At 59.0% G+C, this 56,463-nt stretch carries 56 protein-coding genes, 2 tRNA genes and 1 pseudogene (2 of these 59 running past the window's edge); 42 read left to right on the forward strand and 17 right to left on the reverse strand.

All coding sequences use genetic code 11. From position 1 onward, the window contains the following. On the forward strand, positions 1 to 212 hold the 3' end of the coding sequence (gene upp, locus ACVVH8_RS24820) for a uracil phosphoribosyltransferase (protein WP_007912842.1). The gene continues 427 nt to the left of window position 1, outside the view; only the last 212 of its 639 coding nucleotides appear in the window; its start codon lies beyond the left edge, outside the window; it ends in the stop codon at positions 210 to 212. Positions 213 to 214: 2 nt separating this feature from the next. Then, positions 215 to 1,489 carry a uracil-xanthine permease family protein gene (locus tag ACVVH8_RS24825; protein ID WP_103306094.1) on the forward strand — a complete coding sequence of 425 codons (1,275 nt, stop codon included), beginning with the start codon at positions 215 to 217 and terminating at the stop codon, positions 1,487 to 1,489. A gap of 145 nt (positions 1,490 to 1,634) precedes the next feature. Here ACVVH8_RS24825 and hemH read toward each other — a convergent pair whose 3' ends face one another. Continuing rightward, complete coding sequence (gene hemH, locus ACVVH8_RS24830; protein ID WP_103306093.1) at positions 1,635 to 2,660, reverse strand: ferrochelatase; 1,026 nt, start codon at positions 2,658 to 2,660, stop codon at positions 1,635 to 1,637. A gap of 13 nt (positions 2,661 to 2,673) precedes the next feature. Beyond that, positions 2,674 to 3,576, reverse strand: a complete 903-nt coding sequence (locus ACVVH8_RS24835; protein WP_475226854.1) for a TIGR01777 family oxidoreductase — start codon at positions 3,574 to 3,576, stop codon at positions 2,674 to 2,676. A gap of 197 nt (positions 3,577 to 3,773) precedes the next feature. Here ACVVH8_RS24835 and ACVVH8_RS24840 point away from each other — a divergent pair, with 197 nt between their 5' ends. The 12 genes from ACVVH8_RS24840 to ACVVH8_RS24895 all read left to right on the forward strand — a co-directional run bounded on the left by ACVVH8_RS24840 (position 3,774) and on the right by ACVVH8_RS24895 (position 13,890). Continuing rightward, the gene (locus ACVVH8_RS24840) at positions 3,774 to 4,760 is read left to right on the forward strand and encodes an NAD(P)/FAD-dependent oxidoreductase (protein WP_475226857.1); all 987 of its coding nucleotides are present in this window, start codon (positions 3,774 to 3,776) and stop codon (positions 4,758 to 4,760) included. Next, on the forward strand, positions 4,757 to 4,972 hold the full coding sequence (locus tag ACVVH8_RS24845; RefSeq protein ID WP_103306090.1) for a TIGR02450 family Trp-rich protein: 216 nt from the start codon (positions 4,757 to 4,759) through the stop codon (positions 4,970 to 4,972). The genes ACVVH8_RS24840 and ACVVH8_RS24845 overlap by 4 nt, the downstream gene beginning before the upstream one ends. A 215-nt stretch (positions 4,973 to 5,187) precedes the next feature. Next, on the forward strand, positions 5,188 to 6,150 hold the full coding sequence (locus tag ACVVH8_RS24850) for a YbgA family protein (protein WP_103306089.1): 963 nt from the start codon (positions 5,188 to 5,190) through the stop codon (positions 6,148 to 6,150). Beyond that, a complete protein-coding gene (locus ACVVH8_RS24855; RefSeq protein WP_475226860.1) occupies positions 6,150 to 7,091 on the forward strand; it encodes a MerR family transcriptional regulator in 942 nt (313 codons plus the stop codon). The genes ACVVH8_RS24850 and ACVVH8_RS24855 overlap by 1 nt, the downstream gene beginning before the upstream one ends. 20 nt (positions 7,092 to 7,111) lie before the next feature. Continuing rightward, positions 7,112 to 8,557 carry a deoxyribodipyrimidine photo-lyase gene (gene phrB, locus ACVVH8_RS24860; RefSeq protein ID WP_475226863.1) on the forward strand — a complete coding sequence of 482 codons (1,446 nt, stop codon included), beginning with the start codon at positions 7,112 to 7,114 and terminating at the stop codon, positions 8,555 to 8,557. Further along, on the forward strand, positions 8,550 to 8,972 hold the full coding sequence (locus ACVVH8_RS24865; protein WP_213026566.1) for a nuclear transport factor 2 family protein: 423 nt from the start codon (positions 8,550 to 8,552) through the stop codon (positions 8,970 to 8,972). The genes phrB and ACVVH8_RS24865 overlap by 8 nt, the downstream gene beginning before the upstream one ends. After that, a complete protein-coding gene (locus tag ACVVH8_RS24870; protein ID WP_103306085.1) occupies positions 8,969 to 9,751 on the forward strand; it encodes an SDR family NAD(P)-dependent oxidoreductase in 783 nt (260 codons plus the stop codon). The genes ACVVH8_RS24865 and ACVVH8_RS24870 overlap by 4 nt, the downstream gene beginning before the upstream one ends. Continuing rightward, on the forward strand, positions 9,748 to 10,995 hold the full coding sequence (locus ACVVH8_RS24875) for an NAD(P)/FAD-dependent oxidoreductase (RefSeq protein ID WP_103306084.1): 1,248 nt from the start codon (positions 9,748 to 9,750) through the stop codon (positions 10,993 to 10,995). The genes ACVVH8_RS24870 and ACVVH8_RS24875 overlap by 4 nt, the downstream gene beginning before the upstream one ends. Further along, the gene (locus tag ACVVH8_RS24880) at positions 10,992 to 11,795 is read left to right on the forward strand and encodes a DUF1365 domain-containing protein (protein WP_475226865.1); all 804 of its coding nucleotides are present in this window, start codon (positions 10,992 to 10,994) and stop codon (positions 11,793 to 11,795) included. Before ACVVH8_RS24875 ends, ACVVH8_RS24880 begins: the two co-directional genes overlap by 4 nt. Then, positions 11,782 to 13,047 carry a class I SAM-dependent methyltransferase gene (locus tag ACVVH8_RS24885; RefSeq protein WP_475226868.1) on the forward strand — a complete coding sequence of 422 codons (1,266 nt, stop codon included), beginning with the start codon at positions 11,782 to 11,784 and terminating at the stop codon, positions 13,045 to 13,047. The genes ACVVH8_RS24880 and ACVVH8_RS24885 overlap by 14 nt, the downstream gene beginning before the upstream one ends. Further along, positions 13,040 to 13,531, forward strand: a complete 492-nt coding sequence (locus ACVVH8_RS24890; protein ID WP_401301945.1) for a DUF2878 domain-containing protein — start codon at positions 13,040 to 13,042, stop codon at positions 13,529 to 13,531. Before ACVVH8_RS24885 ends, ACVVH8_RS24890 begins: the two co-directional genes overlap by 8 nt. Positions 13,532 to 13,584: 53 nt before the next feature. Beyond that, positions 13,585 to 13,890 carry a YkgJ family cysteine cluster protein gene (locus tag ACVVH8_RS24895; RefSeq protein WP_103306080.1) on the forward strand — a complete coding sequence of 102 codons (306 nt, stop codon included), beginning with the start codon at positions 13,585 to 13,587 and terminating at the stop codon, positions 13,888 to 13,890. A gap of 129 nt (positions 13,891 to 14,019) precedes the next feature. Here ACVVH8_RS24895 and ACVVH8_RS24900 read toward each other — a convergent pair whose 3' ends face one another. From ACVVH8_RS24900 to hemA, 6 genes are all read right to left on the reverse strand, one after another. Beyond that, complete coding sequence (locus ACVVH8_RS24900; protein ID WP_213026572.1) at positions 14,020 to 14,538, reverse strand: acyloxyacyl hydrolase; 519 nt, start codon at positions 14,536 to 14,538, stop codon at positions 14,020 to 14,022. A 112-nt stretch (positions 14,539 to 14,650) separates the two neighbouring features. Beyond that, positions 14,651 to 15,442, reverse strand: a complete 792-nt coding sequence (gene murI / locus ACVVH8_RS24905) for a glutamate racemase (RefSeq protein WP_475226871.1) — start codon at positions 15,440 to 15,442, stop codon at positions 14,651 to 14,653. Continuing rightward, positions 15,435 to 16,190: a molybdopterin-synthase adenylyltransferase MoeB gene (locus ACVVH8_RS24910; protein WP_103306077.1), complete on the reverse strand. Its 756-nt coding sequence runs from the start codon at positions 16,188 to 16,190 to the stop codon at positions 15,435 to 15,437. Before ACVVH8_RS24910 ends, murI begins: the two co-directional genes overlap by 8 nt. Beyond that, positions 16,184 to 17,014, reverse strand: a complete 831-nt coding sequence (prmC, locus tag ACVVH8_RS24915) for a peptide chain release factor N(5)-glutamine methyltransferase (protein ID WP_213026575.1) — start codon at positions 17,012 to 17,014, stop codon at positions 16,184 to 16,186. Before prmC ends, ACVVH8_RS24910 begins: the two co-directional genes overlap by 7 nt. Beyond that, complete coding sequence (gene prfA / locus ACVVH8_RS24920; protein ID WP_103306075.1) at positions 17,015 to 18,097, reverse strand: peptide chain release factor 1; 1,083 nt, start codon at positions 18,095 to 18,097, stop codon at positions 17,015 to 17,017. Beyond that, on the reverse strand, positions 18,094 to 19,380 hold the full coding sequence (gene hemA / locus ACVVH8_RS24925) for a glutamyl-tRNA reductase (RefSeq protein ID WP_103306074.1): 1,287 nt from the start codon (positions 19,378 to 19,380) through the stop codon (positions 18,094 to 18,096). Before hemA ends, prfA begins: the two co-directional genes overlap by 4 nt. A gap of 182 nt (positions 19,381 to 19,562) precedes the next feature. Between hemA and ACVVH8_RS24930 the strand changes: the two genes are divergently transcribed. The 10 genes from ACVVH8_RS24930 to ACVVH8_RS24975 all read left to right on the forward strand — a co-directional run bounded on the left by ACVVH8_RS24930 (position 19,563) and on the right by ACVVH8_RS24975 (position 28,783). Further along, complete coding sequence (locus tag ACVVH8_RS24930; RefSeq protein ID WP_103306073.1) at positions 19,563 to 21,287, forward strand: tetratricopeptide repeat protein; 1,725 nt, start codon at positions 19,563 to 19,565, stop codon at positions 21,285 to 21,287. A gap of 3 nt (positions 21,288 to 21,290) precedes the next feature. Next, positions 21,291 to 21,908 carry a lipoprotein insertase outer membrane protein LolB gene (gene lolB / locus ACVVH8_RS24935; RefSeq protein WP_213026576.1) on the forward strand — a complete coding sequence of 206 codons (618 nt, stop codon included), beginning with the start codon at positions 21,291 to 21,293 and terminating at the stop codon, positions 21,906 to 21,908. Between the two features lie 3 nt (positions 21,909 to 21,911). Then, the gene (gene ispE / locus ACVVH8_RS24940) at positions 21,912 to 22,763 is read left to right on the forward strand and encodes a 4-(cytidine 5'-diphospho)-2-C-methyl-D-erythritol kinase (RefSeq protein ID WP_103306071.1); all 852 of its coding nucleotides are present in this window, start codon (positions 21,912 to 21,914) and stop codon (positions 22,761 to 22,763) included. A gap of 36 nt (positions 22,764 to 22,799) precedes the next feature. Then, positions 22,800 to 22,874 (forward strand) — tRNA-Gln (locus ACVVH8_RS24945). Positions 22,875 to 22,919: 45 nt separating this feature from the next. Then, positions 22,920 to 23,861, forward strand: coding sequence for a ribose-phosphate pyrophosphokinase (locus ACVVH8_RS24950; RefSeq protein ID WP_003171603.1), 942 nt, complete (start codon positions 22,920 to 22,922; stop codon positions 23,859 to 23,861). A gap of 141 nt (positions 23,862 to 24,002) precedes the next feature. Continuing rightward, positions 24,003 to 24,602 (forward strand): 50S ribosomal protein L25/general stress protein Ctc, encoded by a 600-nt coding sequence (locus ACVVH8_RS24955; protein ID WP_103306070.1) that lies wholly within the window; start codon positions 24,003 to 24,005, stop codon positions 24,600 to 24,602. A 166-nt stretch (positions 24,603 to 24,768) separates the two neighbouring features. Then, positions 24,769 to 25,353, forward strand: a complete 585-nt coding sequence (gene pth / locus ACVVH8_RS24960; RefSeq protein ID WP_103306069.1) for an aminoacyl-tRNA hydrolase — start codon at positions 24,769 to 24,771, stop codon at positions 25,351 to 25,353. Positions 25,354 to 25,375: 22 nt separating this feature from the next. Then, positions 25,376 to 26,476, forward strand: a complete 1,101-nt coding sequence (ychF, locus tag ACVVH8_RS24965; RefSeq protein ID WP_103306068.1) for a redox-regulated ATPase YchF — start codon at positions 25,376 to 25,378, stop codon at positions 26,474 to 26,476. A 112-nt stretch (positions 26,477 to 26,588) separates the two neighbouring features. Then, positions 26,589 to 28,220 (forward strand): anti-phage dCTP deaminase, encoded by a 1,632-nt coding sequence (locus ACVVH8_RS24970; RefSeq protein ID WP_475226874.1) that lies wholly within the window; start codon positions 26,589 to 26,591, stop codon positions 28,218 to 28,220. Next, complete coding sequence (locus tag ACVVH8_RS24975; protein ID WP_475226877.1) at positions 28,217 to 28,783, forward strand: hypothetical protein; 567 nt, start codon at positions 28,217 to 28,219, stop codon at positions 28,781 to 28,783. The genes ACVVH8_RS24970 and ACVVH8_RS24975 overlap by 4 nt, the downstream gene beginning before the upstream one ends. Before the next feature lie 125 nt (positions 28,784 to 28,908). Here ACVVH8_RS24975 and ACVVH8_RS24980 read toward each other — a convergent pair whose 3' ends face one another. Continuing rightward, complete coding sequence (locus ACVVH8_RS24980; protein WP_201236818.1) at positions 28,909 to 30,126, reverse strand: MFS transporter; 1,218 nt, start codon at positions 30,124 to 30,126, stop codon at positions 28,909 to 28,911. 333 nt (positions 30,127 to 30,459) lie between these two features. On the opposite strand from ACVVH8_RS24980, the gene ACVVH8_RS24985 reads away from it, so the two are divergent. Then, entirely contained in the window at positions 30,460 to 32,517 is a 2,058-nt protein-coding gene (locus ACVVH8_RS24985; RefSeq protein ID WP_475226880.1) for a methyl-accepting chemotaxis protein, read from the forward strand. Here the strand turns inward: ACVVH8_RS24985 and ACVVH8_RS24990 are convergent. After that, on the reverse strand, positions 32,510 to 33,412 hold the full coding sequence (locus ACVVH8_RS24990) for a LysR substrate-binding domain-containing protein (protein ID WP_103306065.1): 903 nt from the start codon (positions 33,410 to 33,412) through the stop codon (positions 32,510 to 32,512). The genes ACVVH8_RS24985 and ACVVH8_RS24990 overlap by 8 nt on opposite strands. Positions 33,413 to 33,639: 227 nt before the next feature. On the opposite strand from ACVVH8_RS24990, the gene ACVVH8_RS24995 reads away from it, so the two are divergent. The 6 genes from ACVVH8_RS24995 (at position 33,640) to ACVVH8_RS25020 (ending at position 39,251) form a co-directional block, all read left to right on the forward strand. Further along, complete coding sequence (locus ACVVH8_RS24995) at positions 33,640 to 34,758, forward strand: ABC transporter ATP-binding protein (RefSeq protein ID WP_475226882.1); 1,119 nt, start codon at positions 33,640 to 33,642, stop codon at positions 34,756 to 34,758. 15 nt (positions 34,759 to 34,773) lie between these two features. After that, positions 34,774 to 35,694, forward strand: coding sequence for an ABC transporter permease (locus ACVVH8_RS25000; protein WP_475226885.1), 921 nt, complete (start codon positions 34,774 to 34,776; stop codon positions 35,692 to 35,694). Continuing rightward, on the forward strand, positions 35,694 to 36,500 hold the full coding sequence (locus ACVVH8_RS25005; protein WP_103306062.1) for an ABC transporter permease: 807 nt from the start codon (positions 35,694 to 35,696) through the stop codon (positions 36,498 to 36,500). The genes ACVVH8_RS25000 and ACVVH8_RS25005 overlap by 1 nt, the downstream gene beginning before the upstream one ends. Positions 36,501 to 36,527: 27 nt before the next feature. After that, positions 36,528 to 37,574, forward strand: coding sequence for an ABC transporter substrate-binding protein (locus ACVVH8_RS25010; RefSeq protein WP_213026581.1), 1,047 nt, complete (start codon positions 36,528 to 36,530; stop codon positions 37,572 to 37,574). A 60-nt stretch (positions 37,575 to 37,634) separates the two neighbouring features. Then, complete coding sequence (locus ACVVH8_RS25015; RefSeq protein ID WP_475226887.1) at positions 37,635 to 39,089, forward strand: amidase; 1,455 nt, start codon at positions 37,635 to 37,637, stop codon at positions 39,087 to 39,089. Between the two features lie 85 nt (positions 39,090 to 39,174). After that, positions 39,175 to 39,251: transfer RNA gene (locus tag ACVVH8_RS25020), tRNA-Met, on the forward strand. A 116-nt stretch (positions 39,252 to 39,367) separates the two neighbouring features. Here ACVVH8_RS25020 and ACVVH8_RS25025 read toward each other — a convergent pair. After that, entirely contained in the window at positions 39,368 to 39,838 is a 471-nt protein-coding gene (locus ACVVH8_RS25025; RefSeq protein WP_315446494.1) for a helix-turn-helix transcriptional regulator, read from the reverse strand. Between the two features lie 294 nt (positions 39,839 to 40,132). Here ACVVH8_RS25025 and ACVVH8_RS25030 point away from each other — a divergent pair, with 294 nt between their 5' ends. The 6 genes from ACVVH8_RS25030 to ACVVH8_RS25055 all read left to right on the forward strand — a co-directional run bounded on the left by ACVVH8_RS25030 (position 40,133) and on the right by ACVVH8_RS25055 (position 42,937). Continuing rightward, positions 40,133 to 41,380, forward strand: a complete 1,248-nt coding sequence (locus tag ACVVH8_RS25030) for an S-type pyocin domain-containing protein (protein WP_475226889.1) — start codon at positions 40,133 to 40,135, stop codon at positions 41,378 to 41,380. Positions 41,381 to 41,384: 4 nt separating this feature from the next. Then, entirely contained in the window at positions 41,385 to 41,639 is a 255-nt protein-coding gene (locus ACVVH8_RS25035; RefSeq protein ID WP_475226892.1) for a bacteriocin immunity protein, read from the forward strand. Next, entirely contained in the window at positions 41,636 to 41,923 is a 288-nt protein-coding gene (locus ACVVH8_RS25040; RefSeq protein WP_249412072.1) for a bacteriocin immunity protein, read from the forward strand. Before ACVVH8_RS25035 ends, ACVVH8_RS25040 begins: the two co-directional genes overlap by 4 nt. Beyond that, positions 41,910 to 42,269, forward strand: coding sequence for a bacteriocin immunity protein (locus ACVVH8_RS25045; protein WP_401302645.1), 360 nt, complete (start codon positions 41,910 to 41,912; stop codon positions 42,267 to 42,269). Before ACVVH8_RS25040 ends, ACVVH8_RS25045 begins: the two co-directional genes overlap by 14 nt. A 149-nt stretch (positions 42,270 to 42,418) precedes the next feature. Further along, entirely contained in the window at positions 42,419 to 42,553 is a 135-nt protein-coding gene (locus ACVVH8_RS25050; RefSeq protein WP_315446532.1) for a bacteriocin immunity protein, read from the forward strand. A gap of 126 nt (positions 42,554 to 42,679) precedes the next feature. Next, a complete protein-coding gene (locus ACVVH8_RS25055) occupies positions 42,680 to 42,937 on the forward strand; it encodes a bacteriocin immunity protein (protein ID WP_213026584.1) in 258 nt (85 codons plus the stop codon). A 78-nt stretch (positions 42,938 to 43,015) separates the two neighbouring features. Here ACVVH8_RS25055 and ACVVH8_RS25060 read toward each other — a convergent pair whose 3' ends face one another. Then, the gene (locus ACVVH8_RS25060) at positions 43,016 to 44,128 is read right to left on the reverse strand and encodes a DUF2817 domain-containing protein (protein ID WP_475226895.1); all 1,113 of its coding nucleotides are present in this window, start codon (positions 44,126 to 44,128) and stop codon (positions 43,016 to 43,018) included. A 267-nt stretch (positions 44,129 to 44,395) separates the two neighbouring features. Between ACVVH8_RS25060 and ggt the strand changes: the two genes are divergently transcribed. Both ggt and ACVVH8_RS25070 read left to right on the forward strand, forming a co-directional pair. Beyond that, entirely contained in the window at positions 44,396 to 46,228 is a 1,833-nt protein-coding gene (gene ggt / locus ACVVH8_RS25065; protein ID WP_475226898.1) for a gamma-glutamyltransferase, read from the forward strand. 57 nt (positions 46,229 to 46,285) lie between these two features. Continuing rightward, complete coding sequence (locus tag ACVVH8_RS25070) at positions 46,286 to 47,098, forward strand: MerR family transcriptional regulator (protein WP_475226901.1); 813 nt, start codon at positions 46,286 to 46,288, stop codon at positions 47,096 to 47,098. A gap of 28 nt (positions 47,099 to 47,126) precedes the next feature. Here ACVVH8_RS25070 and ACVVH8_RS25075 read toward each other — a convergent pair whose 3' ends face one another. The 5 genes and pseudogenes from ACVVH8_RS25075 to ACVVH8_RS25095 all read right to left on the reverse strand — a co-directional run bounded on the left by ACVVH8_RS25075 (position 47,127) and on the right by ACVVH8_RS25095 (position 51,332). Then, positions 47,127 to 47,759, reverse strand: coding sequence for a LysE family translocator (locus ACVVH8_RS25075; RefSeq protein WP_475226904.1), 633 nt, complete (start codon positions 47,757 to 47,759; stop codon positions 47,127 to 47,129). 73 nt (positions 47,760 to 47,832) lie between these two features. Continuing rightward, on the reverse strand, positions 47,833 to 48,432 hold the full coding sequence (locus tag ACVVH8_RS25080) for a flavin reductase family protein (RefSeq protein WP_103306052.1): 600 nt from the start codon (positions 48,430 to 48,432) through the stop codon (positions 47,833 to 47,835). 153 nt (positions 48,433 to 48,585) lie between these two features. Further along, positions 48,586 to 49,194 carry a methyl-accepting chemotaxis protein gene (locus ACVVH8_RS25085; protein WP_395602956.1) on the reverse strand — a complete coding sequence of 203 codons (609 nt, stop codon included), beginning with the start codon at positions 49,192 to 49,194 and terminating at the stop codon, positions 48,586 to 48,588. Further along, positions 49,174 to 49,902, reverse strand: a pseudogene (locus ACVVH8_RS25090) (PAS domain-containing protein); the annotation flags it as partial. The gene ACVVH8_RS25085 and the pseudogene ACVVH8_RS25090, both read right to left, overlap by 21 nt. A gap of 116 nt (positions 49,903 to 50,018) precedes the next feature. Further along, positions 50,019 to 51,332 carry an MFS transporter gene (locus ACVVH8_RS25095; protein WP_103306098.1) on the reverse strand — a complete coding sequence of 438 codons (1,314 nt, stop codon included), beginning with the start codon at positions 51,330 to 51,332 and terminating at the stop codon, positions 50,019 to 50,021. A gap of 310 nt (positions 51,333 to 51,642) precedes the next feature. Between ACVVH8_RS25095 and ACVVH8_RS25100 the strand changes: the two genes are divergently transcribed. The 3 genes from ACVVH8_RS25100 to ACVVH8_RS25110 form a co-directional block, all read left to right on the forward strand. Next, complete coding sequence (locus tag ACVVH8_RS25100) at positions 51,643 to 53,061, forward strand: short-chain fatty acid transporter (protein WP_475226907.1); 1,419 nt, start codon at positions 51,643 to 51,645, stop codon at positions 53,059 to 53,061. A 198-nt stretch (positions 53,062 to 53,259) separates the two neighbouring features. After that, positions 53,260 to 54,957, forward strand: coding sequence for a molecular chaperone HscC (locus tag ACVVH8_RS25105; protein WP_475226909.1), 1,698 nt, complete (start codon positions 53,260 to 53,262; stop codon positions 54,955 to 54,957). 11 nt (positions 54,958 to 54,968) lie between these two features. Further along, positions 54,969 to 56,463, forward strand: the 5' portion of a protein-coding gene (locus tag ACVVH8_RS25110; protein WP_475226912.1) for a J domain-containing protein. The gene runs 242 nt beyond the window's last position; the window shows 1,495 of its 1,737 coding nt (coding positions 1-1,495); it begins with the start codon at positions 54,969 to 54,971; its stop codon lies off the right edge, out of view.

Consider the following 56,463-nt stretch of genomic DNA (forward strand, 5'->3'; position numbering starts at 1 on the left):
TTGACCTGCTGAAAAAGGCCGGTTGCAAAGACATCCGCGCGATGGTGCTGGTTGCCGCGCCGGAAGGCATTGCTGCCGTCGAGAAGGCTCACCCGGACGTGACCATCTACACCGCGTCCATTGATGAGCGTTTGAACGAACACGGTTACATCATTCCTGGGCTTGGCGATGCGGGTGACAAGATCTTCGGCACCAAGCAGAAGGACGCGTGACCATGCAGCAAGAGTTCAACGATCCGCTCTGGCGCACGGTGCTGTCCGGCGCCCAGATGCTGTTCGTGGCTTTCGGCGCTTTGGTGCTGATGCCGCTGATCACCGGCCTGGACCCGAACGTGGCACTGTTTACCGCGGGCTTAGGGACGATTCTGTTCCAGATCGTCACCGGGCGTCAGGTGCCGGTGTTTCTGGCGTCGAGCTTCGCTTTCATCACCCCGATCATCCTCGCCAAGGGCCAGTTCGGCCTTGCCGCGACCATGGGCGGCGTGATGGCGGCCGGTTTCGTCTACACCTTCCTCGGCCTTGCCGTGAAGATCAAAGGCACGGGATTCATTGACCGTCTGCTGCCACCGGTGGTGATTGGTCCGGTGATCATTTCCATCGGCCTGGCCATGGCGCCGATTGCCGCGAACATGGCGATGGGCAAGGCTGGCGATGGCTCCGAACTGATCCACTACCAGACCGCGATGATGATCTCGATGCCGGCGCTGCTGACCACGTTGATCGTGGCGGTGTTCGGCAAAGGCATCTTCCGTCTGGTGCCGATCATCTCGGGCGTACTGGTCGGCTTCGGCATGGCGTTCTATTTCGGCGTGGTCGACACCGCGAAGATTGCCGCTGCGCCGTGGTTCGCGATTCCGCACTTCACTGCGCCGGAATTCAACTGGCAGGCGATTCTGTTCATCGTTCCCGTGGCATTGGCTCCGGCCATCGAGCACATCGGTGGCGTGATTGCCGTTGGCAGCGTGACCGGTCGCGATTACCTGAAGAAGCCGGGCTTGCACCGCACCCTGCTGGGTGACGGCATTGCCACCACGGCTGCCGGCCTGTTCGGCGGTCCGCCTAACACTACGTACGCCGAAGTGACTGGCGCGGTGATGCTGACCAAGAACTACAACCCGAAAATCATGACCTGGGCGGCGATCTTCGCCATCAGCCTGGCGTTCATCGGTAAGTTCGGTGCGCTGCTGCAAAGTATTCCGGTGCCGGTGATGGGCGGGATTCTGTGCCTGTTGTTCGGTTCGATCGCGGCGGTGGGGATGAACACCCTGATCCGTCACAAGATCGATCTGGGCGAGGCGCGCAATCTGGTGATTGTTTCGGTGACGCTGGTTTTCGGCATTGGCGGTGTACTCGTCGGTACCGGCACTGGCCCGGACGACTTCGGCCTCAAAGGCATCGCGCTGTGCGCGGTGGTGGCGATTGCGCTGAACCTGATTCTGCCGGGCAATGATGGCTGGAAGAACAAGAAGGCGGATGAGCCGCTGATCTGATCAAGCTGATCGTTCCCACGCTCTGCGTGGGAATGCAGCCCGTGACGCTCCGCGTCACTGGACGCAGAGCGTCCCTAGAGGCATTCCCACGCAGAGCGTGGGAACGATCATGTGGGAGCGGGCTTGCCCGCGATGCTTTTGGCTTTTAGAGGGCCAACGGCGCTCGTTCACACAGGGTGGCCAACGCCTTCGCCCATTGCGGGTCGTCATTGAGGCACGGCACCAGCACCAGCTCCTCGCCCCCCGCTTCGCGGAACTGTTCCTTGCCGCGATCACCGATCTCTTCCAGCGTCTCGATGCAATCGGCAACGAAGGCCGGGCACATTACCAGAATCTTTTTCACGCCACTCTTCGCCAGTTCATCCAGCCGCGCTTCGGTGTACGGCTCGATCCATTTCGCCCTGCCCAATCGTGACTGAAAGGACACCGACCATTTGCCATCCGGCAAGCCCATGCGCTCGGCGAAAAGCGCCGCAGTACGCAAGCACTGCGCGCGATAACAGGTGGCCAATACCGCCGGTGAAGCGTTCTTGCAGCAGTCTTCATTCTTGAAGCAGTGATTGCCGGTCGGGTCGAGCTTGGTCAGATGGCGTTCCGGCAAGCCGTGAAAGCTCAGCAACAAGTGATCGTAATCCTGCTGCAAATGCGGCTTGGCGCTGGCGACCAAGGCTTCGAGGTATTCCGGCTGATCGTAGAACGGTTGCAGGATCGACAACTGCACATCGAGCTTCTTCGCGCGGATCACACGCTTGGCCTCTTCGATCACCGTGGTCGTCGTGCTGTCGGCGAACTGTGGATAAAGCGGTGCCAGCGTGATGCGCTTGTGCCCCGCTGCGACCAGTCTGGTCAGGCACGTTTCAATGGAAGGCTCGCCGTAACGCATCGCCAAATCGACCGGGCCGTGCTTCCACTGCGCCTTCATCTGCTCTTGCAAGCGCCGGCTGAGCACCACCAGCGGCGAGCCTTCCTCCCACCAGATCGACGCGTAGGCATGCGCCGATTGCTCGGGGCGTTTGATCAGGATCAACGAGACCAGCAGACGCCGCACCGGCCACGGCAGGTCGATCACATACGGGTCCATCAGAAATTGATTGAGGTAGCTGCGCACGTCGGCCACCGAGGTGGAGGCCGGGGAACCCAGGTTGACCAGAAGCAAGGCGTGATCGGTCATGCAACGTCCTATTTCAGAGGCGGCTGGAGAGATCATCCAGGGCCGCGCGTAAATCCGTGAACTGGAAAATGAAGCCCGCTTCCAGCAAGCGTGCCGGCGTGGCCCGTTGGCCGCCGAGCAACAACAAAGACATTTCGCCAAGGCCGACTTTCAACGCCAGCGTCGGCATCGGCATGAACGCCGGGCGGTGCAATACGCTGCCCAGCGTCTTGGCAAATTCGCGATTGCGCACAGGTTTTGGCGCGCACGCATTATAAGGACCACGCGCCTGATCGCGGTGCAGAAGAAAATCAATCAGGGCGATTTGATCATCGATGTGAATCCACGGCATCCACTGCCGACCATTGCCCAACGGCCCGCCCAGCCCGAGTTTGAACGGCAGCAACAGCCGCGACAAAAAGCCGCCCTCGGCCGACAGCACCAGACCGGTGCGCACCAGCACCACACGGATCCCCAGCGATTCGGCACGCAGGGCGGTTTCCTCCCAGGCGATGCACAACTGGCTGGCGAAATCGTCGATCACCGGCGGCGAGTCTTCGCTCAGCTCACGCTCACCGCCGTCGCCGTACCAGCCAATCGCCGATCCGGAAATCAGCAGCGCGGGTTTCTGCGCCCGTGTTTCGAGCCAGGCCAACAGGGTTTCCGTCAGCTTGATACGACTGCTCCACAGCAGCGCTTTGCGCCGATGCGTCCACAGTCGATCGGCAATCGGCGCACCGGCCAGATTGATAATGGCGTCCACGGGCTCATCACCGAGGTCTTCCAGACGCGCGATACCACGCACCTGAGCACCACAGATTTTGCCAACTTTTTCCGGGCGCCGGCTCCACACCGACAAGCGATGGCCCTGCGCCAACCAATGCCGGCAGAGCTGGCGCCCTATCAAACCAGTACCGCCGGTCAGCAATATGTGCATGACTTCTTCCTCGCGTGGCGTTTTACCCGGATCACTAGTCTATTTTTATAAGCAGGGATCTTTTCTATTGGGCAGGCTCTATTGTTTAACCATAGGCCAAGCTGTCAGAACGAGAATGCTGGAAGTTATACCAAAAAACAAAATTGTACAGGTTTCATCCACGGCGTAGTCTGTACAGAAAGGTAAACGAGGCCCCTATGACTGTACCTATCGCAATCATCGGCACCGGCATCGCCGGGCTCTCGGCTGCTCAGGCTCTGACTGAGACCGGGCACACCGTCCAATTGTTCGATAAAAGCCGCGGCAGCGGCGGACGCATGTCGAGCAAGCGCAGCGACGCCGGATCGCTGGACATGGGCGCACAATATTTCACCGCTCGCGACCGGCGTTTCGTCACCGAGGTCCAGCGTTGGCAAAGCCAGGGCTGGGTCGCCGAGTGGACGCCGCAGCTCTACACCTTCCAGGGCGGACAACTGAACCTGTCGCCGGACGAGCAGACGCGCTGGGTCGGCGCACCACGGATGAGCGCCATCACTCGCGGCTTGCTCGACGTTCTGGAGGTGCATTTCGCCTGCCGCATCACCGAGGTCTTCCGTGGCGAAGAACACTGGCATCTGCAAGACGCCGAAGGCTTCACTCACGGGCCCTTCAGCCATGTCGTGATTGCCACGCCGGCCCCGCAAGCCACCGCGCTGCTGGCCGCCGCACCGAAACTGGCCGGTGCCGCCGCCGGGGTGAAAATGGACCCGACCTGGGCCGTCGCCCTCGCCTTCGATACGCCGCTGGATACACCCATCGAAGGCTGCTTCGTGCAAGACAGCCCGCTCGACTGGCTGGCGCGCAACCGCAGCAAACCCGGGCGCGACAACACCCTCGACACCTGGGTGCTGCACGCCACCAGTGCCTGGAGCCGGCAACACATCGACCTGCCCAAGGAAGCGGTGATCGAGCAACTGCACGGTGCGTTCGCCGAACTGTTGCACAGCGCCATGCCCGCGCCGACCTTCAGCCTCGCCCACCGCTGGCTCTACGCCCGGCCTGCAACCGGCCACGAATGGGGCACGCTGGCGGATGCCGATCTGGGCTTGTACGCCTGCGGCGACTGGTGCCTGTCCGGGCGCGTTGAGGGTGCCTGGCTCAGCGGCCAGGAAGCCGCTCGCCGTTTGCACGAACACCTGCAGTGAACCGCCTCAATCCGCAAAAACTGCTGCTGTCGAAATGGACAGCAGCCCACCCGCAAAACCGCGAAAAGCATTTTCTGGTCACCGAACTGATCCGTGATGAGGACGGCACGGTGCTGGAAGTTGAACTGCAAGCGGTGTTGACCAAACGTGCCGAACGACTCGATTGGCACAGCCTCAAAAACAGCGAACACTGGTTATTGGGTTGGCAATAGATCCCCTTGTAGGAGTGAGCCTGCTCGCGATGACAGTTTGTCAGTCGACACAAACATTGAATGCCCGACCGCGATCGCGAGCAGGCTCACTCCTACAGAGATCGCATTCAACCTCAAAACTTATACAAATTGTTTGACTTGTACACCATTGAATCTATGCTAATAAAAAGTTGTACAGAGATCGTTCTGTGTACAGGTATAGATTTGAGGTGCCCATGTCCGAACCTTCCGCGCTCAAACCAAAGATAGCCATCAGCGCTTGCCTGCTGGGTGCCGAGGTGCGCTACAACGGCGGACACAAGGAATCGCGGCTGTGCAGCCGCACGCTCGCTGAATATTTCGAATTCGTCCCGCTCTGCCCGGAAGTCGCCATCGGCCTGGGTATTCCCCGCGAGCCGATCCGCCTGGTCGGCGACCCACAAAACCCCGAAGCCATCGGCACCGTCAACCCGGCGATCAACGTCACCGCCCCCCTTGCCGAATACGGGCAAAAAATGGCTGCCGAACTCGATGACCTCTGCGGCTATATCTTCATGCAGCAATCACCGTCCTGCGGCCTCGAACGAGTCAAGGTCTATCACGCCAACGGCGCCCCGGTGAATGGCGGTGGACGCGGCATCTACGCCCAGGCTTTCTGCGCACAACACCCGGACCTGCCGGTGGAAGAAGCCGGACGCCTCAACGATCCGGTGCTGCGGGAAAACTTCATCACTCGCGTGCTCGCCTACAGCGCCTGGCAGCAAGTGCTCGCTCAAGGCTTGAGCCGCCGCGCGCTCACCGAATTCCACTCACGCTACAAATACCTGCTGATGGCCCACAACCCGCCGCAATACAAAGCGCTGGGCAAGCTGTTGGGCAACATGGCGCAGAGCGATCCCGCCGAACTCGGCCCGCGCTATTTCAGCCAACTGATGGCGGCACTGAAAAAATGCGCCACACGCGGTACTCACTGCAACGTGCTGCTGCACATCAGCGGCTATCTGAAACAGGCGATCAGCGCCGAAGATAAACAGGAAATGGTTCACGTCATCGGCCAGTACCGCCAAGGCATCGTGCCGCTGGTGGTGCCGCTGACGCTGCTCAAGCATCACTTCCGTCTCCATCCCGATCCATACATTGCGCAGCAGGTTTACCTACAGCCGCACCCGGAAAATCTCAGCCTGCGAAACGCCATTTGATGAACGACAAACTCGACACCAGCGCCCAGGAAGACCTCGGCGCCGACTTCAAGAAAGCCCTCGACGAAGGCTGGCTGCCGATTCGCGAAGTGGCGCGCCAGACTGGCGTCAATGCGATCACCCTGCGTGCATGGGAGCGCCGTTACGGCCTGGTCATCCCCCAGCGCACGCCCAAGGGGCACCGGTTGTATTCGGCCGAACATGTGCAACGCATCCTGACCATCCTCACTTGGCTCAATCGCGGCGTCGCAGTCAGTCAGGTCAAGCCGCTGCTCGACACGGCGCAGGCCTTCAGCGAACCGGTAGAAAATGACTGGCAACGCTTGCAACACGCGCTACTGGCGGCCGTTACCCAACTCGATGAACGCGCCCTCGACGACAGCGTCAATCAAGCCATGGCGCTCTACCCACCGCGCACACTGTGCGAGCAATTGCTACTGCCGCTGCTGGCCGAACTCGAACAGCGCTGGCAGGGCCAGTTCGGCGCGCAGATGGAGCAAGTCTTTTTTTATTCATGGTTACGCAGCAAATTCGGCGCACGCATCTACCATAACAATCGTCAATTGCACGCCGCCCCTCTGCTACTGATCAATCATTCCGACCTGCCACTGGAACCTCATCTGTGGCTGTGCGCGTGGCTGATCAGCAGCGCCGATTGCCCGGTACAGGTGTTTGACTGGCCGGTGCCGGCCGGAGAGCTGGCACTGGCGGTCGAACATCTGCAAGCGCGCGGCGTACTGCTGTATTCCAGCAAAGCCATGCAGCCTGGGCAGTTGCCAAAACTTTTGGCTGGCGTCGGTTGCCCAAAAATGATCGTCGGACCAACGGTGTGCATCCACCACGCCGAGTTGTCCGTAAAAACTTGCGAGATGGCTGATCTGTACCTGGCTGAAGACTCGCTTTCAGCGCACCAGGCACTCGTTCAGCGTGGGCTGATTTAATGGACGCGACGACTACCGATATGCAATTGATCTGGCTGCGCAGCGACTTGCGCCAACACGACAACACCGCCCTCGCGGCCGCCGCAGCGCGCGGCCCGACGGTTGCCGTGTATCTGTTGAGCCCAGAGCAATGGCTTGAACATGACGACGCCGCCTGCAAGGTTGATTTCTGGCTGCGCAACCTGACAGAGCTGAGCAACGGTCTCGCTCAACTGAACATTCCGTTGCTGATTCGTACGGCGGCGCATTGGGATCAGGCGCCGGCAGAGCTGCTTAAACTTTGTCGGCAACTGAATATCGAAGCGGTGCATGTCAACGAAGAATACGGCGTCCACGAAACGCGGCGCGATGCCGCGGTGGCCGAGGTATTGCGTGCCGAGGGCATCGAATTCCACAGCTACCTCGACCAACTGCTGTTCAAGCCCGGCACCGTGCTGACCAAGACCGGCACGTACTTTCAGGTGTTCAGCCAGTTCCGCAAAGTCTGCTACGAACGCCTGCACCGTTCGATGCCGGCGCTGGTGAAAACGCCCGGCAAACAATCGCCACTGAACATCGACAGCGACCCGATTCCTGCGGCGGTCAAAGGCTTTGCTACCCCGAGTGAGTCGCTGCGCGACTTGTGGCCGGCGGGCGAGCAGGAAGCCCGGCGGCGTCTCGACACCTTCGCCGACGCTCAGATCGACTACTACAAAAATGAACGTGACTTCCCGGCCAAACCCGGCACCAGTCAGCTTTCGGCCTATCTCGCAGCGGGCGTGATCTCGCCGCGCCAATGCCTGCACGCTGCCCTGCAAAGCAATCAGGGGGAATTCGAAAGCGGCAAGGTCGGTGCGGTCACGTGGATCAACGAACTGCTCTGGCGCGAATTCTATAAACACATTCTGGTCGGCTATCCACGGGTCTCGCGCCACCGCGCGTTCCGCCCGGAAACCGAAGCGCTGGCCTGGCGTGACGCGCCGGACGATCTGCTGGCGTGGCAAGAGGCGCGCACCGGCCTGCCGATCATTGATGCGGCGATGCGCCAATTGCTCGAAACCGGCTGGATGCACAATCGCCTGCGCATGGTCGTGGCGATGTTCCTGACCAAGAACCTGCTGATCGACTGGCGTGAAGGCGAACGCTTTTTCATGCGGCATCTGATCGATGGGGATCTGGCGGCGAACAACGGCGGCTGGCAATGGAGCTCGTCGACCGGCACCGATTCGGCGCCGTACTTCCGCATTTTCAACCCGCTGAGTCAGTCGGAAAAATTCGACAGCGAAGGCCTGTTCATCAAGCACTGGCTGCCGGAACTGGCTGGCCTCGACAAAAAGCAGGTGCACAACCCGGCCAGCGCTGGCGGCTTGTTCGGCGTGGCGGATTATCCGCCCCCGATCGTCAATCTGAGTGCTTCCCGGGAGCGCGCACTGAGCGCCTTCAAGAACCTGCCTTCGCGTACGTCTATCGGAGAGGCCGATGAGTGATTTCCTGCGCAACTTCGCCCGGCAATTTTCAGCGTTGAACAAAGACAATCTGCAACGCCTGGGCGAGTTGTACAGCGACGACATTCATTTCACAGACCCGCTGCACGAAGTTCAGGGGCTGGCGCAACTGCGCGACTACTTCGCTGAGTTGTACGCCAATGTCAGCGAGCTGCGCTTCGATTTTCACGGTTTCGATCAGATCAGCGAAGGTGAAGGTTATCTGCGCTGGGTCATGAGTTACCGCCATCCGCGTCTGGCCAGTGGCAGGGAAATTCGTGTCGCAGGCTGCTCGCACCTGCTGTGGCGCGACAAGGTTTATCGCCATCGGGATTATTTCGATGCCGGGGCGTTGCTATATGAACATTTACCCGTATTGGGCCGAGTGATCGCCTGGCTGAAAAGGAGAATGGGATGAGTCGTACAACTCCACGGCGTTATTGGCTGACCGGTGCCAGCAGTGGCATCGGTGCGGCTCTGGCTGAAGAGATTCTGAAAACCGGCGCGCACCTGGCCGTCAGTTCCCGCCAGGTCGCTGCGCTCAAAGTGCTGTCGCAGCGTTATCCCGGGCAAGTACTGGTGGTGCCGGGGGATTTGACCAACAGCCAGACCGTGCGCGAAATCGGCCAGCAGATTGCCGAGGATTGGGGCTCGCTGGACTCGGTGATCCTCAATGCCGGCACCTGTGAATATGTCGATGCCCGGCAATTCGATTCCTCCATCGTCGAACATGTGGTGCGCACCAATCTGCTCGCCAGCAGCTACTGCATCGAAGCCGCCCTGCCGCTGCTGCGCAAAGGCACGGCGCCGCATCTGGTCGGCATGGCCAGTTCGGTGACTTACCTGCCGCTGCCCCGGGCCGAAGCCTACGGAGCATCGAAGGCCGGGCTGCGTTATCTGTTCGAATCGCTGCGCATTGATCTGGCCGATGAGGGCATTGAAGTCACCGTGATCAGCCCGGGTTTTGTCGAAACACCGCTGACCGCCAAGAATGATTTTCCGATGCCGTTGAGCTGGCCTGTGGATAAAGCCGCGCGGCACATCTTCGCCAAACTCAAGGACCGTCCGCTGGAGATCGCATTTCCGGCGCTGTTCATGGCGGCGCTGTGGCCGTTGTCGAAACTGCCCGCCCGTGTGCAATTGATGATCGGCAAACGCATGGTGCGCAAACCACCGCCACTGCGGGATCCAGCATGAAAATAGCCATCGTCGGTAGCGGAATCGCCGGGCTGACCTGCGCCTACCTGCTCAATCGCCGGCATGACGTCACGGTGTTCGAGGCCAGCGACTGGGTCGGTGGCCACACGCACACCGTGCAAGTCACAGTCGAGGATCGCCAATACGCGGTGGACACCGGTTTTATCGTGTTCAACGACTGGACCTACCCGAACTTCATTCGCCTGCTGGGCCAGATCGGCGTGCGCTTCAAGCCGACCGAAATGAGCTTTTCGGTGAGCGATCCGGACACCGGCCTTGAGTACAACGGCAACAACCTCAACAGCCTGTTTGCCCAGCGCCGCAACCTGCTGTCGCCCGGCTTCTGGGGCATGCTGCGGGACATCCTGCGCTTTAATAAAGAAGCCCAGCGCGACCTCGCCGAACTGCGCATCGCCGCTGACATGACCCTCGACGATTACCTCAAGGCCGGCGGCTATGGCGAGCGCTTCATCCTGCATTACATCGTGCCGATGGGGGCGGCGATCTGGTCGATGCCGATGGCCGAGATGCTCAATTTTCCACTGCAGTTCTTTCTGCGTTTCTTCAAGAATCATGGCTTGCTGTCAGTCAGTGATCGCCCGCAATGGCAGGTCATCGAAGGTGGCTCCAGCGCCTACATCGCGCCGCTGACGGCAACGTTCAAGGACAAGATCCGCCTGAACTGCCCGGTGACTCGCGTTGATCGCGACGAACACGGCGTGGTTATCCACAGCCCGGCAGGTATCGAGCATTTCGACAAAGTGGTGTTCGCCTGTCACAGCGATCAAGCCCTGCAACTGCTCGCCAGCCCGAGCGACGCCGAACAGGCGATCCTCGGCGCCCTGCCCTACGCCGACAACGAAGTGGTGTTGCACACCGATACGCGTCTGCTGCCCAGACGCAAACTGGCGTGGGCGAGCTGGAATTTTCGTCTGAACGGCGCGGGCCATACGCATGCAGCCGTGACCTATGACATGAACATCCTGCAAGGGATCGAGAGCGACACCACGTTCTGCGTCAGCCTCAATCAGAGCGCCGGCATCAGCCCGTTCAAAGTGCTCGCCAAATACACCTACGCCCATCCGCAATTCAGCCTTGCCGCCGTCGCTGCGCAGAACCGCTGGAGCGAACTGGACGGCGTGCACAACACGCATTATTGCGGCGCCTACTGGGCCAACGGTTTTCATGAAGACGGCGTGGTCAGCGCGTTGCGCGTGGCGGCGGCGTTCGGGGAAACCTTATGAACAGCGCCCTGTACAGCGGCTGGATCGGCCATCGGCGTTTCGCGCCGCGCCGGCATGAGTTTCGTTACCGGATCGGTCTGCTCTACCTCGACCTGACAGAACAGGACGCGGTCCTCGGCCTGTCGCCATTGGCCGGCCGCAGCCGTTTTGCGCCGTTTTCATTTCGCGAGAGCGACTACCTCAAAGCCTTTACCGGCACCGGCATGCGCCTGATCGACGCGGTACGCCAGCAGGTCGGGATCGCCATCGGTCATGAACCACAAGGCGCGGTGTGCCTGCTGACGCAACCGCGCAGTTGGGGCCTGGCGTTCAATCCGGTGAGTTTCTTTTATTGCCATGAAGCCGATGGGCAACTGGCGGCGATTGTCTGCGAAGTCACCAACACGCCGTGGCGCGAGCGCTACCACTACGTGCTGCCGGCTGGTCGGCATGAACACCATCAACATTTCGCGGTGGCGAAGGCGTTTCACGTATCGCCATTTTTGCCACGCGATCTTGAATACCGCATGAGCTTCAGCCCCGCCGCGCAAACCCTCGGCGTGCACATGGCCGACTGGCAGGGCGAAGAGAAGCTGTTCGACGCGACCCTCAATCTGCAACGCGAAACGCTCGACCGTCATAGCCTGCATCGTTACTTGCGACGCTTTCCGTGGATGACCGCGAAAACCGCTTTGGCGATCTATTGGCAAGCCATGCGACTGCTGGTCAAACGCGCACCGATCTTTGCTCATCAGGCTGCCGATGGCAGCTTTCAAACCGCTAAAGCGCCTCCCAGGGAGCACCGCCATGAAATCCTCTAGCCTTTCGGCCAGCCTGTTCAGCACCAACGGCCTGACAGGATCGCTGCTGCGTCGCGGTGTGTTGCGGCAAATGGCTCAGCTCAAACACGGCCAGTTGCTGGTGGTCGAGGACGGTGAGCAGATGCTGTTCGGCACCAAGGGCAGCCCTTTGCTGGGCGAGATCCATGTACTCGATCCGGCTACCTGGGGCATGGTCGCCAGCAATGGCTCGATCGGCGCCGGCGAAGCATTTATCCACGGTTACTGGAGCTCGCCGGACCTGACCGCCGTGGTGCGGGTGTTCGTCAGCAACCTCGACGTACTCGATGCGATGGAGGGCGGGCTGGCCCGTCTCGGCCGGCCGCTGGTGCAAGGCTTGCACTGGCTCAACCGCAACACACGCAAGGGTTCGCAGAAAAACATCGCCGCACATTACGACCTTGGCAACGATCTGTTCGAGCAGTTTCTCGACCCGACCATGATGTATTCCGCCGCGCAGTTCCTCACCCCCGAGGACAGTCTGGAACAGGCGCAACTGAACAAACTGGAGCGGATCTGCCAGAAGCTTGCGCTCAAGCCTGAGGATCATCTGCTGGAAATCGGCACGGGCTGGGGCAGCATGGCACTTTATGCCGCGCAGCATTACGGCTGCCGCGTGACCACCACCACGCTGTCGAAAGAGCAGTACGCCTTCACCGCCCGGCGCATCGAACAACTGGGCTTGCAGGATCAAGTGACGCTGCTGCTCAAGGACTACCGCGACCTCACCGGCGAGTACGACAAACTGGTGTCGATCGAGATGATCGAAGCGGTCGGCCACCGCTTCCTGCCGACCTACTTCAAACAATGCGCACACCTGCTCAAGAGCAACGGCCTGATGCTGATCCAGGCGATCACCATTCGCGAGCAGCGCTATGAACAGGCCAAGCGCGGCGTCGATTTCATCCAGCGCTACATCTTCCCCGGCGGGGCCCTGCCCTGCGTGCAGAAGATGCTCGAAATCGTCAGCCGTGACACCGATATGAACCTGCTGCACATGGAAGATTTCGGTTTGCATTACGCCAAGACCTTGCGCCTGTGGCACGAGAATTTTCGTCGCGCTCACGGTCGCTTGAGCGAGCTGGGCTATGACGATTATTTCCTGCGGTTGTGGGAGTTTTACCTGTGCTACTGCGAGGGTGGCTTCCTCGAGCGCACCATCGGCACGGCGCAATTGCTGCTGGCCAAACCGGCGGCGATGCCGGCGCCGCTGCTCGGACGCTTCGATGCTTGAGCGGATCGCCAATGCCGTGTTGTTCCAGATCGGCTGGCTGACCTGCGTGCTCGGCGGCAACAGTTTGTGGCTGCTAGTGGCATTGGCGGTGCTGGTGATCCATCTGCGCTGGATCAGCAGTTGGGCAGCCGAGGGCCGCTTGATACTGAGTGTGGTGATTGTCGGCACTGCCGTGGACAGCGCTTTGCGTGGCCTCGGCGTGTTCGACTTTCAGGACCCATCGCCGTTGATTCCGCTGTGGCTGATGTTGCTGTGGGCGTTGCTCGCCACCACCTTGCGCCATTGTCTGGCGTGGAGCGCCCGGCCATGGTGGCTGGCCAGCGTGCTCGGTGCCGGCGGCGGCGCCTTGTCTTATTACGGTGGCGGACACTTGGCCGGGGTGCAATTTCCCTACGGCGAGTTACCCAGCCTGATCGGCATCGGCTTGCTCTGGGCGCTGCTGTTTCCGCTGCTCCACCTGATGGCTCGACGCCTGGGCCAGTGAGCGTCTGTCAGAGCATTCACACACGCGGCAAGCACTGCCTTACACTGCCGGCCATGAAAACCATCCCCCACCTCCAGATCGCCGAACCGGCGGTCACCTGTTCGACGTGCGCAGCCTGCTGCTGCCAGCTCGAAGTGATGCTGATCACCGACACGGGCGTGCCTGATCGCTTTATCGATACCGATGAGTGGGGCGGCGAAGTGATGCTGCGTCTGGACGACGGTTGGTGTGCGGCGCTGGATCGCGACACGATGATGTGCACGATTTACGAGAAACGTCCGCTGATCTGCCGCGAGTTCGAGATGGGTGCGCCGGAGTGCATCGAAGAGCGCCAGGGCATCGCCACGGCGTACCGCTGATCCCAAGCACACCCTAAAACAAATGTAGGAGTGAGTTTGTTCGCGATGGCGGAGTGTCAGCCAACATTTGTTTGACTGACACTCCGCCATCGCGAGCAGGCGAAGGCCTACAGGGGTTATGCGTACTGCTTACAACGGCATCGTGTAATGCAGCGCGTAGCTTTCTACCCCGTCGTTGTCGCTGGAAAGGCCCGCGTTGGAATAGTGCGTCGCACGAATCCCGACTTCATGCCCGCCATTGAAGCGCAGACCAAAACCGAGACGGTCTTCGAACTGGAAGGAACCGCCAAGATTGTTCGACTCATATTTGGTGTTGGAGAACGCCGCGACACCAATCCCCGCCTCGACATACGGTTTCACCGACTGGCCGGCAAATTCGTAAACGAATACCGGCGAGAACGACAGGCTGTTGTTGCTGGAGGTCTTGTCACCTTCCCAGTAGGTGTAGGCGCCACTCCAGTAACCGGTCAGGCGACCGACGTCGCTTTGCAGCCAGCTCTTGTCCCAGTCGAAATTCATTCCCAGGCGATAGGTCATGGTCGAATCGCTGGTAGCACCGACGGCGAATTCAACGCCGGCGGCTTGTGCGGTAATACTTTGCCCCATCAGTGCGGCCGCAATCGCGGCCAAACAGAATAGTCGCTTCACTTTGAAACTTCCCTTTCCGGAACGATCGTTTGGTTTTCCAGGTAACTCATCGCTATAGAAGTCAGCGCTTGATCAGAAGTTCAGCTGATTTTTCGGTTATTTCACATTTTTTTTACAAACTGAAGTTTTGCACGTCGCCCACGGTCTGCCCCAACAGCGGCAGGGTTTTGCGGAAGTGCTGCGGGTCACCACTGGTCCAGAATCTGACCGCTTGGTCGGCCCCCTCAGCGAGCAAGTCGCGTTCGGCCAAAAGACGTTGAAGTTGCCGCGCCACGGCGGCGCCGGTATCGATCAGGCTGATGGTCTCGGGGACCATCGACTTGAGCATCGGCTTGAGGAAGGGATAGTGCGTGCAGCCGAGAATAATAGTGTCACACCCGTTGGCCAACAGCGGATCGACATAGCTTTGCAGCAACTGGCGCAGCTCGGCGCTGCGCAGATCGCCGCTCTCGATCAACTCGACCAGACCCGGGCACGGCTGAGTGACCACCCGCACATCGGTGGCAAAGCGGTCGAGCAAAGCGGCGAACTTGGCACTCTGCAAAGTGCCGGTAGTGGCGAGCACGCCGACCACACCACTGCGGGTCGCGGCGGCAGCCGGTTTGACCGCTGGTTCCATGCCAACGATCGGCCAGTCGGGAAAATCACGGCGCAGATCGGCCGCAGCGGCGACGGTGGCGGTATTGCAGGCAACCACCAATGCCTTGGCGCCCTGCTCGCGGAAAAAACGCGCCATCACGCCGCAGCGTTGGCGAATGAATTCCGGGGTTTTCTCGCCGTAAGGAATGTGCCCGCAATCGGCGAAATACAGCAGCGATTCATTGGGCAGCAAGCGCTGGATTTCCGCCAATACCGACAAGCCGCCGACACCGGAATCGAACACCGCGATCGGTGCCTCACGCATGGCGCGATCCGCAAACGCTGCAACCCGGATCACGCTTGACCCGCAACTCGCGGAATCGCGAACCCAGAGCATCGATCAACAACAAGCGGCCCACCAGTGGTTCACCGAAGCCGACCAACACTTTCAACGCCTCAAGCGCCTGCAGACTGCCGACCAGGCCAACCAGCGGCCCGACCACACCTGCTTCGCTGCAGGTCAGTTCGGCTTCGCTGCCGTGCCCGTACAAACAGTGGTAGCACGGGCTCTCGGGGCGACGCGGATCGAACACCGAGAGTTGCCCCTCAAGGCGAATCGCCGCGCCGCTGACCAAGGGTTTGCCTGCGGCCACGCACGCCGCGTTGACCGCTTCACGCGTGGAAAAATTATCGGAACAGTCGAGCACCAGATCCACCGCCGTCACGGCAGCGGCGAGGGAATCCTCGTCCAGCGCCTGACGATGGGCGACCAGTTTGATTTCGGGATTGATCGCCCCCAGACGCTTGAGCGCCGAGTCGACCTTGCTCATGCCGACGCTGTCTGTGTCATGAATAATCTGGCGTTGCAGGTTGGTCAGATCGACCGTGTCGAAATCCGCCAGATGCAGCTCACCGACTCCGGCCGCCGCCAAGTACAGGGCCACCGGTGCACCGAGACCGCCGAGGCCGACGATCAACACACGACTGTCTTTGAGCTTCAACTGACCATCAATGTCGATGTGTTGCAGCAGAATCTGTCGGCTGTAACGCAGCAGCTCTTGATCATTCAGCACGGCAGGCGCCCCAGACTGATCCGTTGATGGCCGCCCAGATCGGTGCGGCTGTGGACTTCTTCGAAACCGCGCGTCAGCAGCAGATCACGCACGGCTTCGGCTTGATCATAGCCATGTTCGAGCATCAGCCAGCCGCCGGCCTGCAGATGCTCCGGCGCCTGGTCGACGATCAGGCGCAGATCGTCGAGCCCGTCTTCACCGGCTACCAGCGCACTGGCTGGTTCGAAGCGCACATCGCCCTCGACCAGATGCGGATCAGCGGCGGCAATGTACGGCGGGTTGCTGATGATCAGCTGGAACTGCTGACCTTCCAGCGCGCTGAACCAATGGCTGCTCAGCACGGTAGCGTTGTTCAAGTGCAGGCGTTGGCGATTGCGTTCAGCCAGGGCCACCGCTTCCAGTACACGGTCCACGGCGGTGACTTTCCACGCCGGACGCTCGCTGGCCAGGGCCAAAGCAATCGCGCCGCTGCCGGTGCCGAGATCGAGCACTTTGGCCGGGGTCGCGGGCAGCAATTCCAGCGCCGCTTCCACCAGCAGTTCAGTGTCCGGACGCGGGATCAGCGTGTGCGGCGCGACTTCCAGATCGAGTTTCCAGAAACCTTGCTGGCCGAGAATGTAGGCCACCGGCTCGCCGCCGCGACGACGTTGCAGGTACTCGGCAAAGGTCAGCGCGGCTTCACTCGGCACGATGCGCTCGGGCCAGGTGTGGAGAAAACTGCGTGACTTGCCCAGCGCAGCGGCGAGTAGCAATTCGGCGTCCAGACGCGCAGTCGGCGAGTCCGGCAATTCGGCGGCACGCAACAGGCTGGCAATGATGGTCATTTATTCACCTATCGCTGCGAGTTGGTCAGCCTGATATTCGGCCAGCAACGGCTCGATCACCGCTTCAACGCCACCGGCGAGAATTTCATCCAGCGAGTACAGAGTCAGGTTGACGCGGTGGTCGGTGACCCGGCCCTGGGCAAAGTTGTAAGTGCGGATGCGCTCGGAGCGGTCACCGGAGCCGACGAGCAATTTACGCTCGCTGGCGATGGCATTCGCCGCCGCTGCGGTTTGCTGATCGTTGAGCTTGGCCGACAACCAGGCCATCGCTCGGGCACGGTTCTTGTGCTGGGAACGCTCTTCCTGACACTCGACGACAGTGCCGGTCGGTATGTGCGTGATACGGATCGCCGAGTCGGTGGTGTTGACGTGCTGACCACCGGCCCCGGAGGAGCGGAACGTGTCGACGCGCAAATCCGCCGGGTTGATCTCGATGGCTTCGCGCTCGTCCGGCTCAGGCAACACTGCCACGGTGCAGGCCGAGGTGTGGATACGGCCTTGGGATTCGGTGGCGGGCACACGCTGTACACGGTGCGCGCCGGACTCGAATTTCAACTTGCCGTAAACGTTGTCGCCCTCGATGCGAGCGATGACTTCTTTATAGCCACCGTGTTCGCCTTCGTTCTCCGAGAGAATTTCCACACGCCAGCCGCGACGCTCGGCATAACGCGAGTACATGCGGAACAGGTCGCCGGAGAATATTGCCGCCTCGTCGCCGCCGGTGCCGGCGCGAATTTCGAGGAAGACGTTGCGGCCGTCATTCGGATCCTTGGGCAGCAACATGCGTTGCAGGTCGGATTCCAGGGTGATCAGCAATTCCTTGGCTTCGCGGACTTCTTCCACAGCCATTTCGCGCATGTCCGGGTCGCTGTCCTTGAGCAGCGCCTGCGCGCCTTCAAGATCGCTTTGTACGCTGAGCAGCTTTTGATAGGCGTGTACGACCGGCTCGAGTTCGGCGTATTCCTTGGAATAGGCGCGGAACTTGGCCTGATCGGCAATGATTTCGCCATCGCCGAGCAGCGCGGTCAGTTCCTCGAATCGGTCCTGGAGGGTGTCCAGCTTATTGTGCAGTGACGCTTTCATTGCGGTTTTTTATCCGAAAAGCTATCCGGTGAGCCCTCGAGGGCGAAGAGTTCCTGAGCCATGGCCAGCGCATCGAGGCGGCCTTCGGCAGAAAGCTTTTTCAATTGCACGCTGGGCGCATGCAAGAGTTTATTGGTCAGGCCACGGGCCAGTTGCCCGAGCACGTCTTCGGCGTTGCCGCCGTTGGCCAGCAGACGCAGGGCCTTTTGCAGCTCTTCGTCACGCAGACGCTCGCTCTGTTGACGATAGGCCTTGAGCACGTCGACCGCTGCCAGCTCGCGCAGGCGCACCATGAAATCGTCGGCGCCAACCGAGACCATTTCTTCGGCCGCCTGGGCTGCACCCTGGCGGCTCTTGAGATTTTCGGCGACCACTTCGTGGAGATCATCGACGCTATAGAGGTAAACGTCGTCCAACTCGCCGACTTCCGGTTCGATATCCCGGGGAACGGCAATGTCGACCATGAAGATCGGTTTGTGCTTGCGCAGCTTCAACGCGCTCTCGACTGCGCCTTTACCCAGAATCGGCAACTGACTGGCGGTCGAACTGATGACGATGTCGCTGCGCACCAGTTCTGCCGGGATGTCCGAGAGCAGCACCGCGTGAGCGCCGAACTGTTCAGCCAAAAGGCTGGCGCGCTCCAGCGTACGGTTGGCGACGACGATGCGTTTGACCCCCAGCTCATGCAGGTGACGGGCGACCAGGGTGATGGTCTCGCCGGCGCCGATCAGCAAGGCCTGGCTGCGTTGCAGGTCGCTGAAAATCTGCTTGGCCAGGCTGACCGCGGCAAATGCCACGGACACCGGGTTTTCGCCGATCGCGGTGTCGGTGCGTACTTGCTTGGCGGCGTTGAACGTCGCTTGAAACAGTCGCCCCAGCAGCGGGCCGATGGTGCCGGCCTCGCGGGCCACGGCGTAGGCCGATTTCATCTGGCCGAGAATCTGCGGTTCGCCCAGCACTAGCGAGTCGAGCCCGGAGGCGACGCGCATCATGTGACGAACTGCCGCATCATCTTCATGCACATAAGCACTCGCGCGCAGCTCATCGAGGCTTAAATGGTGATAGTCGGCCAGCCAGCGCAGCACGATATCCGCAGAAAGCTGATCCTGTTCTATATAAAGCTCACTGCGATTGCAGGTGGAGAGGATCGCAGCTTCGCGGCTGTCGGTAATTCGGCAGAGCTGCTGCAGGGCCTCAACCAGCTGCTCAGGGGTAAAGGCCACGCGCTCGCGGACGTCTACTGAAGCAGTCTTGTGGTTAATACCAAGTGCAAGGAAGGCCATTCAAGGTCGCTGATGGTGACGTGAAGCCGGCAATTGTCCACCTTCGTCAGATTCAGAACAACTACCGCTGACTATTGTCCCAATTGTCAGCCCCTATAATGGGCACAATTGAGACTCGGTTATGTTTGACCGAAGGCTTGTGTCATGATGATCCGACCGCAGGTTAGTCGTCCTCTTCCTATATGAATAGATCCTCCGCGTTGCTCCTTGCTTTTGTCTTCCTCAGCGGCTGCCAGGCCATGGCCCCCGTTTCGCAGGACGGTGCCTCACCGGTCGAAGACACCACGCCCGCGCCTGAAAAGCCCAAGGTTTACAGCTCGTTCAGCGAAGAAACCGTGTTCAGCCTGCTGAGCGCAGAACTCGCTGGCCAGCGCAATCGTTTCGACATTGCCCTGGACAACTACGTGACCCAGGCCATCAATACGCAGGATCCCGGCGTTTCCGAGCGCGCATTCCGTATTGCTGAATACCTCGGCGCGGATCAGCCAGCGCTGGATACTGCGCTTATCTGGGCGAAAAATGCTCCGGACGATCTCGAAGCGCAACGCGCCGCCGCCGTGCAACTGGCGCGCGCCGGGCGCTATGACGACTCGATGGTCTATATGGAGAAAGTCCTGCAGGGCAAGGGCGACACCCATTTCGACTTCCTCGCGCTGTCGGCAGCCGATACCGATCAGGAGACCCGCAACGGTCTGATGAAAAGTTTCGACCGTTTGTTGCAACGCCACCCGAAGAACAGCCAGCTGATTTTCGGCAAGGCCCTGCTCTTGCAGCAGGACGGCGACAACAAAGCGGCGCTGACCCTGCTTGAAGACAATCCACCGGAAGACGGCGAAATCGCCCCGATTCTGCTGCGCGCACGCCTGCTGCAAACCATGAATCGTGGTGACGAAGCACTGCCGCTGCTGCGCAAAAGCATCAAGAAGTACCCGGACGACAAGCGTCTGCGCCTGACCTATGCGCGCACGCTGGTCGAACAGGACCGGATGGACGACGCCAAGGCCGAGTTCTCCAGCCTCGTTCAGCAATACCCGGAAGACGACGAACTGCGCTACTCGCTGGCGCTGGTATGCCTGGAAGCCAAGGCCTGGGATGAGGCCAAAGGGTATCTGGAAGACCTGATCGCCCGGGAAAGCCACGTTGATTCGGCGCACTTGAACCTCGGTCGCATCGCCGAAGAACGCAACGACCCGCAAGGCGCATTGATCGAATACGCCCAGGTTGGCCCGGGTAATGATTATCTGCCGGCGCAATTGCGTCAGGCCGATATCCTGATGAACAACGGCAAAACCGCCGAAGCACAAAGCAAACTGGCGGCCGAGCGCGACGCACAACCCGATTACGCGATCCAGTTGTACCTGATCGAATCGGAAACCCTGTCGGCCAATAAACAGGACGACAAGGCCTGGAAAACCTTGCAGCAAGCCTTGCTGCAATACCCGGACGATCTGAATCTGCTGTACACCCGTGCCATGCTCGCGGAAAAACGCAATGACCTGGGGCAGATGGAAAAAGACCTGCGCCTGATCATCAAGCGTGACCCGGACAACGCCATGGCGCTGAACGCTCTGGGCTACACCCTTTCCGATCGCACGACTCGTTACGCTGAAGCCAAAGCGCTGATCGAGCAGGCACACCAGATCAATCCGGAAGACCCGGCGGTACTCGACAGCCTCGGCTGGGTGAATTTCCGCATGGGCAATCTGGACGACGCCGAGAAATACCTGCGCCAGGCGCTGGAGCGTTTCCCTGACCACGAAGTCGCCGCGCATCTGGGCGAAGTGTTGTGGGTCAAGGGCAACCAGCGCGAAGCCAAGCAAGTCTGGGGCAAATTCCTCAAGGATCAGCCCGACAGCACCATTCTGCGCAGCACCATCAAGCGCCTGACCGGATCCGAGACCCTTTAACTCATGTTTTTGCGCCACGTTATTGTTTTCAGCTTCATCGCCCTGCTCGCTGGCTGCTCGGGTTTTGGTACTCGCGAATCGGTCGAGGGCCACGGCAGTCCCGCTCAATGGGCCGCGAACAAACAACAGCTGACCGGCCTCGACGGCTGGCAGATTGACGGCAAGATCGGCATCCGCGCACCGAAAGATTCCGGTAGCGGCACGTTGTTCTGGCTGCAACGTCAGGATTACTACGACATCCGCCTGTCCGGCCCGTTGGGTCGCGGCGCGGCACGTCTGACCGGGCGTCCGGGCAAGGTGGCGCTGGAAGTCGCCAACCAGGGTCGCTACGAATCGCAATCGCCGGAAGCTTTGCTTGAAGAGCAACTGGGCTGGAAATTGCCGGTGTCGAATCTGGCCTGGTGGGTCCGTGGCCTGCCTGCACCAGACAGCAAAAGCCGCCTGAATCTGGACGCCGACAGCCGTCTGGCCAACCTTGAACAGGATGGCTGGAAAGTCGAATACACCGCTTACACCGAACAAAATGGTTACTGGTTGCCAGAACGCATCAAGCTGCACGGCACCGACCTCGACGTAACGCTGGTGATCAAAACCTGGCAACCGCGCAAGTTGGGGCAATAACCCATGACCGCTGCACGTCTGACCCTGCCCTCGCCGGCCAAACTCAATCTGATGCTGCACATTCTTGGTCGCCGTGAAGACGGTTACCACGAGTTGCAGACACTGTTTCAGTTTGTCGATTACGGCGATGAAATCACGTTTGCCGTGCGCGATGACGGCGTGATTCAACTGCACACTGAATTCGCAGGCGTTCCCCACGACAGCAACCTGATCGTGCGCGCAGCAAAAATGCTCCAGGCACAATCTGGCTGTGCGCTCGGCATCGACATCTGGATCGACAAGGTGCTGCCCATGGGCGGCGGCATTGGTGGCGGCAGTTCGAACGCGGCAACCACTTTGCTCGGGCTCAATCATTTGTGGCAGTTGGGGTGGGATGAGGATCGCCTGGCCGGACTGGGCCTGACGCTTGGTGCTGACGTGCCGGTTTTCGTCCGTGGCCACGCGGCGTTTGCCGAGGGCGTGGGCGAAAAACTCACCCCTGTCGATCCCGAAGAACCTTGGTATCTGGTACTCGTGCCGCAAGTCTCTGTAAGTACGGCAGAAATTTTTTCCGATCCTTTGTTGACACGTAACACGCCGCCCATTAAAGTGCGCCCCGTTCCCGAGGGAAACAGTCGAAATGACTGCTTGCCGGTGGTTGCAAGGCGTTATCCGGAAGTACGTAACGCGTTGGATTTGTTAGGTAAATTTACCGAAGCAAAGCTCACCGGAACTGGAAGTTGTGTGTTTGGGGGCTTCCCAAGCAAAGCTGAAGCTGATAAAGTCTCGGCCCTTCTGACAGAGACCCTTACAGGGTTTGTAGCAAAAGGAAGCAACGTTTCGATGTTGCATCGCAAGCTGCAAAGTCTGCTCTAAAGGAACCAAGTGCTCGGCACTTGATGCAACAGATACAGGGGCGTCGCCAAGCGGTAAGGCAGCAGGTTTTGATCCTGCCATGCGTTGGTTCGAATCCAGCCGCCCCTGCCATTTTCTATACTCATCCAGGTTACCCTCAGCCTCTAGGTACTGCGCGTGTCCAAGATGATGGTCTTTACGGGGAACGCTAACCCCGATCTGGCTCGGCGTGTTGTACGTCAGCTGCATATCCCTCTCGGTGACATCTCTGTCGGTAAATTTTCCGACGGCGAAATTACTGCCGAGATCAATGAAAACGTTCGCGGTAAAGACGTTTTCATTATTCAGCCGACTTGCGCCCCGACCAACGATAACCTGATGGAACTGGTAGTGATGGCTGATGCCTTCCGCCGCTCCTCGGCTACTCGTATCACTGCTGTTATTCCTTATTTTGGTTATGCCCGTCAGGATCGCCGTCCGCGTTCCGCACGTGTGGCTATCAGCGCGAAAGTCGTTGCTGACATGCTTACCGTAGTCGGCATCGACCGTGTTCTCACGGTTGATCTGCATGCTGACCAGATTCAGGGTTTCTTCGATATTCCGGTAGATAACATCTACGGCTCCCCGGTTCTGGTGGATGACATTGAAGATCAGCGCTTCGAAAACCTGATGATCGTGTCCCCGGACATTGGTGGCGTCGTGCGTGCACGTGCTGTTGCCAAGTCGCTGGGCGTGGACCTCGGGATCATCGACAAACGCCGTGAGAAAGCCAATCACTCTGAAGTGATGCATATCATCGGTGATGTCGAAGGGCGTACCTGCATTCTGGTCGATGACATGGTCGATACCGCCGGCACTCTGTGCCACGCGGCCAAGGCCTTGAAAGAGCATGGCGCAGCCAAGGTCTTTGCCTACTGCACACACCCTGTGCTGTCGGGTCGGGCCATCGAGAATATCGAAAATTCCGTGCTGGACGAGCTGGTGGTGACTAACACCATCCCGCTGTCCGCTGCAGCACAAGCCTGTGCACGTATCCGTCAACTGGATATCGCACCGGTTGTTGCCGAAGCGGTTCGCCGCATCAGCAATGAAGAATCGATCAGCGCGATGTTCCGTTAAGGGCCCTGCCCTTCTCGAAATGTCTCGTTGACGAAAAGCGCCCCGCCCCGGCATTCCTGTCGGGGCGGGGCTTTTTTGCCCATACCGTGTTCGGCGCTGGTCGCAAACGCCACTCGGTCATGGCTATTTTGGAGATACAAAATGAACGATTTTACTCTGAATGCTGAAGTGCGTTCCGACCTGGGGAAAGGTGCGAGCCGCCGCCTGCGTCGTCTCGCCGCTCTGGTTCCAGCTGTTGTTTACGGTGGCGACAAAGCCCCTGAATCCATCAGCATGCTGGCCAAAGAAGTTGCCAAACTGCTCGAAAACGATGCTGCTTACAGCCACGTTATCGAACTGAACGTTGGCGGCACCAAGCAGAACGTCATCATCAAAGCTCTGCAACGTCACCCATCTAAAGGCCACGTGCTGCACGCTGACTTCGTACGCGTTGTAGCCGGTCAGAAACTGACCGCTATCGTGCCAGTTCACTTCGTCGGTGAAGAAGCTCCGATCAAGAAAGGCGGCGAAATCTCGCACGTCCTGAACGAAATCGAAGTGACCTGCCTGCCGAAAGATCTGCCTGAGTTCATCGAAGTCGACCTGTCGGCTCTGGAAATCGGCGCGATCGTTCACCTGTCCGACCTCAAAGCCCCTAAAGGCGTTGAGTTCGTTGCACTGGCTCACGGCGACGACAAAGCTGTTGCAAACGTACACGCTCCACGCGTTGCTCCAGAAGCTGAAGAAGGCGCTGCAGAGTAATTCACTCTGTATTGCCGGAGCTTGAGGAAACATCGCGGACCGAAACGTAGCGAGAAAGCGGGCGAGAACGCGGCGTTTACTCTTGAGTAAATGAAGTTTTTCGTCCACTTTCGCCGCACTCACTGACGGCGATGTTATCCACAACTCCAAAGGAAGGGCCCCTATCGTGACTGCCATAAAACTGATCGTTGGCCTGGGAAATCCAGGCGCCGAATACGACCAGACCCGGCATAACGCAGGGGCCCTTTTTGTTGAGCGCATCGCAGCTGCACAAGATGTAAACCTTGTCGCCGATCGCAAATATTTCGGCCTGACCGGGCGCTACTCGCATCAAGGTCAGGATGTTCGTCTGCTGATTCCCACCACCTACATGAACCGCAGCGGCCAGGCCGTGGCGGCACTCGCCGGATTCTTCCGCATCAAGCCTGAAGAAATCCTGGTGGCGCATGACGAACTCGATCTGCCTCCGGGCGTCGCCAAGCTCAAGCAGGGCGGCGGCCATGGCGGTCACAACGGGTTGCGCGACATCATTGCGCAACTGGGCAATCAGAATACGTTCTACCGTCTGCGGCTTGGCATCGGCCACCCGGGCGTCGCCAGTATGGTTTCAAATTTCGTCCTGGGTCGTGCGCCACGCGCCGAACAGGAAAAACTCGATGCCAGCATCGACTTTGCCCTCGGCGTGCTGCCGGATATCCTCGCCGGTGAATGGAACCGCGCGATGAAAAACCTGCACAGCCAGAAGGCCTGACTCTTATCCGAGGGGAAACACCATGGGATTCAATTGCGGCATCGTCGGCCTGCCTAACGTCGGCAAGTCCACCCTGTTCAACGCCCTGACCAAATCCGGTATCGCGGCCGAGAACTTCCCCTTCTGCACCATCGAGCCGAACAGCGGCATCGTGCCGATGCCGGACCCGCGTCTGGAAGCCTTGGCGGCCATCGTCAATCCGAAGCGCATCCTGCCGACCACCATGGAATTCGTCGACATCGCGGGCCTCGTTGCCGGCGCCTCGAAAGGTGAAGGCCTGGGCAACAAGTTCCTCGCGAATATCCGTGAGACCGACGCCATCGCTCACGTGGTGCGCTGCTTCGAAGACGACAACGTGATCCACGTTTCCAACAGCGTCGACCCGAAACGCGACATCGAAATCATCGACCTGGAACTGATCTTCGCCGACCTCGACAGCTGCGAGAAGCAACTGCAGAAAGTCGCGCGTAACGCCAAGGGCGGTGACAAGGACGCAGTCGTTCAGAAAGCCCTGCTTGAGCAACTGATCGCGCACTTCACCGAAGCCAAGCCTGCACGCAGCCTGATGAAGAACATGAGCGCTGACGAAAAAGCAGTGATCAAGGGCTTCCACCTGCTGACCACCAAACCGGTCATGTACATCGCCAACGTCGCTGAAGACGGTTTCGAGAACAATCCGCACCTGGACGTGGTCAAGGCTATCGCCGAAGAAGAAGGCGCCATGGTCGTTCCGGTTTGCAACAAGATCGAAGCGGAAATCGCCGAGCTTGATGACGGCGAAGAGAAGGACATGTTCCTCGAGGCCCTGGGCCTGGAAGAGCCTGGCCTGAACCGCGTGATCCGCGCCGGCTACGAAATGCTGCACCTGCAGACCTACTTCACCGCCGGTGTCGAAGAAGTCCGCGCCTGGACCGTCAAAGTCGGTGCCACCGCACCTCAGGCTGCTGGCGTGATCCACACCGACTTCGAGAAAGGCTTCATCCGCGCCGAAGTGATCGCCTACAACGACTTCATCCAGTACAAGGGCGAAGCCGGTACCAAAGAAGCCGGTAAATGGCGCCTGGAAGGCAAGGACTACATCGTCAAAGACGGCGACGTGATGCACTTCCGTTTCAATGTTTAATGCACAAACCTGAGTTTTTATCTAAGCTCACGTGATAAAAGCCAAAAGGTAGAGAGCATTAGCTCTCTATTTTTATAAAACGCCAAAAGTACATCATAAAAGGAAGTTTAAGATGGCAGCCCCCCAAACCCAGCCCCGTACAGCTTCAAATGATGCAGGTCAGGGGGCAAGCACCGTCCTAAATGGACTAATTTCAAAAGAGTTAGTTTTTGCGGTAGTCGGCCCAGTGGGTTCTGGCACAAGCTGGGTAGCCAATGCGTTGCAAGATCAGCTTAGAAAAAGTGTAAAAAATTCTGAAGTACATATTTTAAAAGCCAGTGATGCGATTGAGGCATGGGCAAAAAGCAATCAGATCGCCATTGATTCTGATACTGCCTTGAACCGCGCACGCTCACTCCAAGATGCTGGAGACAGAATTAGAGAGACCGACACAGCTGGCGTTGCAGTCAATCTAATTTCAGCTATTCAAAAGACTCGCACAAAGAACACAGACAAAACTAGCGACGCCGCCACTGATAAAATATATCGAATCTATATTCTCGACTCTTTAAAACACCCAGCTGAGGTCGCACTATTAAGAAGCGTATACCAAGAGGCATTTTGCTTAGTTGGTGTAGTTTGTGAAAACGAGAGAAGAGAAGCTCGCCTGAATGAAAAAAAATGCAACGCATCCTCACCTGAAGAAATAAAAAAATTTGTTAGCCGCGATCAAGATTCGGGAATAGACAACGGACAAAAAGTTGCCGACACTTTTCATCTGGCCGATTTCTTCGTTGATAACACACCTGATCGTTTTATCGAAAAAAATGGTGAGCAAAAAGAAAACCCCGCTTGGATCGTAAACGAACAACTTGGCCGCCTTATCGACATACTTACATTCACAAAAGTAGTACGCCCAAATCCCAGCGAAACGGGAATGTTCCACGCCTACGGCGCCCAGATGACAAGTGCATGCCTTTCTCGCCAAGTAGGTGCAGCACTAATGGACGGGATAGGTAATCTAGTATCAACTGGAACCAATGAGGTGCCGAATGCTGGGGGTGGTGTATATGGAGGCAACCTAGTTTTCTCTAATGGATATGAAAGAGAAGATCACCGCTGCGCAGCGGGCAATGGTTATTGCAGCAGTAACCGCGAACAAGATGAAATCATCAAAGACCTGATAGTCAATGTTCCTGAGCTAAGTGGCGTCCAATTCGCCAATTTGAAAGCAAAACTCAAAGACACTCGCATTGGGAAACTATTGGAGTTTAGTCGAGCAGTTCACGCAGAGATGGATGCACTATTGAGCGCAGCACGAAAAGGTAGCTCACCGGTAGGCGGAAAACTCTACGTTACCACTTTTCCTTGTCACTATTGCGCTCGACATATCGTATCCGCTGGGGTGGACGAGGTCCAATATATCGAACCATATCCAAAAAGCTTGGCATTCCAGTTACACGGGGATGCAATCGAGCAAACTGCTCAGGATTGGATCGCTCCGAGTAACATCATTGCAAAGCTTTCATCCATCACCGACGCGACACATGTCGAACGCAAGGAAATAAAAGTATTATTTCGTCCATTTACCGGGGTCGCGCCGCGACTATACCGCCGTGCCTTTATGAAGAACAGACCATTGAAAAATAAGAATGGAGATTTTCACATCGGTGAACCGGTATGGGCATCAGGCTTACTACGCCTTAGCTATCAAGATGTTGAAGATAGATTGATTGCAAACAACTCGAACGCGGAGGACGCATGAACAATATTGTCAAGTCTAGTTTTTTACGGCTAGTCCCTGCTTCAAATAAAACGATTTATGATCAACCAAATTGCGAGGAGAGTACGATGTGGAACACACACGGCGCTAAGCAAAATGGAGATACTCTCATACTTTTAAGAGAATCTGATATTTTCAAAAAGGGAACTTTTTCTAATTTCGCAAGAAGATTTCGCCCTTCTTACATTGTTGACTTGAGATCTGTACCTAGACTCGACGTCCTGGCAGGCTCTAGAGCACTTACCTTCAGGCTTTTCGAAGAGCTTGATATAGAGTATTACGACTTTTTCGGAAGACTAGAACTAGATGATCACGACAACATAGATCAAATAGAAACCCAACTTATCAAATCATTCCAGACGATATCCAAGACACATAAAAATTCTCAACGACCTTTGGTTCTGTTTTTTGATGATGAAATTCTTCTGCAAAAATTTCGTCAAACTTTACCTCGAGCACTTACAAGTACGTCATTAAAACTTACCCACATAAATATTGCAGAATATAAATCAGGCTTTTTATCAGTCAACATGACTGGGGAATGAAAGCTAAAAATTTAATAAAAAGACTTCCCACAGCCTCATGAAAAAACCTTACCGGAAAAGGCCGCGTTTCACACGCGGCTTTTTTGTGCCTGAAATTTATGGCCCAACATCTTTTCCTTGTGGAGTCAGGCCTTTTTGGTGCGCGGCAAGAAGATCGCCAACACGCCAAACAACGGCAGGAACGAGCAGAGGAAATACACATACTCAATCCCATGCACATCCGCCAGATGCCCGAGCAACGCCGCACCAATCCCGCCAAACCCGAACATCAAACCGAAGAACACCCCGGCAATCATCCCGACATTGCCCGGCACCAACTCCTGCGCATAAACCACAATCGCCGAGAACGCCGAGGCCAGAATGAAGCCGATCACCACGCTGAGGACGCTGGTCCAGAACAGATCGACGTGGGGCATCAGCAAGGTAAATGGCGCCACACCAAGGATCGAGAACCAGATCACCGCCTTACGCCCGATCTTGTCGCCGATCGGCCCGCCGAAGAACGTCCCCGCCGCCACCGCACCGAGAAACAGGAACAGGTGCAACTGCGAACTGGCCACCGACAGGTCGAACTTCTCGATCAGGTAAAAGGTGAAATAGCTTGTGAGGCTGGCCATGTAGAAATACTTCGAAAACACCAACAGCCCCAGCACCACCAGCGCACTGGTCACCCTGCCCTTCGACAACCCGTGAGTCGCTGCCTGGCCGGCCTTGAGCTTGAACAGGTTGAGGTGATGGGCGTACCAGCGACTGATGCGGTACAGCACGAACAGCGCAAACACCGCGAACAAGCCAAACCACGCCACATTGCCCTGACCGAACGGAATGATGATCGCCGCCGCCAGCAACGGGCCGAACGCGGAACCTGCGTTACCGCCGACCTGGAACGTCGACTGCGCCAGACCAAAGCGTCCGCCCGACGCCAGGCGCGCTATCCGCGAGGCCTCGGGGTGAAAGGTCGAGGAACCGATACCGATCAGCGCCGCCGCCAGCAGAATCATAGGAAAGCTGCCGACCACCGACATCATCACGATGCCAATCAGCGTGCAAATCGAGCCTACCGGCAACAGCCACGGTTTCGGATGCCGGTCAGTGTGATAACCGACCCACGGCTGCAACAGCGACGCGGTCAGTTGAAAGGTCAAGGTGATCAGGCCGACTTGAGTAAAGCTCAGATCGTATTTGGCCTTGAGCATCGGATAGATCGACGGCAACACCGACTGAATCAAATCGTTGATCAAATGCGCCAGCGCCACAGCGCCGATGATACGCATCACCAATGGGCTGCTTTGCGGAGCAGCGGGCGCCGAGGCAGCGGCGGTCTGAACGTTGCTGGTAGACATGGAAGTTTCCGGACAACAGATGGGTGCACGCAGGCAGGTGCGCCAATGTGCCATTTTTCGGTGCGCCAGCGCCATCCCCTTAGCCAGCTAACTAACTGACTGATCGTCGACTGCAAAGTGATAGCGCAACGCCATGGTCTGAATCTTGCCTTGCTTCATCCCTTGAACGCGGGCGCCTTACAAAGGCAACCGACAATGGGAAGTTTCGCTACAGAGCCGGCCTACAGAGCGGGCGAGAGTGAACTTTCGAGGCCTTTTAGCAGGGCACAACATCAACGTCGAACGACCGCGATGCACGCCGATGGTGCGTGGTGTCCAGAGGAGTCATGGGGCATGCAGGCTTTCCTTTCACCGGGGATCAAATTGCTGGGGCGGTTTGGTTTCGCGCGTAAATTCCAGCTGTTGTTTCTGCTGTTTATCCTGCCATTGGCCGGCAGCCTGTTGATGATCGGCCAGGACTATCGCGACAAGCTCAATCTGATTTCCGGCGAACGTGCCGGCGTGCGGCAGTTGCTCGCCCTCGATGCGCTGGACAACCTGCTCGCCGCGCAACGCGACCGCGCCGCTCGCTGGCGTGCCACGGAAACCAATCGTCAGCCGACACCGGCCACGCTCGCCGCCATGGGTGCGTTCGACGCGGTACAACCGGCAGTGCTGCAAGCCACCACGGACTTGGGCAACGCGTTGAACCACGAAGGTGCCGAAGGCGAAACCCTGGCCCGCTATCAGGCGCTGCAAAGCGCACTCAACGGCCTGGACTCGAAAAACCTCAGCGGTGTCGGTTGGTGGCCGGATGGCTACGACCGCTTCACCAACGCCCTCAGCGCCCTGCAAGCGTTGCGCGAGCAGATCGTCATGGACAATCGCCTGACCCTCGCACCGTGGCTGGAAACCTATCTGCTGACACAGATTTCCACGCAGCACGCGCCAGACCTGATCGAACGCGTCGGCCGACTCGCTGCGGTCGGTCAGGCCTCAGTCGTCTCCGGCCAATTCACCCTGCAGAGCCGTTTGCAGTTGCGCGACCTGCGCAGCCGCATCGGCGATGCCCGCGAGCAACTGGTCAAAACCGCCACGCTGCTCGAAGCGCGCCTGCCGAAAGACCAGCAGAGCTGGGCCAGCCAATACCACGACAGCCTGAAACACCTCGACAGCGGTTTGAAGGTCCTTGATGACGGCGTGTTCGGCGGCAGCATCAATCTCAAACCGGAAGACTTCGAACGCAGCCTCGACGCCCTGCTGGCTGACCTCGCCTCACTGCGCCAGCAATCGCTGGTATCACTGGATCAGCGACTCGACGCCTACCACAACTCGGCGATCCGCCAGTTCATCCTCGTCGCGGCAATCTTCGGCTGCCTGCTGCTGGCAGCGCTGTACTTGTTCATCTGCCTGCAAGCCTCGATCCGCCGCAGCGCCAGCGGCATTACCGTGCTTGCCGAAGCGTTGCGTGACGGCAATCTGAGCCTGCAAGTGCCGGTGGTGGGTCGCGACGAATTGGCGGCGATCAGCAACGCGCTCAACGTTGCCGTGGTGCAACTGCGCACAAGCATGCTTGGCGTCGATCACGAGACCTCGCAACTGAGCAACGCGGTGCGCAGCCTCAACGAACACTCCAGCGGCGCTCTCGGCGAAGTTGAAGCGCAACAGTTGCAGATCAGCCAGATCGCCGCTGCCGCCACGCAATTGGCCGCCACCTCGCAAGGCGTGGCGCAAAGCTGCGAACAGGCGTCCGGCAGCGCTCAGCACACTCGGCGTATCGCCGCCGACAGTAGCCGCGACAGCCAGCGCACCACGGCGAGTATTCAGCAACTCAATCAGCGTTTGAACGACACCGCAGCGGCATTGGGCCGGGTCAGCGAGCAAGGCCAGCAGATTCAATTGGTGGTCGATACCATTCGCGGCGTCGCCGAACAGACCAACCTGCTCGCGCTCAACGCAGCGATTGAAGCGGCACGCGCCGGTGAGCAGGGTCGCGGCTTTGCTGTGGTGGCTGATGAGGTGCGCAGTCTGTCGCAACGCACGCAGTCGTCCACTGCGCAGATCGCCGGCACGGTCGACAGCCTGCGCGCTACGGTCAACGAAGCGGTGAGCTTGATGGAAGCCGCGTGCGGCCAGGCGCAAACCGATGCCGAGTCGGTCACCGGCCTCGGTGAGCGCTTGGGCGAAATCGCCAGTGCGGTGCAGAGCGTCACTGACACGCTGGCGCAGATCGCAACGGCGGTTGAAGAGCAGGCGAGCACTGCTGATGAAGTCAGCGGCAATATCCAGCAGGTCGATCAAGCCGCTGTGCGTTTGCTCGAAGGCGCACGTGCGGTAAACCTTGCAGCGGACACGCTGAGCCAGGGCAGCAAGGCACTGAGCGACAACACCGCACGCTTCCGTCTCAGTTGATCACTGCCTCGGGGAAATCCGTTTCCAGTTCAGCCTTGAGCCATTGAATAAACCACGCCACGTCCGCCGAGAGCTCGGCGGACGGCGTGAGTACCCGATAGCTCTCCAGCTTCACCTGAGCGTCTACCGCGCGCACCAGTTTGCCGCTGGCGAGTTCATGGCGCACCAGCACCTCGTTGGCCAGCGCGATGCCTTGTCCGCTCTCGGCGACTGACAGCGCGTGGTCATTGTTGACGTAGAGCATGTCGGAATTGAGATGGATATCGAGGTCGTGGGCGGCGAACCACAGGTTCCACCATTCGCCGTCATCGACGTGGATCAGTTCGTGTCTGACCAGATCGGCCGGGCTGTTGATGGGGGCGATGCTGGCCAGATACGCCGGGGTGCAGATCGGAAAAACCCGCGGACAAATCAGCGCTTCCCTTGAGTCGGCGTACTGCCCGTCGAGGCCATAGACGATACCTAGATCCGCGCTTTTGCCATCCACTTCGGTGAAGGTCGAATTCGGCTCGATCGCCAGTTTCAATCCCGGGCGCAGATGGCGCAGCGCTTCGATGCGTGGCATCAACCAGCGCTTGGCAAACCCCGGTACCACCATGATGCGCAACCAGCGCTCGGCGTCTTTCGGCCGGGCTTCCTTGCCGGCCTCGATGATCAACTGCAACGCCGCGCTGATCTTGCGGTGGTACTTCTCCCCGGCCGGCGTCAGGTTGACCCCGCGCGAGGTCCTCTCGAACAGTTGAATGCCCAACCAGTCTTCAAGCAATTTCACATGCCGGCCAATCGCAGGCTGGGTCACGTGCAGGGCTTTCGAGGCTTCGACATAGCTGCCCAACCGGGCTGCCGCATCAAAGGCACGCACCGCGTTGAGCGGCGGCAAACGGTGGTCGGGCATGATTCCTGGCACCTTCGGCTGTTAAATTAACTAACACCTGCCATGTTTAAATTGAAGTGTCGCGCCGCGCAACCCCTGGCTGATAATCGAGCCACAGCAGAACAAAAAAACAGCTGGTTTCACACCCGAACGCAATCTCGATCCTGCCCAAAAAAATAATATCCATGGCCCGACGGCGGCGCTTTTTCATAGCGAGTCGCAGGCGATGGGGGAATCGGAGGTAACGCATGAATGCCCTGCATTCGCTGCAAACGCTGGCGGTCTCGATCCGCTCAGTGCGCAAGGTTTACGGTGATCCGCACACAGGTCCGGTGGCGCTGAAAAGCATCGACCTGGACATCCGCGACAACGAGTTCTTCACCCTTCTGGGCCCGTCCGGCTGCGGCAAGACCACGCTGCTGCGGATGATCGCCGGTTTCGAATTTCCCACACAAGGCGAGATCCTGCTCTACGGCGAAAACATCGCTGATCGCCCGCCGTTCCAGCGCCCGGTCAACACGGTGTTTCAGCATTACGCGCTGTTCCCGCACATGACCATCGCCGAGAACCTCGCTTTCGGCCTCGAATCGCACCCGATGGGCAAAGTCCTCACCAAAGCGCAGATCGCCGAGCGCGTCCGCGAGATGTTGGCGCTGGTGCAGATGGAGCGTTTCGCTAATCGCAAACCGGCGCAACTGTCGGGCGGCCAGCAACAACGTGTCGCTCTCGCCCGCGCCTTGGCGCCGCATCCGAAAGTGTTGCTGCTCGATGAACCGCTCTCCGCGCTCGATCTCAAGCTGCGTCAGGCCATGCGCGAAGAGCTGAAAACCATTCAGGCGAAAACCGGTATCACCTTCATCTTCGTCACCCACGACCAGGAGGAAGCGCTGACCATGTCCGATCGCATCGCCGTGTTGTCCGAAGGCGAAGTGCAGCAGGTCGGGCGGCCGGAGGACATCTACGAACGGCCGCGCAATCGCTTCGTCGCCGACTTCATTGGCGAAACCAATTTCATCGAAGGCACCGTCACTCGCGTGGAAGACGGTCAGGCGTGGTTCGCCGGGCCGGCGGGTCATCCATTGCCCGCTCAACCATGCAGCGATGTACAGGTCGGCGCCAACGTCACCTTGTCGGTACGCCCCGAGCGCCTGCATCTGGTAGCGGCAACCACCGAGGCCGCATTGCCGTGCCGGATCGAGGCGCAGATCTACCTCGGCACCGACCTGCAATATCAGGTCAGCCTCAGCGACGGTTCGCGCCTCACCGTGCGTACGCCCAATTGCGTCGACCAGAGCCTGCGCTTTGCCGTCGGTTCTCAGGCCGGTCTGTTGTTCGACCGTGGAAGCGCCAGCGTCCTGCACGATTGAGCCGGAGGAATTGCCATGCACGCCTTACCGATTGCCAACACGCTGGAGCGCCGCAAAGCCTTCCAGAGTTTCCTCGGGGTCAGCCCGGCGCTGATCGCCATCGGCCTGTTTCTGCTGGTGCCGATTCTGATCGTCATCGGCTATTCGTTGATGGAGGCCAACCCCTACGGCGGGGTCAACAAAGTCTTCAGCAGTGACGCTTACACCTCGCTGCTGTTCGAGCGGCAACTGGACGACAGCCTCGCGTTTGCCGATTCGTATCTGATCATCGCCCTGCGCTCGATCGGCATTGCCGGACTGACCACGATCATCACGCTGCTGATCGGTTTTCCGGTGGCGGTGTGGCTGGCCATGCAGCCGGCGCATCGGCGTGGCTTGTTGATCTTTCTGATCACCGTGCCGTTCTGGGCCAACCTGTTGATCCGTACGTATGCGTGGATTTTGCTGCTGCGTAACACCGGAGTGATCAACAACAGCCTGATGGGCCTGGGCGTTATTCACGAACCATTGCAGTTGCTCTACACCGACGGCGCGGTACTGCTGGGGCTGGTTTACACCTACGCGCCGTTCGTGGTGCTGCCGATTTACGTGACGCTGGAAAAGATGGATATCCGCCTGCTCGAAGCGGCGCAGGATCTCTACGCCGGACGTGTGCGCACGTTACGCAAAGTGGTTTTGCCAATCGCCAAACCGGGGATTCTGGCCGGCGCCATCCTCACCTTTGTGCCGTGCCTGGGCGCGATGATCGCCCCGGAACTGCTCGGTGGCGGCACCCGAATGATGCTCGGCAACCTGATCTTCCGGCAGTTCAGCGATGCGCGTAACTGGCCGTTTGGCGCAGCGCTGTCGCTGGTGCTGATGGCCGCCGTGATGCTGGTGCTGACCGTGTATGCCCTGCGCGCCGAGCGCCAGCGCATCGCCAAAGGAGGTGCGTAATGCTCACGCTATTCAAACGCAAAGGGCTGGGTGTGCAGGACTTCCCCGGTTTCGGTGGTTTCAGCTTTCTGTTCTATCTGTACCTGTACGCGCCGATCGTGGTGCTGGTGGTGTTCTCGTTCAACGCCAACCAATCGGCGACGGTGTGGACCGGGTTCAGCCTCGACTGGTACCGCGCCGCATTCGCCAATCAGGCTTTGCGCCAGGCCGCCGGCAACAGCCTGTTGATCGCCGTCTGCGCCAGCATGATCGCCACGGCGATTGCCACCCTCGCCGCCCTCGGCACCTCGCGCGGGGCCAAGTTCAAGGGCCTGCAATTGTCGATGGGCGCAATCATGTTGCCGCTGGTGCTGCCGGAAATTGTCGTCGGTGTGGCGACGCTCGCATTGTTCTCAACCATCGGCCTGTCGCTGGGTTACGGCAACCTGATCATCGCGCATACGGTGTTCTGCATTCCCTTCGCCTACTTGCCGATTCGGGCGCGGCTGAACGACATGGACCTGTCGCTGGAGCAAGCCTCGGCCGACCTCTACGCCGGCCCGTGGCGAACCTTTCGCAAAGTGACTTTGCCGCTGCTGATGCCGGGGATTTTCTCCGGGCTGATGCTGGCCTTCATCGTCTCACTGGACAACTTCGTGATCTCGATGATGGTCTCGCAGGCCGGCACCACGACCCTGCCGATTTTCATTTTCGGCCTGCTACGCATGGGTGTGACACCCGACGTCAACGCCGTGTCGACGCTGATCCTCGGCGTCTCGGTGCTGTTCGTCAGCCTCTCTTATCTGTTGGGTAAAAAGAACGCCTGATCCTTCTACGACCTGTGGGGAAATAGCATGAGCAAGTGGATAAAAAGCGTCGGCACTTCGTTGTTCCTGACATTGCCGCTGAGCATGGCCGCGAGTGTTCAGGCCGCCGAGAAACTCAACGTGGTGAGCTGGAGCGGCTACTTTTCGCCGGAGATTCTCGCCAAGTTCCAGAAGCAGACCGGCATCGAAGTCACCGTCGATTCCTACGACTCCAACGAGACTTTGTTGGCGAAATTGAAACAGGGCGGCGCCGGTTATGACGTGGCGATTCCGTCGCACCAGTTCATCCCGATCCTGATCAAGGAAAACCTGCTGGAGCGCTTCGACCCGGTCAAAGAGCCCTACTACGCCAGCGTTGTGGATAACCTGAAAAAACCGAGCTGGGACCCGGAAGGTGCGTATTCGGTGCCGTTCATCTGGGGCACCACCAGCGTCGTGCTCGACAGTGCGCGCTACAAAGGCCCGGCCGACAGCTACAAGGTTTTGTATGAGCCGCCAGCCGAGTTGCAGGGGCGCATCAACATGTTCGATTCGGTCAGCGACATGGTCGACATGGCCAGCCTCTATCTGAACATTCCGCTGTGCAGCGAAGACCCAAAACAGATGCAGCAAGTGCTGACGCTGCTCAAGGCGCAGAAGCCGTTCGTGAAAACCTACAGCTCCAAGGCCGGTTCGATTCGCGAGAACCTCGCTTCGGGTGAAATCGACATGTCGATGTTCTGGGGCGGTTCGTCAATGCGCGCCCGCGAGATGAAACCGACGCTGAAATACCTCTACCCGAAAGAAGGCGTGCTGGCCTGGGTCGACAACATGGTCATCCCCACCGGCAGCAAGAATCCGGCGAATGCCAAGGCGTTCATCGCCTTCCTCAGCCAACCGGAAAACTCGGCAATGACGCAGAACTTCCTCAAGCACCAGAGCCCGATCAAAGGCGTCGAACCGTTCCTCGATGCAGCGCTCAAGGATGCGCCGGAACTGCACATCCCCGAGGGCACCAACGTGGTGTTCAGCAAGACTTGCGGCGAAGGCGCGATCCGTCTCGCTGATCGTCTCTGGACCAACCTGATGCGTTGATCTCTATCGCCCCGTCACACTGGCGGGGCGTTTTTCCAGCCGTCTGAAAGGCCGCTTGCAATGAACGCTAACAACATCAGCGAACTGGTCCTGTTGCAGGCCCATGAACTCGCCGAACGCATCCGCCTGCGCCAGGTTTCCTGCCGGGAAGTGATGCAGACTTACCTTGCCCATATCGAACGTTTCAATCCGCTGGTGAATGCGCTGATCAGCCTGCAGTCACCGGAACATCTGCTGGCTCAGGCCGATGAACGCGATGCCGAACTGGCGCGTGGCGAATACCGTGGCTGGATGCATGGCTTGCCTCATGCGATCAAGGATCTTTCGCTGACTCAAGGCATTCGCACCACGCTGGGTTCGCCGCTGTACAAGGATTTTGTGCCCGAGCGCGACGGCATCATGGTCGAGCGGATCAAGGCAGCCGGCGCAATCATTATCGGCAAGACCAACACCCCGGAATTCGGCCTCGGTTCGCAAAGCTACAACCCGTTGTTTGGTGCCACTGGCTGCGCTTTTGACCCGGGCAAAACCGCGGGTGGCAGTAGCGGTGGCGCGGCGGCCGCACTGGCGATGCATCTGGTGCCGGTGGCGGATGGCAGCGACATGATGGGTTCGCTGCGCAATCCGGCGGCGTTCAATAACATCTTTGGTTTTCGTCCGTCGCAGGGACGCGTGCCGTTTGATGACAGTGCTGATCTGTTCTTCGATCAGTTGGGTTACGAAGGGCCGATGGCGCGCAGCGTGAGGGATGCGGCGTTGCTGCTGTCGGTGCAGGCGGGGGGCGATGCGCGGGCGCCGCTGTCCATTGCTGAATCCGGTGAGGCGTTTGCGGCGCCGTTGGAGCGGGATTTCAAAGGCACGCGGATGGGTTGGCTGGGGGATTTCAGCGGTTATCTGCCGATGGAGAGCGGCGTGCTGTCGCTGTGTCAGAAGACCTTTGCCGATTTTGAAAGCCTCGGCTGCCACGTTGAGTCGGTTGAGCCGGGCTTCGCGCCTGAGCGGCTGTGGAGCAGTTGGCGCACGTTGCGGCACTGGATGGTCGCCGGGTCTTTGGGCGCAACCTATGCCGATCCGCAGAAACGCGCGTTGTTGAAACCGGAAGCGATCTGGGAAGTGGAAAACGGTCTGAAGCTTTCGGCCAGCGAAGTGTTCGCCGCCTCGGTGGTGCGCAGTGATTGGTATCGGGCGATTTCCCGACTGTTCGAACGCTACGATTACCTGTTGCTGCCCAGCGCCCAGGTCTTCCCGTTCGATAAAACCCAGCCGTGGCCGACGTCGATTGAAGGCGTGGCGATGGACACGTATCACCGCTGGATGGAGGTGGTCATCCCCGGCACGTTATCCGGTTGCCCGGTGGCGAGCGTTCAGGCCGGCTTCAATGCACAGGGGTTGCCGATGGGGTTGCAGATCATCGGCCGGCATCAGGCGGACTTCGCGGTTCTGCAACTGGCGCACGCTTATGAACAGGCCAGCCGCTGGTTCCAGCGCTGTCCTTCGCCCCTTCTGAGCCAGTAATTTTGATAAACGGTTGAAAGCGTAGAAAAAATTTTAAATTTACGCTTGACGCTTTTCCATTTCAGGGGAATAATGCGCGCCACTTGGCTACATAGCTCAGTTGGTTAGAGCATAGCATTCATAATGCTGGGGTCCGGGGTTCAAGTCCCTGTGTAGCCACCAAGTACTAAAAACGGCTTACCGAAAGGTAGGCCGTTTTTTTATGCCTCGAGAAAAGCCTCTTCAATCTGTTTGTCCAAGGTATTGGTGCACCTTGGTTCCGCGTTCTTTGGATTACTTCAAACTTCTTTTTCTTCGTCGCTCGTTTTGGTCGCTGCCTGTGCGATCAGGGCGTCGAGCATCTGCGCAATAACCTTCTGTTGAACCTTCGAAAGCTCATTGATCGACTGCAACCGTCGATACCACGTCGAGGTCAAACTGCGTCTGGGCTTCTCCGTGTACGAGGGCACCCCGAGCAGGTCTTCAACAGGCACGCGAAGCGCAAATGCCATCTTCACCAGCGTCGTGACCGGCATGCTGCGCGTGCCCTCCTCGTAGCCCTGAAAGGTCTGCCGGGAAAGACCTAAAGCCCGTGCAAACCGAGTCTGTGTGATCTCGTGCACGGTGCGTAAGTGAGCAATGCGACTGCCCATCGCCACCAGAAAATCGCGATCCTCATTGGAAATGCTCATGACAATGGCCGACTGCAAATAGAGTTGAATGGCAACGAACTCATCCTTTTCATCTGAAATCCATCCTGGAAAAAACAACAGAAACCATCCTCAGGCAGCGGTGCGTAAGTTGTCGACCTGAAAATTCTGTAGGAGAAATGCAGACTGCCCCGCCATCCAAACCGAAAGACTACAAGCCCGAAATACCGCTGGTTCATCCGGATCAATCGCCCATCAACAGGTTGAGAGAGCGCCGTAGGAAACGGCTTCGATCAAGGTACGAATCGGATTTCGTAAATCCAGGCGCCTGAAACTCACCCCATCGGTTTGCCCGAAATCCCGACTGACCGACAAGCTTCCCTGGCTCGATTCAAAGCCATACAGGGAGTTGTCATGGCTCGATTCAAATCTCTCTTCGATGAAGACTGGCCTTGGAAACGTCCGAGAAGGAAAGGCTCATGGGCCGCTTGGAATCCGCCTCCCCCGCCGGAGCCGGTGTACATCGAAAAGGATGAATGGCCAACGCCCAGGCCCCGCGAAGATCAGGTGTTCGCCAAGTCCTGCACGCCGGGAAACTGGTGCCGAACGGACGCCGGCACGGTGCCCGAGTCCGCTGCCAACTTCGGCAAGATCATGGTCGCGGGTGCCATGCTCTTTCCCTCCGCCAGCACCGCTGTCGCGACCGCGATAGGTGCCGATCTGGCCTTGGGCCGCTTGGCCGGCGGCGGGATTCTGCAACAACGCCTCAACTGGGCCATTCGCGGCGCGGGCGGGCCGGCCAGTGTGTTCGTCCTCGGGATGCTGCCGACCCGAATGGGCGACGGCACGCTGCACACCGATGACCAACTACGCAGCATGACCCGCGCCAGCACTCGCGTGCGCTTCCAGTTCCGGCGTGATGCCGAAGGCGCCATGCAGATTTACGGCATCCACTCCGGCGCCTCGGGCGATGACTCGGTGCGCACTGTCAAAGTCGAGTGGAACAGCGACAAGACTGCGATGGAGGCCAAGCTCAACGGCATTACCATTTTGTGGACGCCACAACGCGGGCCACTCGGTTCTATGCCGCCGCTGGTCTATCCAGAACACGCCGAGCAACTGAACACGATCCTTGTTCATCCGATTTCAGAAAATACTGATAGCCAGATAGAAGGCCTGCCCGGCGAGGAAATTACTGCCGAAGATTGTATTCTGGTGTTTCCGGTGGACACTGGTTTGAAGTCGCTGTATGTGGTGTTTTCGAGGCCGGCCAGACTGACGCCGGGTACGGTGACTGGGATTGGTGAGGATGTTCCGGGTATATGGCTTGCTGGAGCCGGAACGGGGATCGGTGCGCCGATTCCGACACGGATTGCGGACAGGCTGAGGGGGCGGGAGTTTTCAAGCTTTGATGCCTTCAGAAAGGCGTTTTGGACTGAGGTTGTGAATGATCCAGATTTGCGCAGCCAATTCATCCCGGACAATATTGAACGGATGCAGAATGGCAATGCGCCAAAGGCCCGCTACAGGGATTCCAATGGTTCAAAAGGCTCCTTTGAAATTCATCATGTCGATCCAATTTCAAAGGGCGGCGAGGTTTATCACGTAGACAATTTGCGGATCAACACGCCAAAAAACCACGCAGATATTCATCGGAAATAACTCAATGAAAAGCCGTCTTTCTGACTATACCGAAGCAGAGTTTCTAAGCTTTCTGCAAGAGATTCGAGCCGCCAACAAAAACGCTTCCGATGAAGTTCTCGACCCGCTGTTAGGCCGCTTTTGCACCATCACTGAACATCCAGATGGAACGGACTTGATCTACTACCCAGAAGATGGGGCAGATAATTCCAACGAAGGAATCATTGAAACCGTGAAAAGGTGGCGCGCCGCGAATGGACTGCCTGGCTTCAAGCAGTGAATTTCCTGCCCACAGAAAAAATCGTGGCAAAAATATCCAGCTACACAGAAGCCGAGTTTATCTGTTTCATCGAAAAGATACGGACCGCCAATAAGAGTGGCTCAGACGCAGAGTTTGGTGAGTTGCTGGCACAGTTCAGGAAGGTTACTGCCCACCCGGATGGAACCGATTTAATTTTTTATCCCGAGCCAACAGCAGACAGCTCTGCCGAGGGCATCACCAAGACTGTAAAGGAATGGCGAGCCGCGCAGGGTTTACCAGGGTTCAGCGGTGGAAACACCTGAATGTAGTCAAGCTGACAGTGGATTATGCACACAGGCCGGGGGCTCACCCTATCCAGAGTCGGATCAAGGACAAGGTGACAATCTGAACGATCCATTTATCAAAAGCAGCTTCTCGGATTACACGGAACAAGAGTTCATTGAGCTGCTTGAGCGCATCATGGGAAACGGTGAAACCGAAAAGGAAGAAAGCAGACTCGTATTTCACTTCAATTCTATTTGCGGACATCCCGAAGGATCCGATTTGATTTTCTATCCGGCCGAAGATGCCGATGACTCTGCGAAAGGCATCACCGAAACCGTGAAAGAATGGCGTGCTGCGAATGGACTTCCGGGTTTCAAGCAATAGTTATCGAACGCAAAATATGCTCCCTCCTTTTACCAAAAGCAGTATTTTCCGAGGCAGAGTTCGTCGCGCGGCTGGAAGAACTCGCCAAGGAAGATGAAGAAACTGAAAACGATGATCGTGCTGACATGCTGCTGTTGCACTTCTAGAAAATCAGCGAGCACCCAGCAGGTTCGGACCTGATCTACTATCGGAATCTGGAGCGGATAACTCCCCCCGAGGGTGTAACGCGAATTGTGAAAGACTGGCGAGCGGCGCAGGGGTCGCCAGGGTTCAAGGGTGCTTAACAACTCGCCGGATTATAGAGACGCGTCGCCCGATCAACAGCCCGGACCTGAGCAGGTTTCCTCGACTTCGAAAAATTACGGGTTAGCACGCCAAGAACTTACTTATTTTTTAGCGGGAGTAACAACTTGGCCAAGAAAATTTCTGACTGTAGGGAAGAGCAATTTATTTATCTGCTGCAGCAAATATTCATCTCAAACACAGACGGTACGTCAGAGACAGTGCTGGCGGATATGTTAGATAACTTCAGTGAACTGGCCGAACATCCCGCAGGCACTGACTTGATCTATTGGCCAGAGGATGAGGCGCAATGCTCCCCTGAAGGCATCACGGCGACAGTGAAAGAATGGCGCGTCGCGAATGGATTGCTTGGGTTTAAGCAATAATTGCTAATTTACACCTCGAGATAATCACCGAATTTGAGGCGAGGAGATAAAGCTCCTCACCTCAAGACTATGCCTGATCTACTCAGGTTTCTCTGTCGACAGGGCTAACAACCCCTTCGCCCAAATCTGCCGAGTCCGCAGCCCCACCATCGCCCGCCAATCCGGATCCGCCGGATAAAACTGCTCCAGCAGATTCAACTTGATCCCCCGCCCCGTCGCGTCCAGCGGATCGCCATGCAGATGCAACCAGTGGTCATCGCGTAAATGCCGATGCACCTCCGGCCCCGAATACGTTCCGCACTCGATCACGAACGGCATCAGTTGCACGTCGGGCAACGCATTGAGCAGCGCCTGCGAGGTGTAACCGGTAGCCGTCGCCGCCACTCCAGTTTCGCTCAGGGTGTCGGCGCCGGTGTGCAGGGTGTAGAGCCATGGGCCGTAGATCGCCTGGGCCTGCGCGAGTGCCGGGTAAGGCGCCTGGGTGATGGTCAGCAACATCGGATGACCGTACTCACCGGCGCCGGTGTGCAGGTCGAAGCACATTACGGTTTCAGCGCCAGCCACATGCGCATCGATGATCTGATGCAGCGTGCGATTCGACCAGCTCGGCGCGCGACCACCATAGAACAATCCATCGGGATGGCTGTGCTGACCGCCCTCGACAATCGACATCACCGCCGGCCAGCCGCACTCGTTGATCTGCGCATCGAGCAAGGCATCGGCGCGTTGTCGCTCGGGGCCGTTCAAGTCGCTGCACGCGTAGATTTCATGCAGTGCGGCGTAAGCGCGGTTTTCTGGGAGAGGCCCGGTGAAGTCGAGGTGATTGCGGTTGAGGTCGATGTTGTCTTCGTTCACCCGCCGCAGCCACGCCGTGCCCCACGGGTTGATGAGGTGCACCATCACCACCGCGACATCCTTGGGCAGCGAACCGGGCTTGAAGGTTTTCAGCCATTCGATCTGACAGTCCGAGCCGTAATAGCCCTCGACACCGTGCGTACCGCTGAGCGCAACCAGCCGACGCTTGGCCTGCGGATCGCCGAGCACGGCGACGTCGGTGCTCAGCGGTTCACCGAATGGCCCGCAGCGCGGATGCGCGTAGGAGGTGAGCGTGGCACCGGCGGCATTGGCGGCGGCCAGGAACTGTTCGCGTTGGTCGCGGTAGCTGGATTCGGTGGGGAACTCGCTGTGCATTCTTGGCCTCTTGTGATTTTTATGCCTTTGAACTGTAGGAGTGAGCCTGCTCGCGATCGCGCAATTACATTCAGCATCAATGCTGACTGGTCCAGCGCTATCGCGAGCAGGCTCACTCCTACAAGGGGATGTTCGTAGTCAATCAATTGCCACCGACCCTACAGAAAACTCGCCAAGGCATGAAGGAGAAACATACCAGCGGTTTGCGTCCTACACAGTCGGTCGATAAAGTCCCTCAGACTTTTATCCCACGGACGGAGAGCCCGCGTGTTTTCAGCCTTGCCCTTGAGCCGCTTTCGCCTGCCAGCCCTGACGCTGATCATCAGCGCCCTGACCCTCACCGCGTGCAACGCCCCGCCCTCCTCGACCTTGCCACTGGCTCCGGAAGCGGCCTCCGGTTACCGCACCGATCTGCAAACCCGCCAAGCCAGCAAACACATGGCCGCTGCTGCCAACCCGCTCGCCGCTGAAGCCGGTCGGGAGATGCTGCGTCAGGGCGGTTCGGCGATTGATGCGGCGATTGCGATGCAAGCGGTGCTGACGCTGGTCGAGCCGCAATCTTCCGGGATCGGTGGCGGCGCGATGATCGTGCTGTGGGACGGCAAACAGGTGCGCACTTATGACGGTCGCGAAACCGCTCCGGCCGGCGCCACCGAGAAGCTGTTCCTGCAAGCTGACGGCCAACCGATGTCGTTCCCGCAGGCACAGATCGGCGGTCGTTCGGTCGGTACGCCGGGCGTGTTGCGAGCGCTGGAGATGGCGCATAAACAACATGGTCGCCTGCCATGGGCGAAGCTGTTTGAGCCGGCAATCAAACTGTCCGAGCAAGGCTTTGCCATCTCCCCGCGTTTGCATTCGCTGCTGGAATCAGACCCGGTGATCCGCAAGTCGCCAGAGATGGCGAAATACTTCCTCAACGCCGATGGCAGCGTCAAAGCCGTCGGCACGCGTCTGCAAAACCCGGCGCTGGCTGCGGTGCTCAAACGCATCGCCAACGAAGGCCCGGACGCGTTGTACAAAGGCCCGATTGCCGAGGAAATCGTCGCCAAGGTTCAGGGCCACGCCAACCCCGGCAGCCTTTCGCTGAATGATCTTCAAGGTTACAAAGCCAAAGAACGCGCACCGCTGTGCACCGATTACAAACGCTGGCAGGTTTGCGGCATGCCGCCACCGTCGTCGGGCGGGATCGCGGTGGCGCAGATCCTCGGCACCTTGCAGGCGCTGGAAACCCGCGATCCACGTCTTTCCCTGACACCGCTCAAACCGGTGAAAACCGATAAGCCGGCCGGCATCGAACCTGATCCGCAAGCCGTGCATCTGATCGCCGAAGCCGAACGTCTGGCCTACGCCGACCGCGCGCAATACGTCGCCGATACCGACTTCGTGCCCGTGCCGGTCAAAGGCCTGGTCGATCCGGGCTATCTCGCCAGCCGCGCCAGCCTGATCGGCGAACGCAGCATGGGCAGCGCCAAACCGGGCACACCGCCGGGCGTGCAAGTGGCCTACGCCCCGGACCGCTCGCCGCTGCGCATCTCCACCTCGCAAGTCGTCGCGGTGGATGACCTCGGCGGCGCTGTGTCGATGACCACCACCATCGAAGCCGCGTTCGGCTCGCACCTGATGGTTCAGGGCTTTCTGCTGAACAACCAGATGACCGACTTCTCGTTCATCCCCGAAGAGAACGGGCAGAAAGTCGCCAACCGCGTCGAACCGGGCAAACGCCCACGCTCGTCGATGGCGCCGACGCTGATCTTCGATCGCAACAGCGGCGAGTTCGTCGCAACGGTCGGTTCTCCCGGCGGTTCGCAAATCATTGAGTACGTGGCGAAAACCACCGTCGGCCTGCTCGACTGGAACCTCGACCCGCAAAGCGCCATCAGCCTGCCCAACTTCGGCAGCCGCAACGGCCCGACCGAACTGGAACAAGGCCAGTTCAGCCCGGCACTGATTCAGGCGTTGAAGGACAAGGGCCACACGGTCAACGAAATCGACATGACCAGCGGCACCCAGGCGATCGTGCGGGTCAAGGATGCGCAGGGGAATGCGTCACTGGCCGGTGGCGCGGATCCACGGCGTGAAGGGGAAGCGTTGGGGGATTGAGTTTGCCCTTGGGGCAAGCTTTACCGTTGAGCCCAAGCAGCCAAAAGGAGAGGTTTCATGCTTACCATCGGACAAATGGCCCGCTGCCACGGGCTCACCACCAAGACTTTGCGCCACTACGACAGCATCGGTCTGTTCAGCCCGGCGGCCACCGGGCGCGACAACGGCTATCGCTATTACCGGCCGGAACAGATCGTTACGCTCGGGCGGATCATCTGGCTTAAACAATTGGGTCTGCCGCTGGAAGAGATTCGTGCACTGGCCGCCAACGGCGGGCTGGACAGTGTGATCAATCTGCGTGAAGCGCTCGAACAGCATGCGCAACAATTGAAGGCCGATATCCAGCGCAGTGAAAACGTCTTGGGACAATTGACCCGTTATCTTGCACAACCGGATCGTCCGTTGCCGGCCATGCAAATACCCGAACGGGTCGACTACCCGGCCCTGCGCATCATGGGCATGACCTGGCAGCAGGACGACGCAGGCACTATCGCCGAGATGTGGCAGCGCTTTGTGCCGCGAGAAGAGGAAATTGACCGACTGCACGAACCGCTCGGCACGTTCGGCGTGTGCCAGCCACTGGAGGACGGCCAATGGCGCTACATCGCCGGCCTGCCGGTGGGGCTCGATGCGCCACTGGTGTCAGGCATGGTCGAATTGCTGATACCTGCTCGTCGGTACGCTCGCGTCGAACACCACGGCACGGTCACGACGCTGCCGGAAACCTTCCGCGCCGCCTACAGCGAATGGCTGCCTGCCGCTGGCATGACACCCGCCGAAGGGATCGAATTCGAGTATTGCGGCGAGCGCTTTTTCGGCCCGATGGACCCGCGCAGCGTGGTCGAGCTGTACATCCCGTTGAAAGATTGAGGCAGTTGCCGAGGCCGCAAAAGCGGCCTCAGCGATTAGCCACCAAATGCGCACCAAACAACAGATAGCAACCGCCCGCCAGACGATCCAGCCATTGACGTGACCGCTCGTAAACACCGGCTACCCGTCGGCTGGCGAAAAACAGTGCCACGCTGCAATACCAACTGAACGACAGCGTCGCCATGGTCATCACCGCTAGTGCCAGCAGCAACGGCGGCACATGGGCCGGCATGGCGGTAGCAAAAATTGTCGCGACGAACAGTGCCGATTTCGGGTTGGTCATGTTGCCGAGAAAGCCGCGGCTATAAACACCCAGATACGTTTGTTTCGCAGCATCCGCCGCACCGGGGACAAGCGCAGCCTTGCACCGGAACTGCTTGAGACCCAGATAGATCAGGTAGCAACCGCCGGCAATCTTGAAGCCCAGATACAACGTCGGTGCAGCGCTGAACAGCGTCTTGATGCCCAAACCGCCGGCCAGCCCCCACAGTACCGTGCCGGTCGCCACACCCAGTGCCGCCACCACACCATGTCGACGAGACTGACTGGCCGCGAGCTGAGCAATATTGAAGAAGTTGGGACCGGGCGTGACTACGGCAACCGTCCACAACAACGCCAGCGACAGTAACGGAGCGAGATAACCGGTAACGGAAAGGTCCATGGGACACGTGCCTGATTGGTTCGACAAGGTCCCTACCTTGCTACATCCGTTGAAGGTTTTCCATCAACGAAATTCAAACATCGAGGGTCTTGCCGTCCACCGAATCGCCAATCTTCAGAAAATGCCCGCCCGCGACATGGTGCAAGGTGCGCAAACCATCATGCCCTTCGAAATGCCAGCGCCCTTCGCTGAACACACGCTCATCGGCATGGGCGGCAATGACTTCGGCGAGGAACAGGTCGTATTGCTCATGATTGCGCGGCTCCGGCAGCAAGCGGCATTCGAGCCAGGCAACGCAGCCGTTGAGCAGCGGCGCCTCGACGAGTTCACCGTTGAAGGTTTTCAACCCGTACGCCTGAAACTTGTCCTGACCCTGGCTTTGGCTGATTTCCAGGCCCGACGTATTGCCGACGGTCTGCACGATGTCGGCCTGATCGACGCACGGCACATTGAGCACGAAGGTGCCGGAGGCTTCGAGCAGTTGCCGGGTCCAGGTGGATTTGTCGAGTACGACGGCAACTTTCGGTGGTTCGAAATCCAGTGGCATCGCCCACGCGGCGGCCATGATGTTGCGCTGGCCATCATGGGCGGCGCTGACCAGAACGGTCGGCCCGTGATTGAGCAGGCGATAGGCTTTGTTCAGGGGAACCGGGCGGCGGTGAGAGTCGCTCATGGGGATCTGCTCCGGGGAAAAGGAACAGATTGTAGCGCCAACGCAAATTTGTAGGAGTGAGCCTGCTCGCGATCACGGTCTTACATTCAACATTTGTGCTGACTGATACACCGCTATCGCGAGCAGGCCCACTCCTACAAGGTTTAGTGCAGGTCAGTGGGACAGTTGATTGGCGAACTGGCCGACCGCATTCACCACTTTTTGCGCGCCATCCTGAATCTCGACGATCACCGTACCGGCCTCCGCCGCCAGCGCCAGCCCTTGCTCGGCCTGGAGCTTGCCGTCGGTCATCAGCGCCACGGCGTTACGCGCCATTTCCTGGTTCTGCCGCACGACACCTACAATCTCTTCGGTCGCCTGGCTGGTGCGTGACGCCAGTTGCCGCACTTCGTCGGCCACCACCGCAAACCCGCGGCCCTGCTCGCCTGCACGGGCGGCTTCAATCGCGGCGTTGAGCGCCAGCAGGTTGGTCTGTTCGGCAATTCCGCTGATGGTTTTGACGATGGTGCCGATCACCAGCGATTGCTCGTTCAGCGCTTCGATGCCTTCACCGGCGGCCTGCATGTGCCGCGACAAGTCGCGCATCACGTTGACCGCTTCGGTCACCACGGTAGTGCCACGCTGCGCCGTGCTGTCAGTTTGTTGCGAGGTGCTGTAGGCAATGCTGGCCGCATCGGCAACGGCTTGTTCGCGGTTGACCTGATCGGTGATCACCGTTGCGAACTTCACCACTTTGTACAGTTTGTTGTTGGCATCGACCACCGGGTTGTAGGACGCCTCCAGCCACACCGTACGACCATGACTGTCGACTCGCTTGAAGCGCTCGGCCACGAATTCGCCGTTGTTCAAGCGGCGCCAGAAGTTCTGGTACTCGGCGCTGTTGTACTCCTCGGCTGTGCAGAACATACGGTGATGTTTGCCCTTGATCTGCGCCAGGCTATAACCCATGCCACTGAGGAAGCGCTCGTTGGCGCTCAGCACGTTACCGTTGAGGTCGAACTCGATCAACGCGGTGGAACGCACCAGTGCGCCGATCAGGTTTTCGTGCTCGCGGGACGCTTCGATGGTGCGGGTCAGGTCACTGGAGAAGATCGAGATGTGCTTGATGCGTCCATCGGAAGAGCGCACAGGCTGGGCGATCGAACGCAGCCAGGCCTCTTCGCCATTACCACGCAACAGGCGCACGGCCCCGGCGAAATGCTCGCCTCGGCTCATGGCGCTCTTGAAGCGGCGGTAGAACTCGTCGGATTTGACGTGAACCGGCACGATGTCTTCAAGCGCACGGCCAATCAGGTCATGGCTCTTGTAGAGCATCTCGGTGAGGAAGTTCTGGTTGACCGACTGAATCCGTCCATCGGGTTCGAGGGTCAGCACCAGCATCTCGCTTTCCAGGCTTTCCTTCACTTGCAGAAGGCTGGAGAGTTCTTCACGAAGAGCGGCCAGCTCTTGCTTCAAGCGTTTGTTGAACATGGGAAAGCACCGATGGCAGGTAGAAAGCGGGTATGCAGCCTAACCATCGGCCTTGAAAACCATTTCTGAAGAGCACTTGAGACTCATCAGTCAAAAATAGTTCGGGCCCATTGCGCTCAAGCAGTCCCGGCCACCTGACACTGCCCCGTACGCGGCATTTTCGAACCGAAATAAGCCGCACTGAGAATACCCACCACGCCCATCACCGCGCAGAACATTACGCAGATCCACGGGCTCCATGGCATCAGACCGATCAACAAAAGCGGGGTAATACTCGCCCACGCGGCGTAGGCAATGTTGTAGGTGAAGGAGATGCCCGATACGCGAATGCGCGCCGGGAACAAACCGACCATCACCGACGGCACCGCACCGACAACACCACATGCCAGACCGGCCACGGCGTAGGCCAGACCGACCCAATCGCCGCCCATGATCAAGCAGCCGTAAAGCACAGCGATGCCCAGCGGCAGCAGCAGGCTATAGAGCATGACCGTGCGCCAGGCGCCGATGCGATCGACCAAGAGACCGGCGATCACGCAACCGATATTGAGGAAAACGATGCCCAAGGCGCTCAGGGCAAAGGTGTGGCTGGCGGTCATGCCGAAGGTTTTCTGCATCATGGTCGGGGTGATGACCACAAACACCACCACCGCCGAAGTCAGTACGCAGGTCAGCAACATTGCCGGCAACATCGCCAGCCGATGCTCGCGCAGCACCGTGCGCAGCGGCAGTTCGACCCGGGCTTCACGCTGCGCTTCCATGGCCATGAACACCGGGGTTTCACTGAGCCAGCGGCGCAGATAGACGCCGATCACGCCGAACACGCCACCCAGCAGGAACGGATAGCGCCAGGCGTAATCGAGGATTTCCGCCGGGGTGAAGACTTGCGCGAGGAACGTCGCGGTCAGCGCACCGATCAGGTAACCGAAGGTCAACCCGGCCTGCAAAAAGCCCAAGGCATAACCGCGATGCCCGGTCGGCGCGTGTTCAGCGACAAACACCCAGGCGCTCGGCACTTCACCACCGACCGCCGCACCTTGCAGGATGCGCAGCGCCAGCAATAGCAGCGGCGCGAAATAGCCGATCTGGGCATACGTCGGCATGATCCCGATCAGCAGGCACGGCAGCGCCATCATCAGGATGCTCAGGCTGAAGACTTTCTTGCGCCCGAGACGATCAGCGAAATGCGCCATCAGAATTCCGCCCAGTGGCCGCGCCAGATAACCGGTGACGAAAATTCCGAAGCTTTGCAGCAGGCGCAGCCATTCGGGCATTTCCGGCGGGAAGAACAACTGGCTGAGGGTCAGGGCGAAGAACACGAAAATGATGAAATCGTAAATCTCCAGCGCCCCGCCAAGGGCCGCAAGGCCGAGGGTCTTGTAGTCGGAGCGGCTGAACGGCGCAGGTTTGGCCGTGGTTTGGGCAGTCATGGCAAAGAACTCTGGCAGGCAAAAAACCAAGGCGCCCATGGTCTACGCAAATGGCCGGATGGACAACCCGTTAGACCATAGTCCCGGTTTTGCAAAAGCTGCTCACAAAGCATTGGCAGTTGAATTACTGTTGAGACTTGGCGAATCCCACAGTCAAAACCCTGTAGGAGTGAGCCTGCTCGCGATAGCGTTTTTACATTCAACAGGTGTATCGACTGACTCGACGCCATAGCGAGCAGGCTCACTCCTACGGGGGGATGTGTGATTCGTCCGCAAGACCACAATAACCATAAAAATCCGAGGTACTCCCGTGGCCGTTGATATCGAAGATAGCCGCTCTGCGCGCTTTGCCTTGCGCTGTTCAAGCTTTGCCGAACGCTGGTTTCCCGATTCCTGGGTATTCGCCGCGTTGGCGGTGATCATTGTCGCGTTGGCCACTTTGGCCATGGGCGCCAAACCCACCGATGCCGCGATGGCCTTCGGTGACGGGTTCTGGAGCCTGATCCCGTTCACCATGCAGATGGCTTTCGTGGTGATCGGCGGTTATGTGGTCGCCAGCTCGCCACCCGCGGTCAAACTGATTGATCGTCTGGCACGCATCCCGAAAAACGGCCGCTCCGCCGTGGCCTGGGTCGCGCTGATTTCGATGGTCGCGTCGTTGCTCAACTGGGGCCTGTCGCTGGTGTTCGGCGGTTTGCTGGTACGCGCCCTCGCCCGCCGCACCGATCTGAAAATGGATTATCGCGCCGCCGGAGCCGCTGCCTATCTGGGCCTTGGTGCGGTGTGGGCGCTGGGTCTGTCATCGTCGGCCGCGCAGTTGCAGGCCAACCCCGCCAGCCTGCCGCCGTCGATTCTGTCGATCACCGGGGTGATTCCGTTCACCGAAACGATTTTCCTCTGGCAGTCCGGCGTCATGTTGCTGGCGCTGATCGTGATCTCGATCATCATCGCCTACGCCACCGCCCCCGGGCCGAACTCCGCGCGTGATGCCAAGGCCTGCGGCATCGACCCGGCCTTCAACCTGCCGCCGCTGCAACCGCGCACGCGGCCGGGCGAATGGCTGGAACACAGTCCGCTGCTGATCATCGTGCTGGTACTGCTGGCGGCGGGATGGCTGTTCCACGAGTTCTCGACTAAACCGGCGATCACCGCGATTTCCGGGCTCAACACCTATAACTTCCTGTTCATCATGCTCGGCGCCTTGCTGCACTGGCGGCCGCGCAGTTTCCTCGATGCCGTCGCCCGCGCCGTGCCGACCACCACCGGCGTGTTGATCCAGTTCCCGCTGTACGGCTCGATCGCCGCGCTGATGACCACGGTCAAAGGCACGGACGCGCAAACCCTGGCGCACCACATCTCAACGTTCTTCGTCAGCATCGCCTCCCACGACACTTATGCACTGTTGATGGGCGTGTACTCGGCGATTCTCGGTTTCTTCATTCCATCCGGTGGCGGCAAGTGGATCATCGAAGCGCCGTACGTGATGCAGGTGGCCAACGATCTGCAATATCACCTCGGCTGGGCGGTGCAGATCTACAACGCCGCCGAGGCGCTGCCGAACCTGATTAACCCGTTCTACATGCTGCCGCTGCTCGGCGTACTCGGGCTGAAAGCGCGAGACCTGATCGGATTCTCCTTTGTGCAATTGCTGGTGCACACGCCGCTGGTGCTGCTGTTGCTGTGGGCGTTGGGGACGACGCTGGCGTATACGCCGCCAGTGATACCGTAAACCAACCCCGGGCGGCGGCCGTTTCGCCGCCCTGCTTTACCCTTCCTGATTCAAGCCATGGCGGGTTCGACATGGCTGCCCGTCGCAAATAATGGCTCAGAGCCATCATCTTTCTTTACCGCGTCACCTACTCGGTAATATTCTGCGCGCCGCCTATTTGTTTCATTTTTTTGCCGAGCACAAAGGGAGTTCGTTGTAATGATCGTAGGGATTGACCTGGGAACCACCAACAGCCTGGTCGCCGTCTGGCGTGGCGATGCCACCGAGTTGGTGCCCAATGCCCTGGGTCAGTTCCTGACACCGAGCGTTGTCGGCCTGGATGATCAGGGCCGGATTCTGGTGGGTCAGGCGGCGCGCGAGCGTCTGCACACGCATCCGCGCCTGACCGCGTCGCTGTTCAAGCGCCACATGGGCAGCGCCACGCAAACGTATCTGGCCGACAAGGCGTTTCGCCCGGAAGAGCTGTCCGCGCTGGTGCTCAAGAGTCTGAAAGAAGACGTTGAACGCGCCTATGGCGAAACCGTCACCGAAGCCGTGATCAGCGTCCCCGCCTACTTCAGCGACGCTCAACGCAAAGCCACGCGCATCGCCGGCGAACTGGCCGGGCTGAAGGTCGAGAAGCTGATCAACGAACCAACCGCCGCTGCCCTCGCCTATGGACTGCACCAGCGCGACAAGGAAACCTCGTTCCTGGTTTTCGACCTCGGTGGCGGCACGTTCGACGTATCGATCCTGGAGTTGTTCGAAGGCGTCATGGAAGTCCGTGCCAGCGCCGGTGACAACTTCCTCGGTGGCGAAGACTTCGACACGGTGCTGCTGGAGCACTTCATCAGCCAGCACCGTTCGGCCGCCGACTTCCCTGAGCGCAGCAGCGTCATCCAGCCTCTGCGTCGCGAGGCCGAACGCGTGCGCAAGGCGCTGGGCCAGGACGACAGCGCCGAATTCCGCTTGCAGCTCGGTGAGCGGCAGTGGACGCAAACCATCACCCAGCAACAGTTGGCAACGCTGTACATGCCGCTGCTCGAACGCCTGCGTGCGCCGATTGAGCGGGCGCTGCGCGATGCGCGCATCCGCGTCAGCGATCTGGACGAAATTCTGTTAGTCGGCGGCACCACGCGCATGCCGCTGGTGCGCAAACTCGCTGCCGGGCTGTTCGGCCGCTTCCCGTCGATCACCCTCGACCCGGATCAGGTCGTGGCACAGGGCGCGGCGATTCAAGCGGCACTCAAGGCTCGCGCTGCAGCGCTGGAAGAAGTGGTGCTGACCGATGTCTGCTCCTACACCCTGGGCATAGAGACCTCCACACAGGTCGGCCGTAACTATGAGAGCGGCCATTACCTGCCGATCATCGAGCGCAACAGCATCGTCCCGGTCAGTCGGGTGAAAACCGTGTACACCCTGCACGACGATCAGCAACACGTGGTCGTACGGATCTTCCAGGGCGAAAGCCGGCTGGTCAAAGATAACGTGGCACTTGGCGAACTGGACATCAAGGTGCCGAAACGCAAGGCCGGCGAAGTCGCTCTCGATGTGCGTTTCACCTACGACAACAACGGTCTGCTCGAAGCCCAGGTAAAGATTCCCCTGACCGGGCAACAGCATTCGCTGGTCATCGAGAACAACCCGGGCGTGCTCTCGCCCGAGGAGATCCAGCAACGCCTGCAGAACCTGGCACAGCTGAAAATTCATCCGCGCGAGCAGCAGGTCAACACGCTGTTGAGTGCGCGTCTGGAGCGCCTCTATCAGGAAAGCCTGGGCGATATGCGTGATCTGATGGGCGATTGGGCCAAGCAATTCCAGATCGCGCTCGACTCTCAGGATGAACGCCAGATCCGTGAAGTGCGCACCGACTTGAGCCGACGCCTGAGCGAACTTGATCGCACTCCGTGGCAATAAGGAGCCTGGCCATGGATTGCTGGTCGGTGCTGCACCTGCCCGATGACGCTGAAGCCCGCGACATCAAACGCGCCTATGCGCGTCTGCTGAAAACCTTCCGCCCCGATGAGGATGCCGAGGGTTTCCAGCGTTTGCGCGAAGCCTACGAACAAGCGTTGGCGATTGCCCGGTGGCGCCTTGAAAACGCTGAGCCTGCGGACGAAGAAGACGTCGCCGTGGCCACGGCCTCCAGCACTTTTGCCGCGCTGGCACTCGATGCTGCGCTGGCAAACAAACACAGCCACCTGCAAAACCAGCCATGGGATGTTGCCGCCCCTGAGTTTCCGCCCGTCAGCCCGGCCGCCCCGGAGCCGTTCGTGCCGCCCGAAAAGGACGAGGTTCTACGTGTCGAGCCCATGGCCGCGGACAGGCATGTAGATGCGCACGCTGTTGAAACGCAAGCCGCACAGCAACTGCTCGAAGGCCTGTCGCCAGACAACCTCGACGAGCGTTGGGATCAGGCGCAACAGCAAGGCTGCGCCAAGGCGTTCGAAAGGCTGTTACTGCAACTGTGTTTTGAACAGCCGCAGCTGCGCGCTCCGGTGCTGCACTGGGCCGTCGAGCAACTGGGATGGTTGGGGCCGTGGCAAGACGTGCTGATGAATGATCGTCAGCGTGACGGGCTCGCCGAGAGCCTGATGGCCGATTACCGAAACACCCTGCAAGCGCTGCTGGAAAGCCAGAGCGAGCGCGAATTCCTCAACGCGCTCAAACGCTACAGTGCCCAACCGTGGCTGCAGGTTTTCGATCGCCGCGAACAATGGCAGCAAACCCTGCTGCACTTGCTCAACGACAGCGAGTGGAGCGTGCCGCTGTTCGACCGAATCGGCCAACTGTTCGGCTGGGATCACAACAAAGGCCTGCACCCGCAACCGAACTGGCTTTGGGACACGTTGATCGAAAGCTGCAATCAGGAAAGCTTCTACGACAATCTGCGGACCAAGGCTGAGAGCGATCGCACCTGGGCTGCCGACGTGCAAGCGGCGCATATGCTGATCAATCCGATGAAGCCCAGACAACAGAAGAAACTCATCGACGGGTTTGGTCAGAATGAATGGCAGGCCTGCCACGATCTGTCGGAAAAACTCACGTGGCGTTTCCCGGCACTGCTCGCACGATTGCCCTACGCCGACGCCTTTTACTGGCGGCGCTTTTTTCCACGCCCCATCGCCGCCGAAACCTGGGTACGGGTGTGGGCCGCCATCGCGTTGGCGCTGAGCCTGTTCTATCTGGGTTTAGAGAACAGAACAGCCGCAAACCTTATCTTCATTCCGATGATATTTGCCTGTGTACCCGTATGGTTTTTCCGCTTTGCACTGAGTTGGTGGGTAGTGCTTACATCCCACGTGATCGTTGCGGATCTATGGCTTACCGAAGGACTGATTCCACGCCAATGGAATCCTGACACCCGCTGGCTGGTAATACGTCACGGGGTGCCACAGGTGGTCATGGTGCTGCTGTTTTCTC

It is taken from the genome of Pseudomonas trutticola BRTCR10, from assembly GCF_056155105.1.

Excerpts from the sequence above, each read along its gene's own strand:
- prfA (WP_103306075.1), bottom strand. The coding sequence starts at position 18,097 with ATGAAAGCGTCACTGCACAATAAGCTGGACACCCTCCAGGACCGATTC.
- ACVVH8_RS24980 (WP_201236818.1), bottom strand. The coding sequence starts at position 30,126 with ATGTCTACCAGCAACGTTCAGACCGCCGCTGCCTCGGCGCCCGCTGCT.
- ACVVH8_RS24985 (WP_475226880.1), top strand. The coding sequence starts at position 30,460 with ATGCAGGCTTTCCTTTCACCGGGGATCAAATTGCTGGGGCGGTTTGGT.
- ACVVH8_RS24850 (WP_103306089.1), top strand. The coding sequence starts at position 5,188 with ATGTCCGAACCTTCCGCGCTCAAACCAAAGATAGCCATCAGCGCTTGC.
- ychF (WP_103306068.1), top strand. The coding sequence starts at position 25,376 with ATGGGATTCAATTGCGGCATCGTCGGCCTGCCTAACGTCGGCAAGTCC.
- ACVVH8_RS24875 (WP_103306084.1), top strand. The coding sequence starts at position 9,748 with ATGAAAATAGCCATCGTCGGTAGCGGAATCGCCGGGCTGACCTGCGCC.
- phrB (WP_475226863.1), top strand. The coding sequence starts at position 7,112 with ATGCAATTGATCTGGCTGCGCAGCGACTTGCGCCAACACGACAACACC.
- ACVVH8_RS25060 (WP_475226895.1), bottom strand. The coding sequence starts at position 44,128 with ATGCACAGCGAGTTCCCCACCGAATCCAGCTACCGCGACCAACGCGAA.
- hemH (WP_103306093.1), bottom strand. The coding sequence starts at position 2,660 with ATGACCGATCACGCCTTGCTTCTGGTCAACCTGGGTTCCCCGGCCTCC.
- murI (WP_475226871.1), bottom strand. The coding sequence starts at position 15,442 with ATGCGTGAGGCACCGATCGCGGTGTTCGATTCCGGTGTCGGCGGCTTG.
- ACVVH8_RS24870 (WP_103306085.1), top strand. The coding sequence starts at position 8,969 with ATGAGTCGTACAACTCCACGGCGTTATTGGCTGACCGGTGCCAGCAGT.
- ispE (WP_103306071.1), top strand. The coding sequence starts at position 21,912 with ATGACCGCTGCACGTCTGACCCTGCCCTCGCCGGCCAAACTCAATCTG.
- ACVVH8_RS25015 (WP_475226887.1), top strand. The coding sequence starts at position 37,635 with ATGAACGCTAACAACATCAGCGAACTGGTCCTGTTGCAGGCCCATGAA.
- lolB (WP_213026576.1), top strand. The coding sequence starts at position 21,291 with ATGTTTTTGCGCCACGTTATTGTTTTCAGCTTCATCGCCCTGCTCGCT.
- ACVVH8_RS25030 (WP_475226889.1), top strand. The coding sequence starts at position 40,133 with ATGGCTCGATTCAAATCTCTCTTCGATGAAGACTGGCCTTGGAAACGT.
- ACVVH8_RS24835 (WP_475226854.1), bottom strand. The coding sequence starts at position 3,576 with ATGCACATATTGCTGACCGGCGGTACTGGTTTGATAGGGCGCCAGCTC.
- ACVVH8_RS24890 (WP_401301945.1), top strand. The coding sequence starts at position 13,040 with ATGCTTGAGCGGATCGCCAATGCCGTGTTGTTCCAGATCGGCTGGCTG.
- ACVVH8_RS24930 (WP_103306073.1), top strand. The coding sequence starts at position 19,563 with ATGAATAGATCCTCCGCGTTGCTCCTTGCTTTTGTCTTCCTCAGCGGC.
- ACVVH8_RS24825 (WP_103306094.1), top strand. The coding sequence starts at position 215 with ATGCAGCAAGAGTTCAACGATCCGCTCTGGCGCACGGTGCTGTCCGGC.
- ACVVH8_RS24975 (WP_475226877.1), top strand. The coding sequence starts at position 28,217 with ATGAACAATATTGTCAAGTCTAGTTTTTTACGGCTAGTCCCTGCTTCA.
- ACVVH8_RS25035 (WP_475226892.1), top strand. The coding sequence starts at position 41,385 with ATGAAAAGCCGTCTTTCTGACTATACCGAAGCAGAGTTTCTAAGCTTT.
- ACVVH8_RS24840 (WP_475226857.1), top strand. The coding sequence starts at position 3,774 with ATGACTGTACCTATCGCAATCATCGGCACCGGCATCGCCGGGCTCTCG.
- ACVVH8_RS25075 (WP_475226904.1), bottom strand. The coding sequence starts at position 47,759 with ATGGACCTTTCCGTTACCGGTTATCTCGCTCCGTTACTGTCGCTGGCG.
- ACVVH8_RS24880 (WP_475226865.1), top strand. The coding sequence starts at position 10,992 with ATGAACAGCGCCCTGTACAGCGGCTGGATCGGCCATCGGCGTTTCGCG.
- prmC (WP_213026575.1), bottom strand. The coding sequence starts at position 17,014 with ATGACCATCATTGCCAGCCTGTTGCGTGCCGCCGAATTGCCGGACTCG.
- ACVVH8_RS25005 (WP_103306062.1), top strand. The coding sequence starts at position 35,694 with ATGCTCACGCTATTCAAACGCAAAGGGCTGGGTGTGCAGGACTTCCCC.
- ACVVH8_RS24995 (WP_475226882.1), top strand. The coding sequence starts at position 33,640 with ATGAATGCCCTGCATTCGCTGCAAACGCTGGCGGTCTCGATCCGCTCA.
- ACVVH8_RS24865 (WP_213026566.1), top strand. The coding sequence starts at position 8,550 with ATGAGTGATTTCCTGCGCAACTTCGCCCGGCAATTTTCAGCGTTGAAC.
- ACVVH8_RS25105 (WP_475226909.1), top strand. The coding sequence starts at position 53,260 with ATGATCGTAGGGATTGACCTGGGAACCACCAACAGCCTGGTCGCCGTC.
- ACVVH8_RS25010 (WP_213026581.1), top strand. The coding sequence starts at position 36,528 with ATGAGCAAGTGGATAAAAAGCGTCGGCACTTCGTTGTTCCTGACATTG.
- ACVVH8_RS24970 (WP_475226874.1), top strand. The coding sequence starts at position 26,589 with ATGGCAGCCCCCCAAACCCAGCCCCGTACAGCTTCAAATGATGCAGGT.
- ACVVH8_RS24885 (WP_475226868.1), top strand. The coding sequence starts at position 11,782 with ATGAAATCCTCTAGCCTTTCGGCCAGCCTGTTCAGCACCAACGGCCTG.
- ACVVH8_RS25080 (WP_103306052.1), bottom strand. The coding sequence starts at position 48,432 with ATGAGCGACTCTCACCGCCGCCCGGTTCCCCTGAACAAAGCCTATCGC.
- ACVVH8_RS24990 (WP_103306065.1), bottom strand. The coding sequence starts at position 33,412 with ATGCCCGACCACCGTTTGCCGCCGCTCAACGCGGTGCGTGCCTTTGAT.
- hemA (WP_103306074.1), bottom strand. The coding sequence starts at position 19,380 with ATGGCCTTCCTTGCACTTGGTATTAACCACAAGACTGCTTCAGTAGAC.
- ACVVH8_RS25070 (WP_475226901.1), top strand. The coding sequence starts at position 46,286 with ATGCTTACCATCGGACAAATGGCCCGCTGCCACGGGCTCACCACCAAG.
- ACVVH8_RS24955 (WP_103306070.1), top strand. The coding sequence starts at position 24,003 with ATGAACGATTTTACTCTGAATGCTGAAGTGCGTTCCGACCTGGGGAAA.
- ACVVH8_RS24855 (WP_475226860.1), top strand. The coding sequence starts at position 6,150 with ATGAACGACAAACTCGACACCAGCGCCCAGGAAGACCTCGGCGCCGAC.
- ACVVH8_RS25095 (WP_103306098.1), bottom strand. The coding sequence starts at position 51,332 with ATGACTGCCCAAACCACGGCCAAACCTGCGCCGTTCAGCCGCTCCGAC.
- ACVVH8_RS24895 (WP_103306080.1), top strand. The coding sequence starts at position 13,585 with ATGAAAACCATCCCCCACCTCCAGATCGCCGAACCGGCGGTCACCTGT.
- ACVVH8_RS25000 (WP_475226885.1), top strand. The coding sequence starts at position 34,774 with ATGCACGCCTTACCGATTGCCAACACGCTGGAGCGCCGCAAAGCCTTC.